The following is a 55866-nucleotide window of genomic DNA, read 5'->3' as shown; positions in this document are numbered from 1 at the left end:
CGTGCGCGGGCTTGGTCGATGAGGCGGTCCATGGCTTGGTTGCGGCTTTCGACCAGGGTCTTGGTGAGCCCGCGAAGTTCGCCGCCGGCGAGGGACTTGAGTCCGGCGCCGATCTGGGTGCCGATGTTGCGGGAGCGGACGGTGAGTCCGAAGACCTCGCCGATGATGCGGTCCACCGTGTAGCCGGGGATGTCGTTGGTGGTGACCACCAGGACATCCGGGGTGTGCTGACCGCCGCCGTACTCGTCGATGTTCGCCATGTGCCGCATTCTTCCCCGGTCCACGCTGCTGTGGCAGCAGGCACGACGGGGACCGTACTGGACTGTTACGGGCGTGGCAGCCGGCCGGGGGCCTGAGCGCGCGTCAGCTCGGGCTACGGAAGGCGGAAATCGTGGTGCTCGAGGCCGTATAGAGGGTGGGCCCGGAGAGTGCGAGAGTCCAGGACTGCGTGCCGGGACCGGACGAGCGGCTCCAACGAGTGCTGCCGTCGGAGGTGTTGAAGACGGAGACGCCGCCCGAGGAGGCCATGGGTGCCGCGATCAGGTCCGCGTCCACGACCATCGACGGGCCGGTCGTCCCGACGGCGCCGAAGTAGTCGACCGTAGGCGTGCTGTGCCACAGCTGCCTTCCGGTGTGCAGGTCGAGCGCGAACAGGGAGTTGTCGCCCGAGACGATGACCTTGTCGCCCACGACCGAGGTGGAGTCAAGGCTGTCCGGCGCGTTCAACGCGGTCCACAGCCGGGCGCCGGTGGCCGTGTCCAGCGCGTTCACCTTGGTGTCGCTGACGAGCAGCACCCCGGTGGAGGCCGTGAGGGCCAGGCCGGGCCCTGCGGCCGGCAGGTTCGGTACGGCCCACAGTTGACGACCGGTGCGTGCGTCGAGGCTGGAGACAGTGCCGGAGTCGTACAGCAGGAACCGGGTGCCGTCGGAGACCACCTTCCCGTTCTCGGAGATGGTCGTACTCGACCACAGCACCCGACCGCTCGCGAACTCCACGGCGACCAGGGTGAACGCGTCGGTGCCGTCCCGGCCCGACAGCAGGGCAACACCTCCCGCGCTCGCCACCAGGAGGTCGATGGAGGCGCCATTCGAGGTGACGACGGGGCTGCAGTAGAGCTGCCTGCCACCGGCGTCGAGCGCCGCCAGACGGAGGGTGTCCGTATCGACCGTGCAGAGCAGCAGGCTGCCCGTCACGCCGAGCCAGCTCACTGCGGGGTTGAAGGAACTCGGGGGCGGGTTGACCTTTCCGGTCCAGGCGGGGGTGCCGGTGGCGGGGTGGAAGGCCTGCGCCTTCGATGCGTCCCAGCAGACCAGCAGGTCACCGAGGAGTTCCAGCGTGGCGGTGTTGCTCACGGAGGCGGGTTGCTGCCACAGCGGCGCGGGCCCGGTCGAGACCGTGGGGCCGGAGCTGGCGTGAATTCCGAGCGTTCCGAGCAGTCTGGCGCCCAAGCCGGTGTTGAGCGCGTACGCCACTCCTCCCCCGACCGCGAGCAGCGCCGCGCCGCCACCGGCTGCGGCCATCCTGAGCGCGCGCCGCCGATCTGGACCGGGGCCGGGGCCGGGGCCGGGACCAGGGCCAGGGCCGGGACCGTGGGCGTGAGCCTGGGCGGGGACCGGTACGGAGCTCGGGGCCAGGGTCGAGGTGGGCAGTGCGGCGACGGGCACCGGCGGCGCGGACAGCATCCGCTCGGCGTACTGCCGACGCTCGGTCAGTTGCCGCTGCAGGGCGGGGACCACAAGCGCGCCGGAGTCGGTGGGGCCGAGGGCCTCCAGCAGCTGCGGGACGGTTGGGCGGCGGCTCGGGTCCTTGTCCAGGCAGGCGGCCAGCAGTGGGGCCAAAGCTGCTGGTACGCCTTCCAGTTGGGGAGGCTCGTGGACGACCCGGTAGAGCACCGCCGGGGTCTGGCCCGCGCCGAAGGGGTGCCCACCGGTGGCTGCGTGGACCAGCACGCAGCCGAGCGAGAAGACGTCCGCCGGAGCCCCGGCCGTGCGGCCTGCCGTGAGCTGCTCGGGGGCGAGATAGCCGGGGGTGCCGACCGCCGCGCCGGTACGGGTGATCTGGGTGCCCCCGGAGCCGTCGACGGCCCGGCTGATCCCGAAGTCGATGACCTGCGGCCCCTCCGCCGCGATCAGCACGTTGCCCGGCTTGAGGTCGCGGTGCACCAGGCCGGCGCCATGGATCGCCGCCAACGCCTCGGCGAGGCCCGCACCGAGCGCGCGCAGTGCCGGCTCGGCGAGCACGCCGAAATCGCGCACCACCTCGTGCAGGGTGGGCGCGGGTACGTACGCCGTGGCGAGCCAGGGCGGCACGCCCTGGGCGTCGGCGTCCAGAAGTGGCGGAGTCCGGAACCCGTTCACGCGCTGCGCAGCCGCGATCTCGCGCTGGAACCGGGCACGGAAGTCCGGAGTCTCGGTGTGCTCGGGGCGGATCACCTTCAGCGCCACCAGCCGCGCGTCAGGCGAACGCGCCAGATACACCTGCCCCATGCCGCCCTCGCCGAGCAGCTCGAGCAGCTCGTACGGCCCGATGCGCGTCACGACTTCCCCGTCGGCTGCCATGGCGCCGAGCGTAGCCGAAGTAACTGACAGCCCACCAACTCCGGGGCAGGCCCCGATTCGCAGTGGATCTGCGCCACGACGGACAGAACGACCGGCCTCGGTGGGGCGAGCGAGATGGGAGGCCTGGGCCTCGATGGGACCACAGTGTTGGGGGGACGAGGGCTGCATGTCGGACGGTCAGGAACTGGCGGAGGCCGCCGCCGACGAGGTGAGGACCGAGGAGCGCAGGCTCCGACGGGACCTGGGGTTCTGGGGGCTCACGTCGATCGGGTTCTCCAACATCGTCGGGTCCGGGTGGCTGTTCGCCGCGATGTATGCGGCGCAGACGGCTGGTCCGGCGTCACTTCCGGCCTGGCGCGGGGCCGGGGTGCTGTGCGCGCTGGTCGCGCTGGTGATGGTGGAGCTCGGCGTGTCCGGCCGGAGGGCGGGGGGACCGTACGCTGGCCGCTCATCGCCAGCGGACGGCTGGTCGGGACGCTCATCGGCTGGTCGACGCTGCTGTCGGTGGGCGGGACCGCCGCCGAGATCAGCGCGATCATGCGGTACGCCGGGCACTACCTGCCCTGGGTCTAAAGGAACGGCAGCCTCACCGGGCCGGGGCTGGCCGTGGCGCTGGGGCTGAGCGTGCTGCTCACCGCGCTGAACTGGTTCGCGGTCCGGCTCTTCGCGCGGTTCAACAACCTGGTGTCGATCTTCAAGATCCTCGTGCCGGTGATCACCGTGGCTGCGCTCTTCGCGTCGGGTTTCCACTCCGGTAGGTTGACCGCCCCGGCGCACGGAGGGTTCGCACCCTACGGGTACGCGTCCGTGCTCAGCGCGCTCGCGGCCGGCGGCATCGTCTACTCGCTCAACGGCTTCCAGGCCCCGCTGGACTTCTCCGGCGAGGCGCGCAACCCCCGCCGCACCATGCCGGGTTCGGTCCTCGCCGGGATCGGGCTGGCGCTGGTGCTGTACCTGGCACTGCAGTTGGCGTTCCTCTACACCGTCCCCGAGCGCCTGCTGGGCCACGGCTGGTCGGGCGTCAGCTTCGACTCGCCGTTCGGCCAGCTCGCGCTGATCCTCAACCTGCAGTGGCTGTCCAGCCTGCTCTACGCGGACGCGGTCGTCTCGCCGGGCGGCTCGGCCTACGTAGGTGTCGGGATCGACGCTCGCCACACCTACGCCCTAGCGAAGAACGGCACCCTGCCGCGCTTCTTCATGCGCGTCAGCGGACGCGAAGGCGTCACGCACCGGGCACTGCTCCTCAACCTCGCCGTGATCGCCGTCTTCCTGCTGCCGTTCAACGGGTGGCAGCAGATCGTCAGCGTGATGGGCGACATGTATCTGCTGATCTACGCCGCCTCCGCGGTCGCCGTTGCGGTCTCCGCGGTCGTCCAGATGGGCGACTGCGCGGCTGGATTCCCGGGCTCGCCTGATCGCGCCGCTCAGCTTCATCGTCGCCAGCGAGTTCGTGTACTGGTCCGGATGGCACGATCTGCGCCTGGCGTTGCCGATGGTGCTCATCGGCCTGCCGATCTTCCTCCTGCTGCGGCCGGAGCACCGCGAGGAACCCCTGCGCGCGGAACTGCTGCGTGGCCTCTGGCTCGTGTTCTACCTGTTGGCACTGACGCTGTTGTCCTGGCTGGACTCGTTCAAGGGCTGGACCGGCTCACCGCGCCGGACGACTCGATCACGGTCGCCGTGGTCTCGCTGGCGGTGTTCGCCTGGGCGGTGCGGGAGGGGCGCAGTCTGCCCGTGGCGGCGCCCGCGGCCGCTGGGGAGGGGAATCAGCCGGGCTGACCGTCGGCAGTGGGGTCGTGCCTTGGGTATCGCCCTGGGTGTCGCCTTCGGTGTCGACCTGGGCCGACGGATTTTGACATCTCTTTACAACCCCGCCTCTCACTTCGTCGTCTCTCTCGTCGCTCATCCCGACCGAGAAGGAGACGCACGACATGCGCAGCAGGACACCCGCCGGAATCGCGTCCGCCGCGATAGCCCTCGCCGCCGCCGCGGTGGCGTTCGCGCCGCAGGCGAACGCCGCGACCGCGGAGACCGCAGCGGCCACGCCGCTCTGCTCGGCCTCGCAGCTCACCGCCGCGCTCGGGGGCGGCGACGCCGGGGCCGGGCAGATCTACACCTACCTGGTCGTCACCAACCACAGCTCGTCGGCCTGTCAGGTCGCCGGGTACCCGGGGCTGTCCATGCTGGATGCCCACGGCACCGAGATCGGCGTGCCGGCGACGCGCGAGAGCATGACGTACAGCTCCGTCGTGCTCGCGCCGGGCGCGTCCGCGAGCGACACCATCCACACCGCCAACCGGCAGACCGACAACCCGGGCGAGTGCCTGCCGGCCTCGACCGACCTGCGAATGTACGCGCCGGGCAGCAAGGTCGCGCTGACCTTCCCGGGCAAGATCACCGACTGCGACCACACGTTCTCGGTCACCCCGTTCGGCCCCGGCAACTCCGGGAACCCGTCGAACGCGCAGCCCACGGGCACTCCGTCCGCCTCGCCGAGCCAGGGCTCCTCGGGCGGCAACGGTGGTGGCACGGGCGGCACGCCGACCGCGGCCCCTTCCGCCACGCCCAGTTCGGAGGTCACTGCGGTGCCGAGTGGCGCCCCGGACACCGGCTTGGCGTCGACGTCGTCCGGGAGTGGCGACACCGGGCTGATCGTCGCCGGTGCTGCCGGCGTGCTGGTGCTGGGCGGCGCGGGTGCGGCGGCGCGGCGCCGGTCGCGCTCCCAGGCGCGGGGCTGATGGCGGCTCAGCTGCGGCAGTACGGGGTGCGGGGAGCGGTCGCGGCGCTGGTCGCGGCGGCCGCCCTCGTGCTGGCCGGCTGCGGTTCGGGCTCGTCCGGCAGCGTTGCCGGGAGCACGCCGAGTGATCCCGGCGGCAGCACCATGGCGTCGTCGACCGCCCCTGCCGCCGCCGCTCCGCTCGCCCGGTCCGTCCCGGCCCGGCTGCGGATTCCCGCGATCGGAGTCGACGCGTCCGTCATGCAGGTCGGACTGAACTCCGACGGCACGGTCGGCGTGCCGCCGATCGAGGCGAACGCGCCCGCCGCCTGGTACGACGGCTCGCCGACACCGGGGCAGACCGGCCCGTCAGTGATCCTCGGGCACGTGACGGTCGGCAGCTACGGGGACGGCGTCTTCCTGCACCTGTCCCGGCTGCATCCGGGCGACCAGGTGGAGGTGACGCTGCAGGACGGTGCGACCGCCGTCTTCCGGGTCGACTCCGTGCAGACCGTGGGGAAGTCGACCTTCCCGACGAACGCGGTGTACGGGAACGTCGACCACCCTGCGCTGCGTCTCATCACGTGCGGCGGACCGCACCTGAGTGGCGGCGGCTATCCCGACAACGTGATCGTCTACGCCTCTCTCAGCGGATCCTGACTCCCGACCGCCGCCCGGCTCGATGTAAGGAGAGCGGTCATCGCGTCACACTCCGAGGAGGACGCAGCCGATCTGTTCCGCAGCCTCTACCCGCGGCTCGCGGGCTGGTGCCGTCGCCTGGTCGACGACGACGGCACCGCCCACGAGATCGCCGCGGAGGCGTTCACCCGGCTGTGGGCCCGCTGGACCAAGGTGGAGGAGCCGACCGGTTTCCTCTACGTGACCGCGGCCAACCTGGTCCGCGACCATTGGCGCAGACTTGAGCGCGAACGGCGGGCACTTCGGCATGCGGGAAGGGAGGAAGCGGTGAAGCAGCAGCCGGACGCGGCGGACGACCCTTCCGTCCGCATCATGGTGGAGTCCCTCCCCGAGCGGCTGCGCGACCCGGTGCTGCTGTACTACTTCGCGGACCTTCCGGTGCGCGAAGTCGCGGTGCGACTCGGCCGCAACGAGGGCACCGTGAAGTCCGACCTGCACGCCGCCCGCGAACTGCTCCGCGCGACCCTTGGGGGACTCCATGAACGGACCCGCTGACCCACGCGGCCACGCGGGCGACCCCAACGAGCCCAATGACGCCACCGAGCCCAGCGACGCCACCGAGCGCGACGAGGGCAACGAGGCCAACCAGGCCAACGAGCGCGACGTTCCCGCGGGTGACCCTGTCGGGCCCGAGACGGACACGCTCGGCGGGGAGCCGACCGACACCGACGGACCTGAGTCACGGGGCGACTTGGGCGACTTGAGTGATCTGGGTGACCTCGGCGACCTGCTGCTGCCGATCGAGCCGATGCCCATCCCCGAGGGCGCGTTCACGCAGATCCGGCGGCGTGCGGTGCGGCGGAAGCGCAAGCGTGCCCTGGCCGGTGCGACCGCGTGCGTCGCCGTGCTGGGAGTGTCCCTCTACCTCGTCGGCGTACCCGCGCCGCAAGGGCCGGGAGAGGTGGTCACGCCTCCGGCGTCCGCGACCCAGGCCGTGCCCACCCCCGCTCCGGTCAGCACGAGCCCCAGCCCGAGCGCGTCCCCGAGCGCCGTGCCGACCCAGGCGCCCAGCCCCACGTCGTCGAGCACGCCCACCTCGCCGCCCACAGCGCAGGCGAGCGTCTCCGCGACACCCGCACCCGGCTCCACGGGGTCCGGTTCCGGTTCCGGAGGCGGGACGCCGCTCTGCACGGCCTCGCAGCTCAGCGCGGCGCTCGGCAGCGGGAACGCGGGCGCGGGTCAGATCTACTCCTACCTGGTGGTTACCAACCACAGCTCGGCGCCCTGTCACGTCACCGGCTATCCCGGGCTGTCCATGCTGGACGCCCACGGCGCCCAGATCGGCGCGCCCGCGACGTACGAGCACATCGGGTACAGCCCTGTCGTCCTCGCGCCGGGCGCGTCGGCCAGCGACACCATCCACACCGTCAACCGGCAGACCAACAACCCGAGCGAGTGCCTCCCCACCTCCACCTCGATGCGGATCTACCCGCCTGGCAGCCGCGCCTCGTTGGTCTTCCCGGGCCAGGTGACCAACTGCGACAACCTCTTCTCGGTCACCCCCTTCGGCCCCGGCGTCACCGGCAACCCGCCTGGTTGACACTGCTTTCGGGAGTACCACCTGTTTCTCTCGTCCCGATATTGATTTCATGACGATCCGACAACTATGGTTCTGGATCGAACCGTTGCGCAGTCGACCACCCGTTCGGGGGGCCGTGACGGTCCCGCCGAGTTCGACCTGCGGCGCGGGGGTTCCCAGAGGCGGGACCTGCGAGCCGCGCGGTCGGAGCCGGGGAACCACGTTCCCGGGGTGAATCGGCGTCAGGGCCACCGGCGGAAGCGCGTGGTGGTGAGACGTCGTAGGGCCACTCTTCCGGTCCGAACCCGTCAGCTCACCCGGTAGGCGGACAAGGAAGAACGGAGTCCGCCCGTCGTGGCGTCCCACCGTCGTGCCAAGGCGCCCAGTCGCGCCCGCGTCACCCTCGTCACCGCTGCGGCGGCCACCGGCGTCGTGCTCTCCGCGCAGGCCGCCCAGGCCGCGCCCACACCGTCCACCGGCCAGCTCAAGGCGCAGCTCGACCAGCTCAACAACGAGACCGACAAAGCGGTCCAGAGCTACGACCAGGTCCAGGAGCAGGCCCAACAGCTCCAGCAGAAGGTGTCCGTGCTCCAGGACGAGATCGCCAGGGAGCAGGCCAAGGTGAACGTCCTGCTGGAGGGCGTCGGCACCTTGGCCGCGACGCAGTACGCGAACGGCAGCGTCGATCCGACCGTTCAGCTGCTGCTCAGTGCGAGCCCGGACGACTTCCTCGCCAAGGCGTCCACCATGGACGAGGTGAGCCAGAGCCAGACCGACCAGCTGGCCCAGCTCCAGGCGGAGGAGAAGATCCTCGACACGGAGAAGGCCCAGGCGGAGTCGGAGCTGGGCCGACTCGACGCCATGCTGCAGCAGGCCGCGGCGGCCAAGGCCGCGGTCATGCAGAAGGTCGCACAGACCCAGAAGCTCCTCGACTCCGTCACCGCCGCCCAGCGTGCGACGTTGACCGGCGGCGGCTCCCAGGGCAGCACCACGACCCCGAACCTCAGCGGCGCGACGCCCGGCGACTCGATCGAGATGGCGGCGTTCGCCGCGGCCAAGACACGCATCGGCCTGCCGTACCACTGGAGTTATGACGGACCGGACCAGTTCGACTGCTCGGGTCTGATGATGTGGTCCTACGCCCAGGCCGGCTACCAGCTGGGCCGGGACACCTACTCCCAGCTCACCTACGGGACCCCGGTCACCTCGGTGGCCGACCTGCGGGTGGGTGACCTGGTCTTCTTCAACGGCGGCGAGCACGTCGGGATGTACGCGGGCAACGGCTATATCCTCCACGCCCCGCACACCGGCGCCTTCGTCCGCTTCGAGCCCATGGCGACGGTCGGCACGATCTACGCGATGCGGCACATCTAGGCACGTGCGTTCACTGTGCTCGGTACGACGGATCCGTCCTCGGATCCGTCGTACGCTCGCGGACTGCTCACGCCTGCGCCGTGATGTGATGCGTGCATGGAACTCGATCCCAAGCGCCTGTTGGTCCTTCACGCGCTTGCCGAGGCCGGGGGCGTCGCCGCAGCTGCGCGGTGGCTTGCGGTGAGCCGACGCCGAATACTGGCCGACGCCGACGCGCTGGGCCGCACCGTCTGACGACGACCGGTTCGGGTGCGCGAGCGGGACGGGCTCGCGCACCCGGACGGGCCGTCAGGCCGCGAGGGCCAGGTTTCGGCGGACGGAGCCGGTCAGGGCGTAGTAGAGCCCGCCGGCGACGATCAGGCCGACGCCGAAGGAGATGTCCGCGCCGCCGAGGGCCTTGGCGATCGGGCCGGTGTAGAACGACAGCGCCATGAACGGGACCATCGCCACGATGCCGACCACGTACGAGGTGAGACCCGCCGGGGACCAGCGGCCGTACTCGCCGTTCGGGTCGAAGATGGCCGCGATGTCGTAGTGCCCGCGCCGGACCGCGTAGAAGTCGACCAGGTTGACGGCCGTCCACGGGACCAGGAAGTAGAGCATCAACAGCAGGAAGTTGTTGAAGCTCGCCAGGTAGTTCGACGGCAGCGACAGCGCGACGACCAGCACGATCAGCTCGATCGCGACGATGCCCACGACCCGCGTACGGACGGTCGGCCGGACCTTCTTGAACGCGTCGACCGCGCTCGTCGAAGTGAGCATCGCGCCATAGGCGTTGACGCCCATGATGCCGATGATCGCCACGACCGAGACCAGCACCGCGAAGGTGCCGAAGCCGGGCAGCAGCGCGTTGCCGACGGTGCGGACGGCCGCGACCGCGTCCGCGCCGGGCAGGCGGGAGCCGAGGAGCGCGCCCAGCGACATCAGCCAGACCGCCGAGCCGGCCGCGCCGAGGTAGGTCCACCAGATCACCTTGCGGGCGGGGACGTCCTCCGGCAGGTAGCGGGAGTAGTCGGAGACGTAGACGGCATAGCTGATCTGGTAGCCGGCCGCGGCGGAGAAGACCACCAGGAACGTCGTCCAGGAGAACCCGCCGCCCGAGCCGCCGCCGTGGGCGTGCGCCCAGTGGCCGAAGACCGCGTAGACGGTCAGCACGCCGAAGACCACGATCAGGATGTACGTCAGCCAGCGCTCGACCAGGTGGATCAGGTCGTGCCCGACCACGGCCAGCACCACGGCCAGCGCGATCAGCAGCGGGTACCAGAGCCAGGTTCCGCCCGGCAGGACCGTGCGCAGTCCCTCGGTCGCCAGCACCACGTTGAAGACGTTGAAGCCGACGTAGACGAAGACCACCGCGGCGAACGGCAGCACCGCGCCGCGCAGACCGAACTGCGCGCGGGACTGGATCATCTGCGGCAGGCCCATCCGCGGGCCCTGGTTGGCGTGGAAGGCCATGAAGAAGGTGCCGAAACACGCGCCGAGGATCACGGCGAGGATCGACCAGGCGACCGGCAGGCCCAGCGTCGGGCCGAGGAAGCCGGTGACCATGGTGGTCAGCACGAAGTTGCCGGTGAACCAGAACGGGCCCTGGTGCCACACCTTGCCGTGGCGCTCCTCCGGCGGGACGTAGTCGATGGAGCGGACCTCGATCAGGCCTCCGCCACCGCCGGCGGCGCGCTGCGCGCGGGGCTCGTGCGCGGCGGTGCCGGACGGGCGTCCGCCCGGCGCTCGGGTCTCATCGGAGACGGCCATGTGCAGCCCCTCGGGACGGTGGCCGCCAGTGGGTGCGGCCAGGATGGACATCCCGGTCGGAAATCCGCCGGTTGGCACACCTTGTCACTCGTGGCGGGTCGCGGTTCCGCTCCGTTTGGGAGCGCCTGGCCATGGTGGCGTTCCATGATGGACAGCGGCGCGTAAGAATGAATCCATGCTTACTGTACGTGGCCTGCTGGCCGAACCGGGGCTCGGACTGCGCGCGGTGGCGGGCCTGGCGGGCCTGGACCGACCGCTCGCGTCCGCGCACGTCAGCGAGGTGCCCGACCCCGCGCCGTGGCTGCAGGGCGGCGAGCTGATGATGACCACCGGCATGCTGCTGAGCCCGGAGCATGCGGAGGGTTACCTCGGCCGGATCGCGGAGGCCGGGGCCAGCGCGCTGGCGCTCGGACTGGGCGCGGAACTGGCGTTCCAGCAGGCCCCGCAGTGGCTGGCGGAGGCTGCCGACCACTGCGGCCTGCCGCTGCTGGAGGTCCCGCAGCAGACCCCGTTCATCGCGGTCACCAAGGCCGTCTTCGCCCGGCTCGCGGAGGACCAGTACGCCGAGCTGGCCAAGGCGCACGACGCCCAGCGCGCGCTGACGGCCGCGGCGGCGCGCGGCGGCGGTCCCGCGCCGTTGCTGACCGCGCTGGCGCGCTCCACCGAGCGCTGGGTGGTGGTCACCGACCCGCTCGGCCATCCGCTGGTTGCCGAGCCGGCCGCGGCGGCGGAGCGGGCCGGACTGATCGACCCCGAGCTGGAGCGGCTGCGCGCGGCCGGCCTGCGCGGCGGCGCGGTCGTCTCCGGGCCGGAGGGCGAGGTGCGGGCGATGCCGCTCGGGGTGGACCGGCTGCTCGGCTTCCTGCTGGTCGGCGGCCCGAGCGCGCCCGGCACGTACGAGCGCGCGCTCGCTGCGACGGCGGCCTGCCTGCTCTCCCTCGACGCCGAGCGGACGGCCGCGGCGGGACGCCTCGCCCGGGAGGCGCGGGGCGCGGCGCTGCGGCGGTTGGTGACCGAGGAGCTCTCCGCCGAACTGGCGGACGGCCTGCTGCGGGCGGCGCGCGGCGGCGCAGGAGCGGAGGCGGGCGGTCCGTCCGGTCGGCGGCTGCGGATCGGGGCGCTGCACGTGGAGGGCGCGGCGGGCGACAGGGCCCCGTTGCTGGACCGGATCGCGCTGGTCGCGCCGGGCATCGCCGCGTTCGACCTGGCGGACCTGGGTCCGCGATCGGGCGGCGGCTCGGCGGGCGAACCCGTCGCGGCGGTGCTGCTGCCGGAGGAGGGCGACGTCGAGAGCGCGCTGCCGCTCGGCGAGCTCGGCGACATCCGCGTCGGCGTCAGCGCCGCCGTCCGGCCCGAGGAGGGGCCCGCCGCGCTTCGGCAGGCCCGCTACGCGCTCGGCGTCGGCCGCCGTACCGGTACCCGCGTCACGGACGCGGCGGGCGCCGGTAGTTCGGGTCTGCTGCTGTCGCTCGGCGGCCCGACGGTGCTGGCAGGTTTCGCCTCCGCGGTGCTCGACCCGCTGGAGGACATCCTCGACGGCGGCCAGACCCTCCCGACCCTGCGCGCCTTCCTCGACGCCAACGGCGCCTGGGAGGCCGCCGCGGCGGACCTCGGGGTCCACCGCCACACGCTGCGTCACCGGATCCGCCGCATCGCCCAGGCCAGCGGCCGGGACCTGGAGTCCGCGACCGAGCGGATGGACCTGGCCCTGGCCTTCCTGGCCCGCGATCTGGCCGGGGAGTGAGCTGGCCGGTCGAGCGATCTGGCCGGTTCGAGCGATCTGGTGGAGGAGTGATCGGGCCTGTCAGTCCCCGGTGTCAGGATGACGTCCACCAGCGCACCCATCCGTCTTTCCGCCTTCTCCACCGCACGAGAGCGAGCGACGCCATGACGCACCCTGCCGGCTCTGCCCCAGTGGACCTCGTCCATCTCGCAGACGCGGACGGGCACTTCATCGTCCGTATCGCCGGAGAGCCGTCGCCACTGACCAGGCACGACTCGGTGCGCGGGGAGGCACTCGCCTCCGCGAGCTTTGTCGACGCCCGGCTGGACCTCTGGCTGTTCCTGGGGCAATTGGACGAGTGGGAGGCAGGGCTGTGCGAGCTGGTCCCGGGACGGGCAGCCCAGATCGACACAGGTCGCGGGCTGGGTTTCACGCTGCACCTGCACGACAACGGATGGGCGACCGTGTCGCTGCTCGATCCGGAGCGGATAACCCTGGGGCTGGGCTTCCGAGTCGAGGATGGCTGGGTCGAGGACCACCTCGACCGGCTGGAGCAGGTGCGCCGGTTCTGGGCCGGGACGTGACACCCGCTCTACTTCGACGCCGTACGCACGCTGTACGAAATGGAATCCCACTCCTGAACCCCTGTCCGTAATGGACAGGCGCATCGAAGCAGGTCCCTGCCTATCGTTCCCACGAGGCCGAAGCTCCCCGTCCGCCGTCGCGTGGCGGGGTGCGGTGCGGCCGTAACGTGATCGTCCGAAGGAGTGCAGCGCATGCCCTCGTCGCCCTCGTCCGCAACGCCGCCGACCGGCCCCGTGCCCATCGGCCCCGTGGACTCCTCGGCCACCCCCCGCTACGCCGGGCCCGCCACCTTCGCCCGGCTGCCGCGCCGCGACCAGGTCGAGCGGGTCGACGTCGCCGTGGTCGGTGTGCCGTTCGACTCCGGTGTGTCCTACCGGCCCGGCGCGCGCTTCGGGCCGACCGCCGTGCGTGAGGCCAGCCGGCTGCTGCGTCCGTACAACCCGGCCCAGCAGGTCGCGCCGTTCGCCAAGCAGCAGGTCGCGGACTGCGGTGACATCGCGGTCAACCCGTTCGACATCACCGACGCCCTGGCCACCGTCGACGCCGCCGTCAGCGAGCTGCTGGCCGAGGGTGCGAAGCCGATCACCATCGGCGGCGACCACACCATCGCCCTGCCGCTGCTCCGCGCCGTCTCGCGGGTGCACGGCCCGGTCGCGCTGATCCACTTCGACGCGCACCTGGACACCTGGGACACCTACTTCGGCACCCCGACGACGCACGGAACGCCGTTCCGCCGCGCCGTCGAAGAGGGCCTGCTGGACACCGACGCGCTCACCCACATCGGCATCCGCGGCCCGCTCTACGGCGAGGAGGACCTGATCGCCGACGCCAGGCTGGGCTTCGGCATCGTGTCGACGATCGACGTGGCCGACCGTGGCGTCCCCGAGATCGTCGCGGGCGTCCGCGAGCGGATCGGTGACCGGCCGCTCTACGTGTCCGTCGACATCGACGTGCTCGACCCCGCGCACGCGCCGGGCACCGGCACGCCGGAGGCGGGCGGTCTGACGAGCCGTGAACTGCTGGCGATCCTGCGTGGCCTGGCCGGTCTCAACCTGGTCGGCGCGGACGTCGTCGAGGTCGCCCCGGCCTACGACCACGCCGAGATCACCGCGGTCGCGGCCTCGCACACCGCGTACGAGCTGATCTCGTTGCTGGCCCCGCGCTGAGCGGGTCGGTGGGCTGGCCGGTGGGCGGCTCGGCCGAGGAGGATGATGCGGTGACAGAACCGGTGAAGGAATCCAAGGACACCGCAGTGAGGACCACGCGGGTCGCCTGCTGCCAGCTCGCCCCGGTGATGGGCGAGTCGGCGGCCAACCGTGCCGCCACCCTGGCGGCGATCGAGTCGGCCGCCGAGGCCGGGGCGCGGATCGTGGTGCTGCCCGAACTCCCGGTCAGCGGATACGTCTTCGCCGACCCGGCGGAGGCGCTCGCGCTGGCCGAGCCGGTCGACGGCCCGTCCGTCACCGCCTGGGCGGAGGCCGCCGCGCGCCACGACGTGGTCGTGGTCGGTGGCCTCTGCGAGGCGGCCCCGGACGGAACGCTGCGCAACTCGGCCGTCCTGCTGGACCGTTCGGGCCTCCGTGCGGTCTACCGCAAGGTGCACCTGTGGGACGCGGAGAAGCTGTTCTTCACGCCCGGCAACGCGGCCCCGCCCGTAGTCGACACGCCGCACGGCCGGATCGGCGTGATGGTCTGCTACGACCTCGAGTTCCCCGAGTGGGTGCGCAAGCCCGCGCTGGCCGGCGCGGAACTGCTCTGCGCGCCGGTCAACTGGCCCGCCGAGCCCCGTCCGGAGGGCGAGCACCCGGGCGAGGTCGTCCGCGTCCAGGCGGACGCGATGGTCAACCGCCTCCCGATCGCCGTCGCCGACCGCGCGGGCCACGAGCGCGGCGTCGACTGGACCGGCGGCTCGGTCATCGTCGACGCCGACGGCTGGCCCCTCGTCCTGGCCTCGGAGGGCACGGACGCCACCCAGATCCTCATCGCGGACGTCGACCTGACAGCCTCCCGCGACAAGCGCATCAGCGCCCGCAACGACGTCCACGCCGACCGTCGTCCCTGGCTGTACTAGGCCCTCGCTCCACCAGGCCTTGCGGCCGGGCGTTACCCCTTCCCGCTGAGCCGGTGGATCTCCTTCAGTGGGTAGGGGGTCCGTCGGCTCTCGCGCTGGAAGGCGAGGTTGAACTCGGACATCACCGCGGCGATCGGCGCGTGCCGGGTGAGGATCGCAGCGGCCTCCTCTGAGATCCCGGTCGGGAGCTCGCCCCCCGCGAAGGCGCGCACCAGTGCGTACCGCTCCTCGCGGTCCTCCCTCCGGAACCCGTGGAGCGCGGTGACCAGCCAGTTCACCAGGTAGGTGGCGGTGTAACAGCGGTCGTAGGTCTGGTGCCGGGCGAAGAAGTCGGCCTCCTCCCGCGACAGCTCGAACCCGGAGGAGAGGGCGAGGCCGTAGTCCGCGAAGTAGAGACGCTGACCGTCCGTCAGGATGTTCTCGAAGTGCGCGTCGAAGTGGAGCAGCCCGCGGCTGTTCATGAACGAGACGCCGGCTTCCAGCTCCCGCTCCACCATGGCGCAGGCCCGGTCGGCAGCCTCGTCACCCGCCTCGATCTGCGTGCCCAGCCACTGGTGCAGGTTCTGCGGGAGGTACTCCAGGAACAGGGCGATGCTCGCCGAGGACTGCTCAAGCGCCCGGATCCGGCTCCGCACCTGCGCTCCGCCGCCCCAGTAGCTGACGGCCCGTTCGATGTCGGCCAGCTCCTCGGGCAGCGGTGTCGAGTCCGGCAGCACGCGCCAGTGGTACATCAGCGGGAAGCCCTCGTGTTCGGCCGCAAGCACCCAGTTCGTCGTCATGGTGTGCACCGCGAGTTCTCGCCAGGCCCCGAACCCGGGCCCGCCGATGGTGCCGACGCCGTACTGACAGAAGACGGGCAGGTCGAACAGGTTCGCCGTGGACCGGACGTGCTCGGCCTGTCGCTCCAGGTCGGTCAGAGGTATCCGCTTCACGAAGACCGGGGTTCCGGCGACCTCCAGCAGAGCTGACTTCCCGCCGAGGCCGGACCCGATCGGCGTGGCCGCGTCCAGGAGCTCCCGGAGCGCCCGGTCACTGTGCAGAGCCAGGGAGGTGGAGACGGCACCATGGGCGCTCAGCCGCGCACCACGCGACATGTCCGGACACTTCACTGCAGCCTCCCCCTGGGCGCAGACCCCGATTCCGCACCTCTGTGCCGCACCCTAGCCTGAGCGACCGACACGCTGCGGCGGCCTGCGGCCGGGTGACGGGCCGGGCCTGCGCACCGGGGATATCGTGCGAACTGCCCGACCCGACTCGATCCGACTCAACCCGAGCCTGACCCACAACGATCGGAGGAGCGCCCGTGCGCGTCGTCATCGCCGGAGGCCACGGCCAGATCGCCCTGCACCTGGCCCGTGAGCTGGCCCGCCGTGGGGACACCGCGGTCGGCCTGATCCGCAAGCCGGAGCAGGCGGACGACCTCAGGGCTGCGGGCGCGCAGCCCGTCGTGCTCGACCTGGAGCGGTCCACCGTCGAGCAGGTCGCCGCCGTGCTGCGCGAACAGCGGGCCGACGCCGCGCTGTTCGCCGCAGGCGCGGGGCCGGGGAGCAGCGCGGAGCGGAAGTACACGGTGGACCGGGACGGTTCGGTGCTGCTGGCGAGCGCGGCGGAGCTGGCGGGCGTTCGTCGCTTCCTGCAGATCTCCACCATGGGAGCGGGCCACCCGCCGGCGGCGGGATCGGACGACATCTGGGCCGCCTACATCGAGGCCAAGACCCAGGCCGAGGACGACCTGCGTGCCCGCGACCTGGACTGGACCGTCCTACGTCCCGGCCGCCTGCTCGACACCCCGTCCACCGGGGCCGTCACCCTGGCCGGTCCGCCGCTCGCCGGTGGATCCGTCCCGCGCGCGGACGTCGCGCTCGTCCTTGCCGAACTCCTCACCACCGGCGCCGCCGCGCAGCGGACGCTGGAGCTGACGTCCGGCCCGACGCCGGTCGCCGAAGCGGTCCGCGACCTGGGCTGACACCGCACGCCGGCACCGACCGGCGAGCGGCTCGGAGCTGTCGCTGGCATCTGGTAGGACTGGGGGAGCGATGACCCACTCCGAACCTTCCCCCTCTTCGGCTGAAGCCGAGGGCCCCGGCGAGCAGCTCGAACTGATCCGGGCTGAGCTGCGGCGTGCCAAGTCGCGCCCAAAGCCCAAGCCGACGGCGGAGACGCTGCCGGTGGCGCGGGTCGTCGTGGACAAGGGTCTCTCGCATCTCGACCAGTACTTCGACTACTCCGTGCCCGCCCGTCTGGACGCCACCGCACAGCCGGGCGTCCGGGTTCGGGTCCGGTTCGGGGGGCGGGTGGTCAAGGGGCAGGGCCGGCGCGAGGGCGGCAAGCTCGTCGACGGGTACATCGTGGCGCGGCTCGCGGAGAGCGACTTCTCCGGGCCGCTCGCGCCGCTGGCCCAGGTGCTGTCGGAGGAGCGGGTGCTCACGCCCGAGTTGCTCGCCCTCTGCCGCGCCGTCGCCGACCGCTACGCCGGCACGCTCGCCGACGTCCTCCAGCTCGCCGTGCCGCCGAAGCACAACCGGCCCGAGGCCGAGCCCGCACCCGAGCCCCCGCAGCGGCCGGACGCGCCGGAGCCGGGCAGCTGGTCGCGCTACCAGGAGGGCGCAACGTTCCTGCAGGCCCTGGCCGAGGGCGAGTCGCCGCGGGCGGTCTGGTCCGCGCTGCCGGGGCCGACCTGGCCCGACGAGCTGGCCCGCGCCGTCGCGGCGACGCTGGCCTCCGGGCGGGGCGCACTCGTGCTGCTGCCGGACGGGCGCGCCGTCGCACGGGTCGACGTGGCGCTCCAGGAGCTGCTCGGTGAGAACCAGCACGTGGCGCTGACCGCCGAGTTGGGCGCGGAGGAGCGGTACCGTCGCTGGCTCTCCGCGAGCCGGGGCGCGGTGCGGGCCGTCGTCGGTACCCGGGCCGCGATGTTCGCGCCGGTCGCGGACCTCGGCCTGGTCGCCGCCTGGGACGACGGCGACGGTTCGCACAGCGAGCCGCACGCGCCCCAGCCGCACGCCCGCGACGTACTGCTGCTGCGTGCCGCAGAGGCCGGTGCGGCGGTGCTGGTCGGCGGTTTCGCCGTCACCGTCGAGGGCGCACAGCTGCTCCGTACCGGCTGGGCCCGCCCGTTGGCCGCGCCGCGCGCAGAGGTGCGGGCGGCAGCCCCGCTGGTCCGCACCGTCGGCGACCACGACCAGGCCGGCGACGCGGCGGCGCTCGCGGCACGCCTTCCGACGCTCGCCTGGCGGGTCGCCCGGGACGCGCTCACGCACGGGCCGGTGCTGGTCCAGGTGCCGCGTCGGGGCTACGTCCCCAAGCTCGCCTGCGCCCGCTGTCGCGAGCAGGCCCGCTGCGCCCAGTGCGCGGGGCCGTTGGAGGCCCGCGACGCCAGCGGCCCGCTCAGCTGCACGTGGTGCGGGCGTCCCGAGGCCGACTGGCACTGCCGCGAGTGCGGTGGCTTCAAGCTCCGCGCGCAGGTCTTCGGTGCGCGGCGCACGGCGGACGAGCTGGGCCGTGCCTTCCCGTCAGTCCCCGTGCGGACGTCGGGACGTGACGGTGTGTTGACGTCGGTGCCGGGCACGCCGGCGATCGTCGTCTCGACCCCCGGCGCGGAGCCGGTCGCCGAGGGCGGCTACGCCGCAGCGCTGCTGCTCGACGCCTGGGTCCTGCTGGGCCGTCCCGACCTGCGCGCGGGTGAGGAGGCGCTCCGGCGCTGGCTCGGCGCGAGCGCGCTGGTCCGCGGCGCGGAGCAGGGCGGCACGGTGGTGGTCGTCGCGGAGCCGTCGCTCCGCCCGGTGCAGGCGCTGGTCCGCTGGGACCCTGCGGGTCACGCCGCGACCGAGCTCGCCGAGCGCGCGGAGCTCGGCTTTCCCCCGGTCTCCCGGATGGCCTCGGTCACCGGCGCACCGGAGGCGGTCGCGGATCTGCTCGCCCTCACCCGGCTGCCGGAAGGCACGGACCTGCTGGGCCCGGTCGCCGTCCCACCGCCCCCCGCCGCGGGACGCGGCGCGGCGACGACTCCGGAGCGGGTGGACCGCGTCCTCCTCCGCGTCTCCCCGGGCAAGGGCGCTGCGCTGGCAGCCGCGCTCAAGGCTGCGCAGGCAGCGAGGCTGGCCCGGGGGCGTGCTGAACCTGTCCGCGTCCGGGTTGACCCACCGGACATCGGCTGACGCCTGCGCGGCGGGCGCCGTGGGCAGCGGGACGTTGCACCATCAGGGGCGCGGGGCTCTGTTTATGCGCGGCTGCGCCGCGTGGGCGCGACAAGCCACCCACCCACGTGGCACGCCGAACGAGCAGGGCCATCCGCACAGGGTGGTTACTCGCGCGCAGTTGATCAAGCAGAGCCCCGCGCCCCTGATAGTGCAACCACCTGTGGGAGCGCGAAAGCACTTGTTTGTCGCGCTCCCGCGGCGGAGCCGCATATTGGTAGAGCCCCGAGCCCCTGGGTGGTAGCACGATCCCGTCGGTCCGCAAAAGATCTCGTCGCACCCCGAGGGGAACTGCAACTCCCCGTCTGCCCAAGGCCAGGGCGTCAGCCCTGGTAGCGGGGGCCGCCGGACTGGAGCGCGGGGCCGCGGCGGGCGGAGGGGATGGGCGCGCGGGAGAGGCCCTGCGGCGGGAGGGGGATCTCCGCTGCTGCCGGGAGGGGGGACGGTGACGGTGACTCAGCCACCACTGCGGAGGGGACGATCCCGGATGGTTCGTCGTCCATGGGTGATCGTTGCGCCCCGGGCTGGAGCGCCGTGCCGTCGGGTGAACCGCGGCGGACGCCGTACCTGCGGTGGACCGCCTGCTTGGTGACCCCGAGCGCGGAGCCCACCGCGTCCCAGGAGAAACCGAGCGAGCGGTCGAACTCGACCGCCGCCGCGACCAAGCCCTCCACGCTGTCGCGCAGCTCCTGCGCCAGGCGGACGGTCGGCGCGGGGGCGCGGCCGTAGACGACGAAGCCCGCGGCGGTGGTGGGGCGGCGCGGCCGGTAGACGTTGCCCAGCTGAGCGGTGAGGGTGCGCAGCGCATCGACCTGGCGGCGGACTCGTTCGATGTCCCGGACGAGCAGATGGAGGCTGGCCCTGGCGCGGGCGTCGTGCGTGGCGTGGTCGACCATGACGTGTGTGTGGCCTCTCGGACGGCGGTGGGCGGACCGCGAGGGGGAGGTTCTGGCGGTCAATCTCCTTTGACCAACGGGTGAAGTGTCGAATCGGTCACGATCGGGGGCGCGTTCGAGGGCGCGCGCGGCTTGCGTCGCAGTCGTGCAACTCGGGCGTGAGCCCCCCGACGATCGACCTCTAGACTTGTGTTTCTGTGCACGACGCTCCCTGGCCGCGCCCACGACGCGAACGGGACGAGTGTCGCCCCTGCACGCCTCCACCCAGACGACGGGAGTCCGCACGTGGCCGTCCAGCCGATCCGCATCTTCGGCGATCCGGTGTTGCGCATGAAGGCGCAGCCGGTGACCACTTTCGACAAGGAACTGCGCATTCTCGTCAAGGACCTCACCGAGACCATGAAGGACGCGCCGGGTTCCGGTCTGGCCGCCCCTCAGATCGGGGTCTCGCTGCGGGTGTTCACCTACCACGTGGACGGCGAGCTGGGCCATCTGATCAACCCGGTGCTGGACCTGACCGAGGAGCGGCAGGAGGGCGACGAGGGCTGCCTCTCGCTGCCGGGACTGACCTTCGACACCCCGCGTGCCTACGGCGTCGTGGCCAAGGGGTTCAACATGCACGGCGATCCGGTGACCGTCGAGGGCACCCAGATGCTGGCGCGCTGCATCCAGCACGAGACGGACCACCTCGACGGCATCATCTTCATCGACCGGCTGGACCGCGAGCAGCGCAAGGCCGCACTGCGGGCGATCCGCGAGGCCGAGTGGTCCGGGGAGAACGCGCCGCAGGTGCGGGTATCGCCGCACAGCACCTTCGGCCGCGCGATCTGACCCGACCGCCGGCCCAGTCCAGCCCTCAGTCCAACCCTCAGTCCAACGCTGCGGCCCGGCCGGCACCCGCTTCCGCCCGCTCCGAGAAAGGCCCCCATCCCCATGAAGCTCGTCTTCGCAGGCACCCCCGAGGTCGCCGTCCCGTCGCTGGACGCGCTGATCGCCTCCCGGCACGAGGTCGCCGCCGTGGTGACCCGGCCGGACGCCCCTGCGGGGCGCGGGCGCAAGCTGGTGGCCAGCCCGGTCGCGCAGCGCGCGGAGGAGGCGGGGATCGAGGTGCTCAGGCCGGCCAAGCCGCGCGACCCGGAGTTCCTGGAGCGGCTGGCCGAGATCGCCCCGGACTGCTGCCCGGTCGTCGCCTACGGCGCGCTGCTGCCGCAGGTCGCCCTGGACGTCCCGGCACGCGGCTGGGTCAACCTGCACTTCTCGCTGCTCCCCGCCTGGCGCGGCGCGGCCCCGGTGCAGCACGCGGTGCTGGCGGGCGACGAGGTGACGGGAGCGTCGACGTTCCTGATCGAGCGCGGCCTCGACTCCGGCCCGGTCTACGGGACGGTGACGGAGGAAATCCGTTCGGGTGACACGAGTGGGGATTTGCTGGGCCGGTTGTCAGTGTCGGGTGCCAAGCTGTTGGTCGCGACGATGGACGGGATCGAGGACGGTGTCCTGGAGGCGCGTCCGCAGCCTGCGGACGGCGTCACCCTGGCACCGAAGATCAGTGTGGAGGACGCCAGGATCGACTGGCGGGCGCCGGCGCTGCGGGTGGACCGGGTGGTGCGGGGCTGCTCGCCCGCGCCGGGCGCGTGGACGGAGTTCCGGGGCGAGCGGCTCAAGGTCGCCTCGGTGCGGCTGGCGGCGGGGCGCTCCGAGCTGGGCCCTGGCGAGGTGCTGGTGCAGAAGAACACGGTGCGGGTCGGCACGGGCTCGTACGAGATCGAGCTGGGCGAGGTCCAGCCGCAGGGCAAGAAGCGGATGACGGCGGGCGACTGGGCGCGTGGTGCCCGCGTCGAGGCGGGCGAGCGCCTGGGCTGAGGCGGGCGAGCGCCAAGGCAGGCACCGGACTGACGCTGCGTCAACGACCCTGCGTCAACGATGCTGCGTCAGCCGTTGCAGGCGCCGTCCAGCCTGGTGCCTGTCAGGTCCTGGCAGGCGATGAAGCCGTGGCCACGCAGGGCGGCGATCTCGGGGCCGCTGGTGAGGAAGTCGAGGAAGTCCGCCGTCAGCCCGGTGGGCGCGCCGTCGGTGAAGAGGTACTCGGTCGCGACGAACGGATAGCTGCCGTCCTCGACGGACGCGGTGCTCGGGATGTGCCCGTCCACCCCGATCACCTGGACGTCGGGGAAGAACGGCAGCGCGTCCGCCTCCGCGTAGCCGATCGCGTAGGGGTGCGACTCGACGTAGCCGAGCAGGTCCATCGTCGAGTCCTCGGTGCAGTAGCTGTGGGAGCCGCTCGGGTTCTGCACGCCGCAGGGCCGGTTGCCCGCGGGTTCGGGGTCGACGCCGCCGAAGTACGCGTGCGCGAACGCGGTCCGGGTGCCGGAGACGTCGCTGCGGCCCACCGCGAACAGGGAGGGATGTGTGGGGTCGCCCGCGCCGCTGAACAACTGCCGCAGGTCGTCCGCGCTGATGCCGTTCTGGCCGAAGAGATTGGGATAGGTGCTGATCAGCGCGGTGTTGGCGACCAGGGCGTAGGTGACCACCCCGACCGGGCGCGCCGTCAGGCCCGCGTAGCTGTGCTGCGAGCCGGGCAGGCCGTCCGACATGGCGACGCTGCTGCCGCTGCCCGACGTCTCCAGGTCGGCCAGGCCCTTGCCGCTGCCGTCGGCGGTGATCAGCACGGTGGCGTTCGGGCAGAGCTGCCGGTAGCTGTTCCGCGCCTGGTTGACCACGGGGGCGAAGGCCGTGGACCCCTGGAACAGGACGGTCTCGCTCGCGCAGGCCGCGCTGGGCGTGAGTGCGCTGTTGGCGAGCCGGACGCCGATCACCACGCCCGCCGCCAGGACCGCGAGCGCCACCGGCAGCGCGACGTACCAGAAGCGGGTGGGCCGTCGGTCGTGGCGGACCAGTCCGCCCTCGCGGATGCCGAAGGCGGGCTCGACCTCCATGTCCAGGCCGCGGTCACCGGAGAGCAGCAGGGTCAGCTTGAACCCGGTGCCCGGGTTGAGTGAGAACGGCGGAAGCTGGATCCGGTTCTGCGTCCGCGGGTCCACCGTGCTGTCGGCGCCCTGGGCCTTGACGTCCTCGTGGAGCCGGTCAGGGTCCCGGATCTTGTAGCCCTTGATCTTCCGGTTGACGAAGGCGAAGGAGAGCGGCGTCTCCCAGTACTCCTTGAGGAACGACTGCCGGCTCGGGTTGCTCACGTCGAGGATCACCAGGCTGCCGTCGCTGATGTCGGTGCCCTGGTAGGTGATCTCCCACTTGTCGGCGCCCTTGTTGACCTCCTCGTCGTACAGCACCGACCAGGACAGCTCGCGGGGCGGATGCCAGTTGCGCCACAGCAGCCCCGCCACGGTGGTGATCGCCGCGACCAGGAGCGCGCCGAGCACCGCCTTGCTGTCGATGATGGAGTTCAGCCATCCCATGTCGTCCCCCGTCCCCGCCCGCACGTGCCCGCCCGGTCCCGGCACCGCTTTTGTCTTGTGCGCACGAAGATGACAAGGACGGGCGGCCGGAACAGAGCCGTCCCGTGTCGTCAGGGTGAAGCGCATGCGACCGCTGGTGCGGGAGCGGCACAGATCTGGCATTCCCTCAGGCGGCCCCGCAGCTGATCCCGTAGCCGGCCCTCGGCGCCGTCCCGGCGCGGAGGAGAGGCCCGTCATGCGGCATGATGGAACCGGTTCCTGCCCGTCTGCCCCCGCCCCCGCCGCAACGGCTGTCGGTCGGCCGTCGGCGCGGAAACCGGATAACGACCGCAGCACTTTCAGCACCGTCACGTAAGGCCGACGCACATGAGCACCCCGCCCCGCCCCGCGAATCCTGCGAAGAAGCGCCCGTACCGCAAGCCCGCGCAGGACCCGGCCCGACGGCTGGCCTTCGACGCCCTGCGTGCCGTCGACGAGCGCGACGCCTACGCCAACCTGGTCATGCCCGCGCTGCTGCGCAAGGCCGAGCAGGACGTGAACTTCACCCGCCGTGACGCGGCCTTCGCGACCGAGCTCGTCTACGGCACGCTGCGGATGCGCGGCAGCTACGACGCGATCATCGCCGCCTGCGTGGACCGCCCGCTCGGCCGGATCGACCCGCCGGTCCTCGACGTCATCTCGCTCGGCGCGCACCAGCTGCTGGCCACCCGCATCCCGACCCACGCCGCCGTCTCCGCGACCGTCGACCTGGCCCGTACCGTGTTGACGGACGGACCGGCCAAGTTCGTCAACGCGGTGCTGCGCAAGATCTCCCAGCACGATCTGGACACCTGGCTGGAGCAGGTCGCCCCGCCCTACGAGGACGACGCGGAGGAGCACCTCGGTGTGCTCCACTCGCACCCGCGCTGGGTGGTCTCCGCGATGTGGGACGCGCTCGGCGTCTGGCAGCCGGAATCCGCCGGGCGTACGGCGATGGAGCAACTGCTCGCCGCCGACAACGACCGCCCCGCCGTCACGCTGGTCGCGCGCCCGGGCCGATCCACCGTCGCCGAGCTGCGCGAGGCGCTCGACGAGGACGCGACGGAGCCCGGACGCTGGTCCCCCTACGCGGTCCGGCTGGCCGAGGGCGGCGACCCGGCCGACCTCAACGCGGTGCGTGAGAACCGCGCCGGTGTCCAGGACGAGGGCAGCCAGCTGGTCGCCGCCGCCCTCGCCGCTGCGCCGCTGGAGGGCGGGGCGGACCGGGTCTGGCTGGACGGCTGCGCGGGCCCCGGCGGCAAGGCCGCGCTCCTCGCCGCGCTCGCTGCGGAGCGGGGCGCCGCGCTGGTCGCCTCCGAGGCCCAGCCGCATCGCGCGCGCCTGGTCGCGCGCGCCTTGGAAGGCAACCCCGGCCCGTACGCGGTGATCACCGCCGACGGCACGCGCCCGGCGTGGCAGCCCGGCAGCTTCGACCGCGTCCTGGTCGACGTCCCCTGCTCGGGCCTCGGGGCGCTCCGCCGCCGCCCCGAGGCTCGGTGGCGCCGCCGCCCGTCGGACGTCGCGAACTTCAACCCGTTGCAGCGCGCGCTTCTTCGCTCCGCGATCGACGCGACACGGCCCGGCGGTGTGGTCGGTTACGCGACCTGCTCGCCGCATCTCGCTGAGACGCGGATCGTCGTGAACGACGTCCTCAAGGGACGTGACGACGTGGAGTGGATCGACGCGCGGCCGTTGCTGCCCGGAGTGCCGGACCTGGGGGAGGGGCCGGACATCCAGCTTTGGCCGCATCTCCATGGCACCGATGCCATGTATCTGGCGTTGCTCAGGAAGAAGTAGTTCTCAACAAGGGGACGTTGCAACTCCCCAGGAGCGCGGCCCTGGCGAGGTGCAACGTCCCCTTGTCGTAAGCCGTACGGCATGATGGGCAGGAGATCGTCTACCCGAGAGTGCGTGAGATGCCCCAGATCTGTCCCAGCATCCTGTCCGCCGACTTCGCCCGCCTTGCGGCGGAGGCGGAGGCCGTACGCGGGGCCGACTGGCTGCACGTGGACGTGATGGACAACCACTTCGTGCCGAACCTGACCCTGGGCCTGCCCGTCGTGGAATCCCTGCGCAAGGCCACGGACATCCCGCTCGACTGCCACCTGATGATCGAGGACCCGGACCGCTGGGCCCCGCAGTACGCGGAGGCGGGCGCGGGGTCGGTCACGTTCCACGTCGAGGCCGCCAGCGCGCCGATCCGGCTCGCGCGCGACCTGCGTGCCCTCGGTTCCCGTGCCTCGATGGCGCTGCGGCCCGCGACGCCGATCGAGCCGTACGAGGACCTGCTGCCCGAGCTGGACATGCTGCTGATCATGACGGTGGAGCCCGGGTTCGGCGGACAGTCGTTCCTCGACATCATGCTGCCCAAGATCCGCCGGACCCGGCAGCTGATCGACCGTCATGGCCTGCAGCTCTGGCTCCAGGTGGACGGTGGCGTCTCCGCGTCCACCATCGAGCGCTGCGCCGACGCCGGCGCGGACGTCTTCGTCGCCGGGTCCGCCGTGTACGGTGCGGACGACCCGGCGGCGGCCGTCGCCGCACTGCGGGGGCAGGCGCAGGCCGCAACGGAGAGCGCGCCCTGGGTTCGCGCGCTCTGACGGCAACTGCTTGTAGCTAGCTACAATCCCATATGGATGATCCTCTAAGGCGCTGCCGGTTTTTCGGCCGATGCCTTGGAGCGTTGTGCCATGAACCGGAGTTCACAGATCCGTACGCTGGAGTCATGCGGTTCTTGAATCCCGGCACGGGTGCGCTGGACGATCGTCCCTCCGTTCCTTACGACCTCACGTACGACGACGTCTTCATGGTCCCCAGCCGTTCTGCGGTCGGTTCCCGCCAGGCGGTGGACCTGTCCAGCCACGACGGGACCGGGACCACGATCCCGCTGGTCGTGGCCAACATGACCGCGGTGGCCGGTCGCCGGATGGCCGAGACCGTGGCCCGCCGCGGCGGCCTGGTCGCCATCCCGCAGGACATCCCGATCGACGTCGTCTCCGATGTCGTCGCCTGGGTCAAGCAGCGCCACCTGGTCCACGACACCGCCGTGACGCTCGCGCCCGGCGCGACCGTCGGCGAGGCGATGTCGCTGCTGCACAAGCGTGCCCACGGCGCGCTGGTCGTGGTCGAGGACGGCAAGCCGGTCGGTGTGGTCACGGAGGCCGACTGCAAGGGCGTGGACCGCTTCACCAGCCTCTCCGCCGTGATGACCAAGGAGCTGCTGCTCCTGGAGGAGGGCATCGACCCGCGCGACGCGTTCGAGCGCCTCTCCGGTGCCCACCGCAAGCTGGCGCCGGTCGTCGACTCCCGTGGTGACCTGGTCGGCATCCTCACCCGCAAGGGTGCACTGCGGGCCACCCTCTACCGCCCCGCCGTCGACGCCGACGGCAAGCTGCGGATCGCCGCGACCGTCGGCATCAACGGCGACGTGGCCGGCAAGGCCAAGTCGCTGCTGGAGGCCGGGGCCGACGTGCTGGTGGTCGACACCGCGCACGGCCACCAGGAGTCCATGATCAATGCGCTGCAGGCGGTGCGCGGTCTCGACCCGCAGGTGCCGATCGTCGCGGGCAACGTCGTCTCCGCGGTCGGCGTGCGCGACCTGGTCGAGGCGGGCGCTGACATCCTCAAGGTGGGCGTCGGCCCCGGTGCCATGTGCACCACCCGGATGATGACCGGCGTCGGTCGCCCGCAGTTCTCCGCTGTGCTGGAGTGCGCCGCCGAGGCGCGCCGCCTGGGCAAGCACGTCTGGGCCGACGGCGGCGTCCGCCACCCGCGCGACGTCGCGATGGCGGTGGCCGCCGGTGCGTCGAACGTGATGATCGGCTCCTGGTTCGCCGGGACCTACGAGTCGCCGGGCGACCTCCAGACCTCGGCCGACGGTCGCCAGTACAAGGAGAGCTTCGGCATGGCCTCCGCGCGCGCCGTGCGCAACCGGACCGCCGAGGAGTCCAACTACGACCGCGCCCGCAAGGCGCTGTTCGAGGAGGGCATCTCCACCTCGCGGATGTTCCTCGACCCGGCGCGTCCGGGCGTCGAGGATCTGATCGACTCGATCATCGCGGGCGTCCGCTCCTCCTGCACCTACGCCGGTGCGGACTCGTTGGAGGACTTCCACCAGAAGGCGATCATCGGCGTCCAGAGCGCCGCCGGTTACGCGGAGGGCAAGCCGCTGCACGCCAGCTGGTAGGCCGATCACTGTTCCTCAGAGCCGCTGTCTGCTGACTCCCGCCAGGGGAGTGAGCAGGCAGCGGCTCACCATTCCGGTGGAGCGGTCCAGCGCGGCTGCCGCTGCGGCGAAGGCCTCGGGGTGGTCGCGCAGCTCCCACAGCATCCGGGCCGAGGCCCAGGCGGCGTCCCGCGCGGCGTCGATGCTCCACGAGCCGAGCAGGTGCAGCAGCGGGTCGGTGACGTCCAACTCCTGCGGCAGCGGCAGCAGTTCCTCGCGGATCCGGTCCTCGACGGCGGCCAGCACGTCGTTGATCCGGTGGAAGTCCACGGCCAGGTCGTCGGGCGTGCACCCCAGCGACGCGCACGTCTCGACGACCGAGAGCGGCAGGTCGTGCTCGATATGGCTGTTGATGCCCGACAGGGCGAACTGCACCGGCAGGATGTCCGGGTGGTGGCGCAGGTCCAGCAGTGGCCGCCAGCAGGCGGGCGGCGCGGACGCGTCGGCGGCGAGCGCGCCCAGGAAGCGGTCGGCGAAGAGGGTGGAGAGCCGCGCCACGTCGACGGGTGATCGGAACCAGCCCTCGTCGCCGAGGCGGTCGGTCACCGCGTCCGTCACCTGCAGGTACACCTCGCCGAAGACGCCCACCCCGTCCCCGGGCGGAAGGCCGCCGGTGGCGTCACCGATCCGGGCCGCCACGACGGTGACGGCGTCGGCGGGCGCGGTGCTCGGTTCGACGGCGCCCTTGGGCCCCGTGGTGTCCGTGGCGTCCAGGGTGTCCATGGCGCAAGCGTGCCAAGCCGGTGCGGTGGTGGGCGATCCGCCAGGCGGGTGGTCCGTGTCAGGGCGTGCCCGTAGGGTGGCTGAATGATCGTCATCGCGCAGCTGAGCGACCTCCACATCGACGCCGGACGCCGCAGCGCGGCCCGGACCCGCGCCGTCATGCGGTACCTGGACCGGCTGCCCTACGACCTCGACGCGGTGGCGGTCACCGGTGACATCGCCGACCACGGCGCGCCCGACGAGTACGCGCGGGCGCGCACGCTGCTGACATCCCGGCACCCGGTCCTGGTCTGCCCCGGCAACCACGACGCGCGCGGCCCGTTCCGGCGGGTGTTGCTGGGTGAGCCGGAGCAGGGGGCGGAGACAGATCCCGAAGCAGACCGCGCGCCGGTCAACCGGGTGCTGGAGACCGAGCGGTTCGTCCTCGCGCTCTGCGACTCCTCCGTCCCGGGCGAGCATCACGGGCGGCTCGACGACTCCACCCTCGCCTGGCTCGACGGCGTGCTGACCCGGAGCCGGCCCGAGCTCCCCGTCCTGGTCGGGTTCCACCACCCGCCGGTCGTCGTGCACAACTCCTACGTCGACCACATCCGGCAGGTCGACGAGGAGCGCCTGGCCGAGCTGGCGGAGCGTCACCCGAACCTGCTCGCCTTCCTTGCCGGGCACGCCCACACCCCGGTGGCGACCACCTTCGCCGGACGCCCGCTGCTGGTCGCTCCCGGCGTCGTCTCCACGCTCCGGCTGCCCTGGGAGCACGGCCCGAGCGGCTCCGGCCAGGACGGCGCCGTGCACGAGGAACTGCCGCCCGCCCTGCTCTTCCACGTCATCGGCGACGACGGACGGCTGACGACGCACTACCGCTGCGTCGTCTGAGCCCGTTCGAAGCGGGTCACAGCGCTCCGGCGTCGCGGGCGGTCCAGACGGACGGGTGGACCGGACGCCAGCCCAGCTCCTCGCGGAGGGACAGGTTGTCGGCGATGCCGTCCCACGGGTCTGTGACCGGGTTGTCCGCGTTGGCCGACGGGAAGGTGGTGCCGTTGAGCCGGTGCAGGTCCCAGGCGGTGACCGGGGCGTCGTCGGCGGCGTTGTAGGTCCGGCCCTCGATGCCCGGCGTGCGCAGCGCCCGGTACAGGGCCTGGCCCACATCGGCGTGGTGCACCATCTGCAGGCGCCGGTGGGCCGGCCAGTCCGCGATGAAGCGACCGACCTGCTCCAGATGCGGGTCGCCCTCGCCGTAGACGAAGGCGAGGCGGACGGTCACCAGCGGCAGCCCGTCCAGCGCGCGCAGCCCCGCCTCCGCCTCCGCCTTGGAGGTCGGGTAGACGCCCCAGGCCGCGTCGGGCGCGGGGACGTCCTCGGGGTGCGCCGGGCGGCCGTGGCCGGGGCCGTAGACGAGGTTGGTGCTCGTCTGCACGAAGCGCCGCACTCCCGCGTCGCGCGCTTCGCGTCCGAGGGCGATCGCGGCGTCCCGGTTCACCGCCCAGGCCTCCTCGTCGGGCACGCCACGGAACGCCGCCGCCACATTGACCACCTGGTCGACCCCGGCCAGCGCCTTGGCCCGGTCCGCCTCCTCGCGCAGATCCCCGAGAACCACCTCGGCGCCCATTCCGGCGAAGGCCGCCCCGCGCTGCTCGTCCCGCACCAGCACCCGTACGGTCTCCTCCGCGCCCGCCCACTGCGCCAGCCGGGGTACGAACCTCCGTCCGACCTGCCCCGTCGCGCCGGTCACCAGAATCGTGGTCATCGTCGTCACCTTCCCGCTCTCGGTTCCTGTTCCCGTTCCCGTTCCCGTTCCCGTTCTTGTTCCGGGTACCAGCCTGCGACCTGCGGAACGGGCGTGGGAGAGACCTGCTGATCGGGGGACCGGCGATCCCTGGTTGTGCCGGACCCGAGCGACGACCATGGAGGCATGGACCGTAGAGAACGCACGGACCGAGCCGCGCTGGCCGACTTCCTGCGCCATGCCCGGACCCGGCTGGCACCGGCCGACGTCGGCCTGCCGGACGGTGCCCGTCGGCGCACGCCCGGCCTGCGGCGCGAGGAGGTCGCCTCACTGGCCGGGATGTCGGTCGACTACTACACGCGGCTGGAGCAGCAACGCGGTCCGCAGCCGTCCCCGCAACTGCTCGCCTCGCTGGCGAGGGCGCTGCGGCTCAGCGAGGACGAGCGCGACCATCTCTTCCACCTGGTCGGCCACGCGCCGCCGCGCACGACGACGGTCGCCGACCACGTCCGTCCGGGGCTGCTGCTGATCCTGGACCGGCTGTGGGACGTCCCGGCGGCGGTGCACTCGGCGCTCGGCGACGTGCTCGTGCAGAACCCGATGGCCAAGGCGGTGTGGGGCGACATCGACACGGGCGACCCGGAGGCGCGCAACCTGTTCTGGCGCTGGTTCACCGAGCCCGGTTTCCGGGACCGGAGCCCTGAGGACGAGCATGACCGTCTGTCCCGCGCCCACGCCGCGCACCTGCGCGCGGTCGCCACGGCCCGCCCGGACGACCCGCGTGCCCAGCGGCTGGTGCGGCGACTGCTGGCGGCCTCACCGGAGTTCGCCCGGCTCTGGGCCGACCACGACGTGGCGGTGCGCCGGAGCGACGTCAAGACCGTCCTGCACCCGGTCGTCGGCGCATTGGAGCTCAACTGCGAGATCCTCGTCGACGACGGCGGCGACCAGCGTCTCCTCGTCCACACGGCGAAGCCGGGCAGCGTGACGCAGGAACGCCTGGAACTGCTGCGCGTCATCGGCCTCCAGGACCTCACCCGCCCGGAGCCGACATCCGGCGGACGCGCGTAACTACCTGCCTGCGTCAGCCGGGTGATGAGAGACTCCCGGGGTGACAGGTGCGGTTGAGGCCACGATCGAGGCGCGGATCGCGCGCATGGCGCGGCAGTTGACGGAGGTTCACGGTGTCGTCGGGGTGATGCTCGGCGGCAGCCGGGCGCGTGGCGAGGCCCGGCCCGAGTCGGATTGGGATCTCGGCGTCTACTACCGCGGCACACTCGACCTGGACGCCCTGCGCGCGCTCGCGGCTGAGGCCGAGCCGCGCGCCGAGGTGCCGGGCGATGAGGTGGCGGGTCCGGGTGGCTGGGGGCCGTGGGTGAACGGCGGTGCCTGGCTGACGGTGGACGGCGTCCCGGTGGACTGGATCCTGCGCGATGTCGACCGGGTCCGCCGGATCTGGGACGACTGCCGCGCGGGCCGCTACGAGGTGGGCATCCAGCCGGGCCACCCGCTCGGCTTCTGGTCGCCCTGCTACCCGGGCGAGGTCGCGCTGGGACGCGTACTGGCCGACCCCTTCGGCGAGTTGGCCGCGCTGCGGGCCGAGACCCGCGACTACCCGGAGCCACTCCGGCAGGCCCTGTGCGACGCGGCGTGGGAGTCGGAGTTCCTCTGCGCCAATGCCCGCAAGTCCGCGGCGCGCGGCGACGTGCTGCACACCTCCCTCTGCCTGAGCCGCGCGGTCGGCGTGCTGACGCAGTCGCTCTTCGCCCATGCCCGGCGCTGGTACCTCAACGAGAAAGGGGCCTTCGCCGTGGCCGCGACGCTGCCCGCCGCGCCGCCGGACTTCGCCGACCGCGCCGCCCGACTGCTCGGCGCTGCGGGCACGACCGGGGAGCTGCTGACGGCGACGATCGCCGAGGCGGAGGAGTTGGTCGCGGACGTGCGGGAGCGCCTGGCGAGCAAGGACTGACGGGCAGTCAATGAGGAGGGAGTAGGGAAGGATGCGTCAGGAACGAGAACGGGCGCTGACGCTGCTGCGGCAGGCGGGTGCGGAGACGATCGACCACCCGGGCGGGACGCTCCTCGCCCACCTGGGCCGCGTCGACGCGCTGCTGACCTCCTGGGGCGCTCGTCCAGACCTGGCTCTCGCCGGTCTGTGTCATGCCTTCTACGGCACGGACGAGTTCCCGGTCGCCCTGCTCCCGCTCGACCGCAGGGCGGAGCTGGTGGCGGCGATCGGCACGGGCGCCGAGGAGCTCGTCCACTTCTACGCCTCCTGCGACCGCAAGGCCTCCTACCACGGCCTGACGGACGGGACCGCGCCGTTCGTGGACCGCTTCACCGGCCGCGCGACCTTCCCAGACCTCTCCGCCCGCCGCGACTTCGCCGAGCTGACCGCCGCCAACGAACTGGACGTCCTCGCCGCCAGCGCCGACATGCGCGCCCGTCACGGTGCGTCCCTGCGCAGCCTCCTCACCCGCTGGGTGCCGCTGCTGTCGCCTGCGGCTCGTGCCCACTGCGCGACGGTGCTCGGCGTGAACGAGTAGGCCAGGCAGGATCAGTCGAACCGCACCGCGTCGCCGACGCGGACCTGACCTGGGCGGATGACCTGCGCGTACACGCCCGCGCAGGGTTCGGGGCCCATCGTGTCGAGGGGGACGACCCGGTTGTGCGCGGCGAGGACGCGGAGCGCGGCGGTGTCGCGGGGCAGGTCGCCGTGGGCGAGGGTGGGGACGGCACAGCGCGGGGTGCGGGCGATGATGCGCAGGAGCGGGGAGTCCGGGCGGTCGCCGATGCGCAGGCCTCGGCCGAGCCAGTCGTTCTCCACGAATCCCTGCGGACCGCCGTCGGACGCGGGGCGGGTGCGGAGGACCAGGTTCGGCCGGTAGCGCTCGACCTCGACGCTGCCGCGCCGGCTCAGCGCGGCGATCCGGTCCAGCGTTGCGGTGGTGATCAGGTGCAGCGGTGCGAAGTCCACGAAGGTGCGGGGCGCGTCCGGCGGGAGGCCCGCGCCCAGGCGGCCGAGGTCGACCGTGACGTCGGCCTCGACGCCGCCGGCGAGCACCTCGTCCGGGCGGGCGCGGTCCAGGCTCGCGTCCGTCGGAGGAGTGTCGGTCAACGTGACCGCGCGGCCCAGGACGGCGGAGAGCCGGGCGCTCGACTCCCGTGCGGTGCTGGGCAGGTGTGAGCCGTCGGGAAAGGCGATGTGCACCTGGTCGGTGGCGGTGGACGCGGCGAGTGTCAGCGCCGCGCGCCACAGCCGGGGGTGTTTGGCGCTGACGACCTTTCCGGTCTCCCGGTCGAGCAGGGCCAGCCGCCGGTCGCCCTCCAGACCCGAGGCCGAGAGCCGTGCCTGCGGGACGGCCTCGCCGAGCAGGGACTTGACCGGGTGGCGCCGGAGCTGCGCCACGGTGGCGATCACGTCGGCAGGGACGTCGGGCTGATCACGGCTCATCTGCGGCAGTCTGGCGGGTGAGCGGCGTCTCGACCACCGAAATTGTCGCTCGCAGGCGGAGGACGGAGGGAGAATCGGCCTGTGGGAAAGACCTATGAGCGTATCGACGGCAGGCTGCGCACCTTTATCGAGGCGCAGCACATCTTCTTCACCGCGACCGCGCCGCTCGCCGGCGACGGCACCATCAACCTGTCGCCCAAGGGGCTGACCGGCTCGTTCGCCGTGATCGACGAGCGGACGGTCGCCTACCTCGACTTCGCGGGCAGCAACGCCGAGACCGTCGCGCACCTGCGCGAGAACGGCCGGATCACGCTGATGTGGTGCGCCTTCGACGGGCCGGCGAACATCGTCCGCGTCCACGGGCGCGGGGAGCCGGTCTTCCGGGACGACCCGCGCTGGTCGGAGCTGCTGGGCCACTTCCCGGACATCGACCCGACGCGGCACGGGCTGCGCGCGATCGTCGTCGTCCACGCCGAGCTGGTCCGGGACACCTGCGGCTACGCCGTGCCGTTCATGAGCTACGACGAGGACCGCACCCTGCACGGGTCGCGCTTCGAGCGCGAGACGGACGAGAGCCTGGACGCGTACTTCCACAAGAAGGAGTACATCGAGCACAGCATCGACGGCCTCCCGGGGCTGCCGCTGCCGCTCCCGGCGCTCCCTGTGCTGCCCGCGCGGGAGGCGTAGGGCGCTCGGCCGAAGGCGGCGGGATAGGCTCGCCTGCGAAGAGAAGCCCGACCGATCCCGCCCGCGAACGACAGGACGAACGCCCGTGTACGCCGTGCCCCTCGCCCCCGATGCCGAGCTGCGCCCGCTGGAGCCGTGGCAGGCCGAGGAGTTCCTGGCGCACATCGACCGAGCCCGCGCCAACACCGACCCGTGGATCCCCTGGGCCACCCGCACCACCGACCTGGCGTCCGCCCGCGCCACGCTCCAGAGCTACGCCGACAAGCAGGCCGCCGACGGCGGTCGGCTCTACGGGATCTGGCGGGCCGGGGTGCTGGTCGCCGGCGTGATGTTCGTGCAGTTCGACGCGGCGGCGGGCAACTGCGAGATCGGTGTGTGGGCCGAGCCCGCCGGACAGGGCCACGGGCTGATCACGGTCGCGGTGCGCCGCCTGATCGCCTACGCCTTCGAGGAGCGCGGGATGCACCGCATCTCCTGGTACACCTCCCCCGCCAACCTCCGCAGCCAGGCGGTCGCGCAGCGCGTCGGCATGTCCCTCGACGGGACGCTCCGCGAGCAGTTCCTGTACAACGGCGTTCGTCAGGACAGTCAGGTCTGGTCGCTGCTGGCTCGGGAGTGGCAGTCCTCTCGTTCTTGACTTCTCCATCTCCGGCCGCCACCGTACCGCCTGACGATCCATCAGAACCCGTTGCCCGCTGACCGCACACAGCCGAGCGCGGCCCGTCAGGAGGGGTACCGATGGAAAAGCCGGTGGAAGAACAACAGTCGCACGCGCCCGTCTTCAGCCGCCGGATGCTGCTCGGCGCAGGCGCCGCAGCGGCGTTGGCGACGGCGGTGCAGTGGACCCCGTTCGGCCGGATCCCGGCGGCGAGCGCGGCCACGACCATCCCCGCGCCGCCGCAGTTCCCGGCGGGGATCCCGCTGTACCAGCAGACCTTCCAGAACTGGTCCGAGGAGATCACCGTCGAGGGCCTGTGGACGGCGTCCCCCGGCAGCGCCGCCGACGTGCTGACGCTGGCCAACTGGGCGCACGCCAACGGCTGGCGGCTGCGCGCACGGGGCGGCGGCTACAGCTGGTCGCCGCTGGTCGCCTCGCCGGGGACGCCCGCCAGAGTGCTGATGGTCGACACGACGACGTCGCTGACCAACATCACCGTCAATGCAGGGAGTCCTGCAAGCGTCACCGTGCAGCCGGGCGCGACCATGGACAACGCCCTCGGCACGCTCAAGAACGCGGGCCTGGGCCTGACCGGCTTCCCGGTCCTCGGCGCGTGCACGGTCGGCGGCGTACTGGCCAGCGGCGGACGCGGTACCGGCGTGCCCGCGGTGGGGGAGACTCCGCTGTCCGGCCACACCTACGGCTCCGTCAGCAACCTGATCATCAGCCTGACGGCCGTGGTCTGGGACGCCGGTCAGGGCGCGTACGTGCTGAAGACCTTCCAGCGCACCGATCCGGAGATCCAGGCGCTGCTGGTCAACCTGGGACGGATCTTCGTCACCGAGGCGACGCTCCGCGTCGGAGCGGACCAACGGCTGCGCTGCCAGAGCTGGTTCAACGTGACCGCCGCGGACCTCTTCGCGCCGCCCGCCTCGGCGGGGTCGCAGTCACTGGCCTCGTACGTCGCGCAGTCGGGGCGCGTGGTGTGCATCTGGTTCCCGTTCACCTCCTCGCCCTGGCTGCGGATCTTCACGCCGACGCCGAGCCAGCCCTGGGTCTCCCGGGCGGTGACCGGCCCGTACGACTTCACCTTCAACGACATCGTGCCGAAGAACGTCTCCGACCTGCTCTCGGAGATCGTCGCGGGCGACGCGTCGGTGACCCCGACCTTCACGGCGGCGCAGATGGACGCGATCAGCGCGGGCCTGGTCGCCACCGACACCTGGGACATCTGGGGCTGGTCCAGCGACGTGCTGCTCTACGTCCGGCCGACCACGCTGCGGATCACCTCGACCTGCTGCAACGTGGTGACCACGCGCGCCAACGTGCAGCAGGTGGTGAGCGACTTCTACGCCGAGTACAGCGCCAAGCTGGCGTCGTACGCGGCGCAGGGCCTCTACCCGATGAACGCGCCGCTGGAGATCCGGGTCACCGGGCTCGACCAGGCCGCCGACTGCGGCGTCCCGGGCGCGCTCGGCGCGCAGCTCTCGCCGCTGCGGACCCGACCCGACCACCCGGAGTGGGACACGGCGGTCTGGTTCGACATGACAACGGTGCCGGTCACACCCGGCTGCCACCAGTTCATGGGCGAGATGGAGCAGTGGTTCCGCAGCCACTACACCGGCTCGTACGGGGCGGTCCACAACGAGTGGCCCAAGGAGTGGGCCAACACCCCCTCCGGCGCCTGGACCGACACGACCGCGATGAGCGGCGCGATCCCCGCCTCCTACACCGACGGCCAGGCGGCAGGGGACGGTTGGGACGCTGCGGCGGCGACCTTCGCCGCGCTGGACCCGAACGGGGTCTTCGGCGGCCCGCTGCTGGACCAGCTGTCGCTCTGAACGGGCGGGGCAACGCTCAGCTCTCAGCGCACGGCTCTCGGCGCACGGCTTTCAGCGCACGGCGACGAGACGGGCGTCGACGACGATGTCGGAGGTGTCCGAGCTGCTGGAGGTGACCAGGCGGAGCTCGGGGGCGGTGGCGCTGTTCGTGACGTTCTTGGCGTTACCGGCGTTACCGGCATTCCCGGCGTAGGGACCGACGGCGTCCACGGAGAAGACGGCGGTGCGCCCGTCCTGGCGACGTACCTCGATCTGGTGGCCCGTGCGCAGGGAGCCCAGCTGGGAGAGGACCATCAGGGCGTTACCGGGCTGCCCCGGTGCGACGCCGTCCTTGTACCACCCGGCGACCTCGGGAATCCTGTCGCCCGGAGTAGCCGGGGCGCTCGGGGCGGCCGGGGCGGAGAGCTCGCCGGAGCGGTCCAGCCCCAGGGGCGCGACGGGGGCGGCGAGCCCGATCGCGGGGATCGTGATCCGGGTCGGCGGGCTCCAGGCCAGCGGCAGCAGCATGGGCGCCGGCGGACGGGTGGGCGCGAGCGAGGTGGACGCGTACGGGTGGGACGCGGAGCCGCGCCCGGTGCTGGGGGCGGCCTGCGCGGCTACCCGCGTCGGCGGATGAGCGGTGCGGGTGCCGTCCCACATCATCCACGCGCTGAGCAGGAACGGGAGCAGCAGCGCGACGAGCATCCGGCGGCTGCGCCGTGCGTTCGGAGCGGGGGCGGGTTCGGAGGGTCGAAGGTCGTCGTCCTGGTCCAGCGGGTCGTCGTAGAACCTCATGCGGGTGGCTTCGCTTTCGGCTGCGCGCGGGAGCGATCGTGCGGATCCAGCATGTGAAGGATTGTCAGATTTATCGGTTCTGAAAACGGCCCCACGTGACACCACCCGTTCGGCTGCGCACTCCACGACCTCGGCTCCGCCGCCCTGCGTCTGCCCGCAAGGCGGCGGACGCGGGCGATTAAGGTACTGAGTGCTGCCTGACGAGCCGGCCGTGACCTGTGGGGGCGCTCCTCGTGAACGATGTGGTGCTGCGCGGACCCGCCCGGTCCGGCGGCGAGGACGTGCTGCCCCAGGCGGTGAGCGTGGGGCGGGCCGAACTGCTGCTGCCCGCGCGGGCCCGCCGTCCGGAGACGCTGATCCGCTTCGTGCTGGGCCTGGTGTTCATCGCGTTGACGCTGCTGGTGGCCGAGGCCGCGCACGACACCATGGGCGGCCTGGAACTGGACGCGACCCGCGGGGCCGGGCAGGCGCCGCGCCTGCTGCTGGCGCTGGCCGGGTCCTTCGCCAGCACCGCCGTCGTGCTGGTGCCGACGGCCTTCGCCGTCTCTCAGCTGCTGCGGCACGGGCGTCGGCGCGTCCAGGACGGGCTGGTCGCCGCCACTATCGCGTTCGGGCTCAGCATGACGCTGAACCTCTGGTACTCGGAGCTGTTTCCGCAGGCGATCGTGTCCGTGCTGACCCCGCCCGAGGCGGCCTCGCCGTTCGACGGGCCGCTGCTCGCGCTCTCCGTTCCGGCCATCGCCTTCATGACGGCTGCCGGGGTGGCCCACCGTCCGCAATGGCGGTTCGGCCTCGACGTCGTGGTCGCCTTGAACGTGCTGACCGCGCTGGTGAGCGGCTACGCGGACGCGCTGTCGGTGCTGCTGTCGCTGCTGCTCGGCTGGACGACCGCGCACGGCACGGCGTACGCGATGGGCTCACCGAACGTCCGCCCGAACGTGGAGCTGCTCTTCCAGACGCTGCGTCAGGTCGGGTTCGCACCCACTGCGGCGTTCCGCAGGCTGGACCAACCGCCGCAGGAGCCGCAGCGCTACCTGGTCCGGCAGGCGAGTGAGGGCCTGAGCGAGGGCCCGAGTGAGGGCCCGCTGCTGGACGTGATGGTGCTGGACCGGGGGCGGTCCGCCGTCGGCTTCCTGCGCCGGCTCGGGCAGCGGCTGCGCCTGCGTTCCGCCCCCGAGCGGCGCAGCCTGCTCTCGCCCGGCGACGCCTTGCGGCAGGAGGCGCTGCTCACGTACGCAGCGGAGGCGGCCGGCGTCCGGACCAGGCGGCTGCTGGCCACCGCCGACCTGGGCCCGGACGCGTCGCTCGCGGTCTACGAGCAACTCACCGGGCGCACGCTCGACCAGCTCGACGACGCGGAACTGACCGATGGCCTGCTGCTCCGGATCTGGCGGCAGGTCCAGCTCCTGCACGCCCGGCGGATCGCCCACCGCGCCTTGGCGGCCGACTCCGTGTGGGTGGACGGGCACGGCGACGCCGGCCTGGTGAACCTGCAGGACGGTGACATCGCGGCCGGTGACCTCGTCCTGCGGACGGACCTCGCACAGCTGCTCACGTCGCTGTCCCTGCGGGTGGGGCCCGAACGCGCGGTTGCCGCCGCGCTCGACGTCCTCGGTCCGGACCGGCTCGGGACGGCGGTGCCGGTACTGCAGCCGCTCGCACTGCCGCGCAGCACCAGGGCCCGGCTGAAGGCGCTGGAAAAGGACCAGGCGAAGGAAACAGACCCGGACCAGGAGCCGGAGCTTGAGCAGAACCAGGGCACGCCCCTGCTCGCCCGGATCCGTGACGAGATCACGCGGGCCATCCCCGAGGCTCCGGTCGAGGCCGTCCGGCTGGAGCGACTGCGCCCGCGTACCCTGATCGCCGTCCTGGGACTGGCCATCGCCGGCTACCTGTTGGTGCTCCAGCTCTCCAGCAGGAACACCAACCCGTTCGACGCGCTCACGCAGGCGCGTCCCGGCTGGATCGCCGTCGCGGCGGTCCTCTCGGCGGGCGGATTCGTGGCCGCCACCATGAGCTTCGTCGGCTTCGTCCCCGAGCGGCTGAACCTGCGGCGGAGCCTGCTGGCCCAGGTGGCCGGAGGGTTCGTCAACATCGTGGCGCCCAGCGGCCTGGGCGGGATGGCCCTGGGCACGCGCTTCCTGCACAAGCAGGGGCTCTCGACGCGGCAGGCGGTGGCCAGCGTCGGCGTCGCCCAGGCCGTCGGGCTGGTCCTGCACATCCTGCTGATCTTCGTCTTCGGCTTCCTGGCCAGTGGCCAGTACCGGACGCCGTTCACGGACTCGACGGACCTCGTGGTCGCGCTGCTCGCCGCTGGTGCCCTCGCGCTGCTCGCCGCCGCCGTCCCGCCGCTGCGGCGTTGGGTGGTCGCCCGTCTGCGGCCCATGATCAGCGGCATTCTGCCGCGGATGCTCGACCTGCTGCAGCAGCCGGGCAAGGTGGCTGTGGGCGTCGTCGGACAGCTGCTGGTCTCGCTGCTCTCCGCCGCCTGCCTCTACGCCTGCGCCCTCGCCTTCGGACAGCACCCCGGCTTCGCCGAGGTGACCATCGCCAACCTCATCGGCGGCACCCTCGGCCAGGCGGTCCCGACCCCCGGCGGGGTGGGCGGGGTCGAGGCGGTGCTGGCCTACGCCCTGCAGACGACCACCGGGATGCCCTACGACGTCGCGCTGCTCCAGGTCCTGCTCTACCGGATGCTGACGCTCTGGCTGCCCGCCCTCCCAGGGTGGATCGCCTACCTGTGGCTGCAGCACCTCGACGCCGTCTGACCCTCCCCGTCGACTGAGCCGTGTCTGATTGGTCGCGCTTTGTGGGCCCGATTTAGCACGAGGATTCGGCTCTGGTCCGTGTTTCGCACGAATCGGCGAGGCAGGGGGAGGCTGCGTATCATCATCGGCTCATGGAACCCGACGCCGATCTCGTCCGGCCGTATGTCGCCCGGCTGGGCGGGCAGACGGTTGAGACGGCCGTGCCTGCGGTGGAGTGGGGCGATACGGCACCCTCCCGGGAGGGTCCTGTTCCTGCGGAGAGGCGCGTGGCTCCCGGCCCGACAGGGCCCGTGGGTGGTGGCGCGGACGAGCACCGGGGGTCCTCCCCTCGTGGGCGAAGGGTTCTGCTGCTCGCCGGAGCTCTGCTGACGTCCGCCGCGGCGGCGCTGATCCTCGCCGGCACGCTGGGCGGCGGCACGCCGGTCCACGGCTCCGCGCCCGCTCTCGCGTCCGCGACCTCCGAGCCGGTCAACCCGACCGTCCTGCCGCAGCGAAGCCCGCTGGCCTCCCGCACCCCGACGGACGGTGCCACGACGCGGGCTGCGCTCGGGCACCCCGTCTCGCCGTCGGCTTCGCCCACGCCGTCGTCGGCCGTGTCCGTGTCCGTGTCCGGGGCGGCGTCGCCGTCCGCCGACGGCACCCTGCGTCCGGGGGACACCGGGCCCGCCGTGACGCACCTGCAACAGCTGCTCTTCGAGCAGGGGTTCACCTACGTCTCGACCACCGGCGTCTACGATGCGGCGACCACACGCGGCGTCACCCAGCTCCAGCAGGACCGCGACCTGACCGGCGACCCACCGGGCGTCTACGGTCCGGCCACCCGTGCGTCGTTGGAAGGCAGCGACTGAGCTCCGTCTCCCGTCCGCGCTACGGCCGCCGTGCGGGTACTACGCGTGCCCGCGGGACGACCTGCGATTTCAGTGGCCCGCCGCGCACCACGCGGCGGCGATGGTCTCCACATGTGCCGTTGCCTGGGCGAAGCCTGCGCGGGCGGCGGAGGCGCGCCGGGAGGGGTCGAGCATGTTGCGGCCGAAGGCGCGGCGTGCGGCGCGGTCCGGGGTGATCAGGACGACGCGGGAGCCGGAGTCGGCAAGGCGTGCGGCCTGGGAGCGCGGGCTGGCGATGGGCCCCGCCCCGACGGGCAGGGGCGCGATGACGACGACGCTGCGGTAGCCCGCCGCGAGGTCCGCGTTGGCGGAGGAGCGGATGCCGCCGTCGATCCAGGTACGGCCCGCCGCGCGGGTCGGGGGCCAGACGCCCGGCACCGAGCAGCTCGCGGCCACCGCGTCGAGCAGGCCCAGCTCGCCGTCGCGGTCCAGGGCCGCGAACTCGCCCGTCTCCGCGTCGACGGCCGTGACCACCAACCGGCGTTCCGGCCCCGGCCACTCGTGGCTGAGCAGCCGCCGGGCGATGCTCGCGCGCTGCGGGGACGGGGTGGTTCCGGAGTCGTCGCCCTTGGCGCCTGCCATGGCCAACTCGCCCATCCGGACGCCGAAGGACCGGGCGTCGCGCGACCGGGCGACCTCCCAGGCGAAGCGCAGCATCGCCGACGTGCCGAGCGAGCCGGACGCCTCACCGGCCTCCACGGCCGCGATCTGCCGCTCGTACAGCTCCTGGACGCCGAGCAGGCCGGACGTGAGCTGTGCGCCGACGACCGCTCCGGCGGACGTGCCGATGACGACGTCCGTCGTCCCGGCGAGGTCGATGCCCGCCTCCGCGAGGCCGTGCAGGATCCCGCACTCCCAACCGATGCCGGTCAGTCCGCCGCCGCCCAGGACCAGCGCCTTGTCGCGCTTGCCGCTCACCGCATCCGTGTTCACCGTGTTGAGCGAATCCACCGTGCCCCCTCCGACTCCCGGCGCACCCGAACACCGGATCGCAGCAGAACATACCCGCTGTCTGTGACCGGGTACGCTGCCGAGGCCGGTCGGACCGAAGGCGGGGGAGCCATGGCAGCGTTGCTCGGCGTCGTGATCGAGGCCTCGGACGTGTCGGCGCTGCGCGCCTTCTGGGGCGCGGCGCTGGGCTGGCAACCCTCGGCGGACGGCAGCGAGTTGCACTCGCCGTATCCGGGCCGTCCGATGCTGCGCTTCGCCGCGGCGGGCGGGCCCAAGCGTGGCAAGAACCGGCTGCACCTCGACCTGGCGGGCGGAGCGGACGAGGTGGCGCGGGTGCGGGCCCTCGGGGCGGAGCCCGTCGACATCGGGCAGGGAGCGGTGCCGTGGGCGGTGCTTGCCGATCCAGAGGGGAACGAGTTCTGCGTGCTGCCGCACGCCTCGGCGGACGACGGGCTCGCGGCGCTCGCACTGGACGCCGCCGACCCGGCCGCCCAACTCCCGTTCTGGCAGCCGCGGACCGGCTGGGAGGTGGTCGACCGGGGAGCGTGGGGCGTCCGACTGCGTCATCCGTCCGGCACCGGGCCGACGTTGGTGATAGGCCCGCCTGCCGCGCCGAAGTCCGCGCCGAACCGGCTGCGGCTCGCTGTGTCTGCGGCGGGCTCACCGCCGGGCTGTCCGGCGGGCTCACCGGCGGGTTCTCCGGAAGCCGAACTCGTCGACCCGGAGGGCAACGAATTCGAGGTGTGGTGAGCTGTGGTGAGCCGTGGCTGACGGGGTGGGCGTCAGGCCGTCGCGAGCGACACGTCCGTGGACTTGACCAGTGCCACCACCGAACTGCCCTGCTTCAGGCCGAGATCGGTGACGGCGTCCTTGGTGATCGCGGCGGTCAGCTCGCCGCCCTCGATGGAGACCTTGACCGAGGCCATCGCCGCACCCGCGGCGATGGAGGTGACGGTGCCGGGCAGCTGGTTGCGGATGCTGAGGCCGGAGACCGAACCCGTCGCCAGGGAGACCTCGGTCGCCTTGATCACGGCCTGGACGGCGGTGCCCTCGGCCAGCTTCAGCTCGTCGGCGGCGTCAGTGGTGATCGCGGCGGTGACGACCTGGCCGCCGGTGAGGCGAGCCTTGACCTGGGCCATCGCCGTGCCCTTGGTGACGGACGTGACGGTGCCGGGGATCTGGTTGCGAATGCTCAGGGTGCTGTCGGAGCTCTGGGCCATGACGGAAACCTCGCGTGTTCTCGAAGTGAACGAAGGTGACGACGGTTTCACCGTATCCATTCCGTGATATCCGAATTCCTGCGCCGTTGCAGATGCGAGCCGATTGCCGTTTTTGCTCTGGCATGTCGGTCCGGATTCACACGTCCGGCGCGAATCCGGGCGGCGCGAGCGGCGCACGATCGCTGCGCGAGCGTCCCTCACGTACTACGATCAAGGTCGTTGCTCGGCGTGGCATGCACACGCCTGTGTGACGCGAAGGGGTGGCTGCCGATCGGGCTGGTCGGCTCGTTCAACGGCCCTGTTCGGGCCTCCGTCCACCGGCCGCCGCCCCTTCCTGGACTTACCGCTCCGCTTCCTGGGCCTTACGGCTCCGCCGGAGCCCGATCGCCCAAGTCCACGGCGAGCAGCGGGAGCATCCGGCCCGGGATCGATCCGGACGGGGTCTCGCCGATCCGGACCGCACCGCGCGACAGGTAGAACGGCTCGGCGTGCGGATCCGCGTCGATGGTGAGCCGGGTGAAGCCTGCGGCGCGGGCGACCGCGCAGGCATGGGCGAAGAGCCGGCCGCCGACACCGTGCCCGATCGCGGACGGGTCGACGTACAGCAGGTTGAGCGCGCCCGTCGGGGGCAGGTCACGACTCAGAGCCGCGATCCCCACGGCGTTGCCGGAGCGCTCTGCCACGAAGACCCGATCCGGTGCCAGATCAGCGGGGCGGAGCGTCAGTTCCTCCCGGCAGGCCTCGATGAAGTCCGCGCAGTAACCCCAGTGCGCCTTGGAGCGGAGCACCAGTTCCGTCAACTCCCCGGCCTCCTCCGGCCTGGGAGGCCGAAGCGAGACGGCGCTCAGCACGGCATCGGCTCGACCCAGCGCAGATGGCCGTCGACGACGGCCAGGGTGCGCCGTTCGCCGTCCGGGCCACGGAGGTTGAGCGCCGCGCCGAAGCGGTCCGAGGTGCGGGGCAGCGCGGGATCCGGCGCCTCCTCCAGGGAGAGCCACCACAACGGCCCGTCCGCGCCGAGCGACTCGATCCCGGCGTCGAAGGCGTTCAGATGGTCGGCCGGGACGTGCATCCGGGTGCCGGAGTGGTAGACCACGCGCGGCTCGCCCGCCGGAAGGGACGCGGCCAGCTCCGGCAGGACCACGGCGGCGTCCCCGGCCCGGATCTGTGGCGCGTCGGCGGCGATCAGCTCGGACGCGGCGCTGAACAGGCGGCGCTGGTCGTGGTTCTCCGGCCAGATCAGCGCCTCCAGCCAGCGCCTGTCCTCCGCGTCGCGGATGTCGATCGGGTTGAGGTCGACGCCGAGGACGCTGGCCACCTTCGGCAGCGTGTCCAGGTCCGGCAGCGGGCCGTCGCCGAGCAGCTCGGCGGCGAGCTGGACCGGCGAGTCCGGGTCGCCGAAGTGCTGGGCGCCGACGGTGTAGCCGTAGCGGTCGTAGCCGAGGTTGAGGCCCGCGCTGGTGCCGACCTCGATCAGGTGGACCGGGGTGCCGTCGGTCTCGGGCAGCAGTGTGGCCAGGCCGTAGCGCAGCGCCAGCGAGCGCTGCACCTGGTTGGTCTGTACGAGCCGGGAGCTGATCAGCGAGGTCAGCTCCCACTCGTACGCGGCACAGAACGCCCGCAGCGCGGCGCCGACCGCCTCGCCGGCGGGCACCGGATCGGCGACCCGGGACGGGAAGAAGGCCGCGAGCGGATGGTCGACCCCGGACAGCAGCACGTGGTGCACCGCACCGAAGAAGAGGAACGTCGGGTACTGCCCCGCGCGCCCGCGCGAGGCCAGGTCCAACAGTGCGTCGTCCTCGGCGACGACGCGTGCGAGCGAGCGGTAGAGCGGGGAGGTGGTGAACTCCCTGGCGTCCGCGAAGGCGTTACGGATGGACGCCCGCGGATCGTTCGCGATCTTGTCCGTCATGGGCCGACGGTAGCCCACGGATGCCGGGCACCGCAGGAGGTTTGGGCAACGGTCAGGCGGTGCCCAGGAGGACGCCGGCGGGGCGGCTGAAGGCCGGGCTCACCTGGGCACGGGTGCGGCTGAGCTGCTTGATCCAGCGAGCCCGGGGCCGTGGGCGCTAGGCGTCCCGGCGGAGCAGCAGCAGGGCCAGGTCGTCGCGCTGCGCGGTGGCCGCGGCCCGGGGGCGGACCAGACGGTCCGCCAGGCTCTCCCAGACGGTCTGCGCCGGCGGACGCCCCTCGCCCACCAAGGCGGCGAGCAGACGGTCGACCGACTCGTCGTAGGACTCCTCGCGGTCCTCGATCAGGCCGTCGGTGTAGAGCAGCAGGCCCTCGCCGACGCCCAGTCGGTGCTCGACGAGCGGATACTCGGCCGTCGGGTCGACGCCCAGCGGCGGACCGCCCGGCAGGTCCAACTCCCGCGCCGAGCCGGAGGTTTCGAGTCGAACTGGGAGCGGGTGACCGGCGCGGGCGGCCCACAGTCGCCCGGTCGCCGGTTCCAGCGTTAGGTAGCAGCAGGTGGCGAAGAGGTCGGTGTCCAGGTCCGAGAGGAGCCGGCCGGTGCGCGCCAGCGTCCCGGCGGGGTCGTGGCCCTCGCGGGCGAACGCGCGTAGGGCGATCCGCAGTTGGCCCATCACCGCCGAGGCGCGGGCGCTGTGGCCCTGCACGTCGCCGATGACCAGCCCGACCCGGCCCTCGTCCAGCTCCAGCACCTCGTACCAGTCGCCGCCGACCTCCATCCCGGCCGTGCCGGGCCGGTAGCGCACGGCCACGGTGTGGTGCGGGACCTGCGGGACGCGGCGCGGCAGCATCGCGCGCTGCAGCTCGGTGGCGCGCTGGTGCTCGGCGTCGTAGAGCAGGGCACGGCCGAGCGCGTGCGCGATGATGCCGCTCAGCGCGGTGAACAGGGAGCGTTGCGCCTCGTCGAACCGGCGGGCGCCGGGATAGCCGAAGAGGCAGCTGCCGTGCCGCTGGTCCGAGGAGGCCAGCGGCAACACCGCCCACGTCCGCACGACGGGCCTGCGGCCGGGCGGCGGCGGAGCCGAGATGCCCTCGACGAAGACCGGCTTCTCCTGCACCAGCGCCCGCCGCATGGCGGCTGCCGCCGCCGGACGCAACGGATGCAGCTCCTCGGGGAGCGGCTCGTGCAGTGTGACGGTACCGATCTCGTGCGGGTCGCCGGTCGGCGTCAGCGAGACGAGCAGCGTCTCGGCGCCGAGGGACGGGCGGACCATGTCGGTGAGCACCTGCATCACGTCGTCCGCCGTGGTCGCCCGGGAGAGCGCGCGGGTGATGGTGAGCAGGAAGGCGTCGGTGGTGTCGAAGGTCGGCGCGGCGTCAGGGTCACTGGCCAGGGCCGCGGTCGGCAGTGCCGGATAGCCCCCGTCGGGGCCGTCGGAACTGCGGTCGAGCAGCAGGCCGAGGACGCGTTCCGGCCGTCCGTCGGCGCCGAGCAGTACCTCGCCGCGCTCCTCGATCCGGCGTATCCGGCCGTCGGGGTGCACGATGCGGTAGTGGTTGTGGTAACGGCCGCCTCGTTCCAGCGCCTTGGCGGTGGCCGCCGCCAACCGGGCCGCGTCGGCGGGATGGAGGGCGTCGAAGAAGGCGTCGGCACGCCCGTCGAACTCCTCGGGGGAGACGCCGACCAGCGCGCAGACGAAGTCGTCCCAGTGGACCGCACCGGAGGCGACGTCCCATGCGAACAGCCCCGCGCGGGCGGCGTCGAGCGCCTCGGGAAACGTCACGGTCGGCGGCTTTGACGGGGACTCGGTCGGGGGCTCGGCCGGGGACTTCTTAGGGGACTTGCGGGACTTGAGTGACTCGGGGGTGCTGGGCGAAGACGGCTCCGGCATGGCCGTGCTCGGCGATGGTCCCTCGTCCACGTCCTCGTCCCCGCTCCTCCGCCGGTCCGGCCCGGCGGTCCACGCCGGGAAACCGGGGAGCCGGGGCACCGTCGATTATCAGCACGATTATGACGACTGTGCCCCGGCCCGCAACGCGGCGCGCCGTTCGACCGGGCCGCGTGGGCCCGGTCAGTGTCGGGTCAGACCCGGTCGGCGGCGATCAGCAGGTACTGGAAGCTGCCGTCCTTGTAGGCGTTGAGGAAGCTCTTCTCGATCCCGGTCACCAGGTGCGACTTGGCACGCAGCTCCCAGTAGGGGATGGTCGCCGCGGTCAGGTCGATGACGCTGACCGGGACGAGACGATTGGCGGCCATCTCCTTGAAGTACGTGCTGCGCGGGTGGATGTCGCAGATGTAGTGCGCGTTGATCTCACTGACCGCGCGCGAGGGCAGGCCGTAGGTGTCGTTGTAGCAACCGGTGATGGTCACGTACCGGCCACCGCGCCGGAGTTGCCGCGCGTGCTCGGCGAAGAGCAGGCCCAGCTCGACGTACATGGTGCTCTCGTTGTTCCAACTCGCGTCGAAGGCACCGGACTCGAAGCCGGTGTCCAGCATGTTCCGCAGGTGGAACCGGACCTTGTCGGAGACCCCGCGCAACTGCGCCTGCTCGTTGGCGAAGTCGACCTGGGTACGGGAGATCGACACCCCGTCCACCCGGCAGCCGAACCGGGCGTTGGCCACCATGCTTCCGCCGCCGCGACCGCAGCCCGCGTCCAGCAGGCGGCTGTCCGCCGTGATCGGCCCGAGGCGGTCGGCCAGCAGCTGCGCCTGTGCCGACTCCAGCCGGTGGAGCTCCTGCACGATCCGCTCTTCGCGGGTCGCGTCCGGGCCTTCCAGCACTGACCAGTCGGGCTCACCGATGCCGTAGTGGTGGTGGTAGAAGCCGTCGACCTCGCCGAGGCGCAGGTTGACCGGGTTGCGCTCGGCGTTCCAGTAGTCGGCGACGGAGTCCTGGTAGGGGCTGGTCCGGTCGGCGTAGGACTGGCCGTGCATGGACTGGCCCGGGATGGCGGACTTCTCGCTGAGGATCACTGATCTACTCCGGTTCTCTGATGTTCTCTAGATGCTGTGCCGGATTTTCGGCACGGTGAGACTGCTCGGCCGCGTGCTGCGGCCGAGCGTTGAGGGAGAAGAGCTGAGGCAGGTGGGGTGACGGACCGTCACTTCCGGTCAGGACGCCGCCCCGGCATCGGGCGTGGCCGCCTCGGTGGCGTGCGCGGCGGCCTCGGTGGAGGACGTCCCGTGGTAGCGGGCGCTGGTGGCGTGCCACTCGTGGCTGCCGCCCATCCAAGCCCAGACGCCGGCGAGGAACCGCTTGAGTTCCGGCGAGCCGGCGGCGATCAGCACGGCGCACTCCGCCTCGATGGTGTGCATGATCTCGTCGTGGATGGCGGCCGCGCGGTCGACCGCCTCCTGGAGGGAGCAACCCTCCTCGGCGGCGATCAGGTTGGGCAGGTTGGTGTCGGTGGGGTCCTCCTTGGCCATCGAGTACAGGTCGTTGAGCAGGACGTTGGCCACCCCCGCGTAGAGGTAGGTCCGGCGCACCCGGTGGTCGGCGAACTCGTGGATCGGCAGCTCGTACCCGCCGACGGGGTCGATCAGCACCATGCACGGGAAGAAGGCGTTCTCGTAGCGATGCAGCAGGTACTCCCAGACGGCCGGACGCCGCCCCGAGCTCCGCCACTCGGCCTCCTGGCCGTAGCCGACGAACATGACCGCCAACTCGTGCCGCAGGCGCGCCACCTGGGTCGGGTTGGCGATGGCGGAGAGCCCGGTGAGCGCCGAGCGGAACGCGCGCAGCACCGGCTCCTGCCGCACCACGTCCTCGAACTGCACCCCGTACGCGCCCGGCAGCCGGACCGGGTCGATCACGGCATGGGCCAACGCGATGCGAGGGCCGATGAGTTCGGGACGGGTGTCGTCGCCCTCGTCCACCCAGTGGTCGTCGACCGCCCACTCCGACAGCCCGCAGCGTGCGGCGGCCAGCAGCCGGTCGGGGTCGTCGGTGTCGGGGTGGGCCAGCATGAAGAGCCGGCCGAAGTCGTGCGACCGCAGCCGCTCCAACCGCCCCTGGAACAGGCCCATCTGCTCGGCCCACGCGACGAGTCGGTCGTTGACCAGCTCGCCCAGCGCCCTGTTGTCCCGGCTTGCCTTCGGGCAGTACAGCGGCGGAACGGTCACGTTGCCCATCCGGACCGGCGTGCCCGTACCGGGCGCCACCGCGGGCCCGGGCACGCCGGGCGCGGGAGCTGCGTCCGTTGCGACGGACGCGTCCGGCACGGGCGGGCGGAAGAGTCGGATCGCCGTGGTGCCCGGCCCCTCAGGGCCGGAGAGCAGGCGGCTCAGTACGTCGGCGTCGAGGCGCAGCATGGTTCCCTCGCTTCTGGCTTCCCGTGCCTTCTAGGATCGCGGCGCGGCGACGTCGACGTTCTCCAGGACCCCGATCGCGTCCGGGACCAGCACGGCCACCGAGTAGTAGGCGCTGACCAGGTAGGACAGGATCGCCTTCTCGTCGATGCCCATGAACCGCACGTTCAGGCTCGGGTCGACCTCGTCCGGCAGACCGGTCTGGTGCAGGCCGATCACGCCCTGGTTGTCCTCGCCGACACGCATCGCCAGGATCGAGCTGCTGTGGCCCTCGACCGGGATCTTGCCGCACGGCAGCAGCGGCACGCCGCGCCAGGCGGGGACCTGGTGGCCGCGCCGGGTCACCGTGTCCGGGTAGATGCCGCGCTTGTTGCACTCGCGGAAGAAGGCGGCGATGGCCTTGGGGTGCGCGAGGAAGAACTCGGTGTTGCGGCGCATGCTGAGCAGCTCGTCCAGGTCGTCCGGGGTGGGCGGACCGGACCAGGTGTTGATCCGCTGGTCGTACGCGGTGTTGTGGAGCAGGCCGAAGTCGCGGTTGTTGAGCAGCTCCCACTCCTCCCGCTCGCGGATCTCCTCGATCGTGAGCTTGAGCTGCTGCTCCGTCTGGTTCATCGGGCTGTTGTAGAGGTCGGCGACGCGGCTGTGGATCCGCAGCACGGTCTGCGTGACGCTCAGCTCGTACTCGCGCGGCGCGAGTTCGTAGTCGGCGAAGGTGCCCGGCAGGACCGGCTCGCCCTCGTGCCCGGCACTGAGCTCGATCTGGGCCTCACCGGCCCGGTTGGTGGCCCGCTGCGACTCGGAGACGAACCCGTCGATGTGAGTCGCCAGTTGGGGCGCCCGGTCGAACAGGTCCTGCACCCCGGACCAGGGCAGCACCATGACCGTGCCGGAGGTGGCGGCCTGGGCGGTGTGCAGCCACAGCGGGTCGCTGGTCAGCACCGCCTCGTCGCCGAGGTGGTCTCCGTCGGCCACGGTGCCCAGCACGTTGGTGGTGCCGTACTTGCCGGTGCTCAGCTGGTTGATCCGGCCGTGGGCGACGATGAAGACCTCTTCGATCGGCGTCCCCTCCTCCACCAGGACCTCTCCGGCGCGGAAGTCGCGCGGCCGGAACCGGGAGGCGAGCTCGGCCAGCACCGCGTCGTCCGTGAAGTCCCGCAGCGCGGGGATCTCGCGCAGCGTCTCCGGGATGATCCGGACGTCGTCCGCACCGTTCTGCACGAAGCCGACGCGACCGCGCCCGACCGCCAGGCTCAGTCGGCGGTTCACCCGGTAGGTGCCACCCTTGACGTCGACCCAGGGCAGCGACCGCAGCAGCCACCGGGAGCTGATGCCCTGCATCTGCGGGGTCGACTTGGTGGTGGTGGCGAGATTGCGCGCGGCCTTGGTACTGAGGCTCTGCTGGTCGGGAGCGCTGCCGTTGACGTCGGCCGAGCTCTCCGGGGCCTCGATGGACATGGTGGATTCCTCCTCTGCGGCGCGTGGATGCGCACGGTTTCCAGTAAGCGGGATCGGCCGATGCGGTGGGGCGTGGAACGGGACCGGGCATGTTGAAAGTTGGCGGGCGTTGAACGCGTGGCGGTTCGAATTCCCTGTACGGCACGGGAGTTGGCGTGGAAGGCGGGGCGCCTCAGTACGCCACGGCCGCGCGGGACGAGCGCGACATCAGCGGCTCGCTGCGCGCCAGCACGGTCCGTCCGGCGACGCTGGTGCGGAACGGCCGCAGGCGCCCGCGCAGCGAGCGCAACGCACGGTCGGCGCGCCCGGAGTGGAGCAGCGGGTAGTCGTCGAGGAAGTCGTGCCAGGAGGCACAGGCCTGTTCCAGATTGCCTGCCTCCAGCAGCAGCGTGCCCAGCCGGTCGGTGGTCACGGCGCGGGCGCGGCGCTCGCCCGGGGGTCGCTGCTGCAAGGAACGTCGCAGCGCGCCGATCGCCGCCCGTACGTCGCCCAACGCGGCGAAGACCTGGGCCTGCTGGCTCTCGTGGGCCGCCTCGTGGTAGCCGCCTCCGTCCCCGCTCTCGGTGCTGCCGGCCCGGGAGAGGAGCTCGGAGGAGTGGGCGAGGGTGTCCAGCGCGCGTCGCTGGTCACCCCGTCCGGCTGCGGCAACAGCCAGTTGGCCGAGCACGGCGGCGGCGCGCAGGGCGGGCAGCCGCGGCGCGTGCGCGGCTGCTGCCTCGGCCAGCTCCAACGCCTGCGGCCGGTGGCCGAGATGATGCGCCTGCATGCTCAACGCCCGTAACGCGGCGGCCTGTCCGGGTGCGTCGTCCGCCTCGACGGCGAGTCGTGCGGCGGTGCGGTAGTACGCCTGAGCGGTGCCCTGGTGCTCCACGTCGAAGCACATGAACCCGGCGAGTGAGGCGAGTTGGGACGCGACGACCAGCAGGTCGCGGCGCACCCTGGGGGCGGCCGGGCTCTCCAGCCACTCGGCCACGCTGCAGCGCAGGTAGCCGGTCAGCGCGCTGCGGGAGTGCCCGCCGCCGAACGAGGTGTCGACGGCGGCGAGGGAGCGCAACATCGCCTGAGCCGAGCGGACATGGGCGGCCTCGACCCGACGCGTGGGTGGGGCGTCGGCTGGGTTGTACGGCCTCGTGTGCACCGGGTCCGGCTCGAACTCGCGCTGGTACGGCAGGGCGCGGGACCGGTCGAGCGCGGTGAGCGTCGCCGCCTGGTTGAACGTATCTGCAGGGGCCCGGGCATGGTCCGGTGGCGCCCCCGGAGCGGGGGACCCCGGCGTCGCGAAGCCGGTGTCGGCGAGGGTGACGCGGCGGCGCAGGCCACGGGCGAGCGCTTCGGCGACGAGGGCCGCGACGGCTGTCGGGGGCCTGGTCCCGGCCATCCAGTGGGCGACGGAGGTGCGGTCGTAGCGCAGCTCCACTCCGCTCTCCGCTCCGGCCCGGTTCACCGCCCGGGCCAGTTCGGCGCCGGTCCAGCCGGCCTCCTGGGCGAGTGCTCGCAGACGGACGTTGGGTTCGCGTCGCGCCATGGCCGTGCGGTCCTCCATCGTTCGGTGCCGTCAGACGTTCGGTGCCGTCAGGTCGGCTGTCCGGTGTCCGGCGTCCGGCAATCGGACGCCCCGCTTAGGTCATGGACCGCGCGGCACCCGCCGATGCGCGCTGGCGTCGGCGCACGGTTGCATGGACCGGCGCACTGGCATATGCGCGTGCTGCACATGACAACTAGATTTGTGGAACGTGAGGGTTTATCAGAACGTGTCGACAGACCTGGGCAGATGTGTCGCTCTGAGTCAGAAGCGGAATCTGATCAAGATCGCTTGAAGTGTGCGGAAAATGATCGAGTGTGTTCCTCTTCCGATCACCTGGGGAGGCATGGACGGCATCCGCCCACATGGCCCACCCGGCGCGCGCACAGCCGAAGCGCCGGGGAAGCTGGCCTGGCCGCGTGGACGGTTCGGGCCGTAGGCCGCGTACAAGCGGACGGACACGTGGACGGACACGTGGACGGACAACGTGGACGTACAAGAGGACAACGGGACACCAGGAGGCCGGGATGGCGTATCAGACGTGGTCGACCCCGCCACTGTTGCCCAACACCGAGGCCGTACCGGAGCTGGACCTGCCGGAGCCGGGCGCGCAACGCCGCTGGACCGTGCTGCTGCGCTGGCTGCTGCTGATCCCGCAGTGGATCGTGCTCACGATCCTCGGCATCCTCGGCTTCCTCGCCGTCGTGGTCGGCTGGTTCGCGGCGCTGGTCCTTGGCCGGCTGCCCGAACCGATCCACCGCTATCTGGCCGCGCTGCTCGTCTACCAGACGCGGGTCCAGTCCTACGCGATGCTGCTGGTCGACCGGTATCCGCCGTTCGCCTTCGACGCTCCCGAGTACCCCGTCCAGGTCGAGCTCCGTCCGGCCGGCGCGCTCAACCGACTGGCCGTGCTGTTCCGGCTGATCCTGATGATCCCCGCCGCGATCGTCCAAGGCCTGGTGACCCAGGGCTGGTACGCCGTGGGCTTCTTCCTCTGGCTGATCGCCCTGGTCCTCGGTCGGCTGCCGCGTCCGGTCTTCGAGGCGACCGCCGCGACGGTGCGCTTCTCGCTGCGGTTCCAGGCCTACGCGTCGATGCTCACGCCCGCCTATCCGAAGCGCCTCTTCGGCGACGACTCGCTGGCGACGCCCGATCGCCGCTCGGCGTCCCGGCCGCTGCTGCTCTCCGGGGGCGGAAAGGCGCTGGTCGTCCTCTTCCTGCTGCTGGGCCTGCTCGGCAGCGTCTCGACCTCCTACGAGAACGGCACCAGTAACAGCACGAACAGCGGCGACCTCCCCAGCTCCGCCGTCGGACGCTGACGACCGCTGACGTCCGCTGACGTCCGCGGACCGACCGCCTGCCCGGCCGTCCGGCGCCGTATGGCAAGGTCATGGGCATGAGCCTGCGCCGTTTCACCGACGACCTGTGGTCGGACATCGAGCCGATCTACGCCGAGATCCTGGAGCACTCGTTCCTTCGCGGCCTCACCGACGGAACCCTGCCGCGGACGGCCTTCCGGCACTTCGTCGAGCAGGACTCCCTCTACCTGCGCGACTACGCGCGGGCGCTGGCCCTCTGCGGCGCCCGCGCCCCGGAGATCGAGTCGGTGCAGGCGTTCCTGGGCGACGCCGCCGGTGCGATCGCGGCCGAGCAGGAGATGCTGGCCGGGTTCGGCGCGGAGCTCGGCGAGGAGCCGCTGAGCCAGGAGGTGCTGCCGACCACGCGCGCGTACACCAGCTACCTGCTGGCCGCCGCGTACGGGGGCAGCTACGCCGAGGCCGTGGCGGCGGTGCTGCCCTGCTACTGGATCTACGCCCGGGTCGGTGAGCAGTTGCTCGCCAAGTCGTCCCCGGACCCGCTCTACGCCCGCTGGATCGCCGTCTACGGCGACGAGTCGTTCCAGGAGATCGTCCGCCGGGTGGTCGCCCTCACCGACGAGCTTGCCGAGCAGGTCTCCGCGGCGGAGCGGGAGCGGATGCGCGAGCGCTTCACCGTCGCGTCGCGCTACGAGTGGATGTTCTGGAACGCGGCCTGGATCGGGGAGCGTTGGCCGGTCTGACCGGGCAGGACGCGCCGGCCGTCGTCCCGTCGACGGCAGCGCCCGCCCCAGTGTCCTGGCTGCGCCGGACGGCCGGGCCCCTGGCGCTCGTCGGGGCGCTGGCGGCCGTCGCCGTCACCGTCGCGCTGCTCGGCGGGCAGCGCCTGCTCTCCGGAGCGGATCCGTTCGGTGGGTTGCCCGCACCGGTGGCAGCGGCGGTGTTCGTGGTGCTCTACGCCGCCGCGACGGTCGCGTTCGTGCCGAAGCCGCTGCTCAACCTGGCGGCCGGGGCCTGGTTCGGGCTGACCGAGGGGCTCGGGCTGGCCGTCGTCGCGACCACGCTCGGCGCGCTGGCGTCCTTCGCGCTCGCCCGGCGGGTCGGCCGGGAGGCGCTCCGTCCGTGGCTGCGCGCCCGCGCCTGGCAGGCGCTGGACCGGGAGTTGACCGGCCACGGGTTCCGGTCCGTGCTGACGATGCGTCTGATCCCGGTGCTGCCCTTCGCCGTCGTCAACTGCGCGACGGCGCTGGGTGGAACGCCTACGCGCCCGTTCGCCGCCGCGACGGCCGTGGGCGTGCTGCCGGGAACGGCCGTGCTGGTCCTGGCCGGTGCGACCGCCTCGGCGCCCGGCCCGCTCGGCACCTGGCTCTCGCTGGCGGCCCTGCCCGCGCTCGGCGGCGCAACGCTGCTGCCGCGTCTGCGCCGCGGCTCCCGCCCGCGCGTCGTACTGCGTGTCGTGCTGCGCGGCGGCCCGCGGCTCCGCCGGGGCGTGGACGGTGGTTGACGAAGGCATAGGACCGCTGGTCAACTGTCCGATATGAGGACCGGACAGCGCTTGGTGATCCGGGGCCACATCGACTTCGGTCGAGTGTGGTCCGCGGCGTGTCGGCCCTGACCTCTGATCCCCGCCTCCGCCGCCCCAGGCTGCCCTCCCGCGCCGCCCCATGTCGCCGGCCTTGCGGAAGTGTGCGCACGCAACCCGAGCAGAATCACCGAAGCAGACGACCTCGTCGAAATCTTCGAACGACTTGAGGAGTCCCATGTCCACGGCCCTGGACGACTGGAAGCACTGGATCGACCAGCGCGTCATCACCGCCCGCGCGCCGCACGGCCCGCTCGCGCTCACCGGCACGCACTGGCTGCGCGACCTCGCCCCGGGCGTCCCCGGCGTGCCCGGCCGCTGGGAGCTCGACGCCGAGGGCGG

Annotated in this window: 50 protein-coding genes, 1 pseudogene and 1 riboswitch (2 of these 52 only partly in view); of the genes and pseudogenes, 32 read left to right on the top strand and 19 right to left on the bottom strand. The window is 72.3% G+C overall.

The genetic code is table 11. The annotated features are described in order from the left end of the window. Both ABH928_RS23990 and ABH928_RS23985 read right to left on the bottom strand, forming a co-directional pair. Nucleotides 1-260: the 5' portion of a YbjQ family protein gene (locus tag ABH928_RS23990; RefSeq protein WP_370069843.1), read on the bottom strand. The gene continues 112 nt to the left of window position 1, outside the view; only the first 260 of its 372 coding nucleotides appear in the window; its start codon is at nt 258-260; the stop codon falls past the left edge of the window. A gap of 103 nt (nt 261-363) precedes the next feature. Beyond that, nucleotides 364-2559, bottom strand: a complete 2196-nt coding sequence (locus tag ABH928_RS23985) for a PQQ-binding-like beta-propeller repeat protein (RefSeq protein ID WP_370069841.1) — start codon at nt 2557-2559, stop codon at nt 364-366. A 166-nt stretch (nt 2560-2725) separates the two neighbouring features. Here ABH928_RS23985 and ABH928_RS23980 point away from each other — a divergent pair. The 7 genes and pseudogenes from ABH928_RS23980 to ABH928_RS23950 all read left to right on the top strand — a co-directional run bounded on the left by ABH928_RS23980 (nt 2726) and on the right by ABH928_RS23950 (nt 9101). Further along, nucleotides 2726-4338, top strand: a pseudogene (locus tag ABH928_RS23980) (APC family permease). Between the two features lie 152 nt (nt 4339-4490). Beyond that, the gene (locus ABH928_RS23975) at nt 4491-5297 is read left to right on the top strand and encodes a DUF4232 domain-containing protein (protein WP_370069839.1); all 807 of its coding nucleotides are present in this window, start codon (nt 4491-4493) and stop codon (nt 5295-5297) included. Beyond that, nucleotides 5297-5935: a class F sortase gene (locus ABH928_RS23970; RefSeq protein WP_370069837.1), complete on the top strand. Its 639-nt coding sequence runs from the start codon at nt 5297-5299 to the stop codon at nt 5933-5935. The genes ABH928_RS23975 and ABH928_RS23970 overlap by 1 nt, the downstream gene beginning before the upstream one ends. A gap of 39 nt (nt 5936-5974) precedes the next feature. Beyond that, nucleotides 5975-6469: an RNA polymerase sigma factor gene (locus ABH928_RS23965; RefSeq protein WP_196194138.1), complete on the top strand. Its 495-nt coding sequence runs from the start codon at nt 5975-5977 to the stop codon at nt 6467-6469. Beyond that, entirely contained in the window at nt 6453-7514 is a 1062-nt protein-coding gene (locus ABH928_RS23960) for a DUF4232 domain-containing protein (RefSeq protein WP_370069835.1), read from the top strand. The genes ABH928_RS23965 and ABH928_RS23960 overlap by 17 nt, the downstream gene beginning before the upstream one ends. Before the next feature lie 163 nt (nt 7515-7677). Further along, nucleotides 7678-7835: riboswitch (cyclic di-AMP (ydaO/yuaA leader) on the top strand. A gap of 12 nt (nt 7836-7847) precedes the next feature. Further along, entirely contained in the window at nt 7848-8867 is a 1020-nt protein-coding gene (locus ABH928_RS23955; protein ID WP_370069833.1) for an NlpC/P60 family protein, read from the top strand. 96 nt (nt 8868-8963) lie between these two features. Continuing rightward, on the top strand, nt 8964-9101 hold the full coding sequence (locus tag ABH928_RS23950) for a hypothetical protein (RefSeq protein ID WP_370069831.1): 138 nt from the start codon (nt 8964-8966) through the stop codon (nt 9099-9101). 54 nt (nt 9102-9155) lie between these two features. Here the strand turns inward: ABH928_RS23950 and ABH928_RS23945 are convergent, their stop codons facing one another. Further along, the gene (locus ABH928_RS23945) at nt 9156-10619 is read right to left on the bottom strand and encodes a cytosine permease (protein WP_370069829.1); all 1464 of its coding nucleotides are present in this window, start codon (nt 10617-10619) and stop codon (nt 9156-9158) included. A gap of 175 nt (nt 10620-10794) precedes the next feature. On the opposite strand from ABH928_RS23945, the gene ABH928_RS23940 reads away from it, so the two are divergent. From ABH928_RS23940 to ABH928_RS23925, 4 genes are all read left to right on the top strand, one after another. Next, nucleotides 10795-12363: a PucR family transcriptional regulator gene (locus tag ABH928_RS23940; RefSeq protein WP_370069827.1), complete on the top strand. Its 1569-nt coding sequence runs from the start codon at nt 10795-10797 to the stop codon at nt 12361-12363. A gap of 143 nt (nt 12364-12506) precedes the next feature. After that, the gene (locus ABH928_RS23935) at nt 12507-12926 is read left to right on the top strand and encodes a DUF5959 family protein (protein WP_370069825.1); all 420 of its coding nucleotides are present in this window, start codon (nt 12507-12509) and stop codon (nt 12924-12926) included. A gap of 192 nt (nt 12927-13118) precedes the next feature. Continuing rightward, complete coding sequence (gene speB / locus ABH928_RS23930; protein WP_370069823.1) at nt 13119-14093, top strand: agmatinase; 975 nt, start codon at nt 13119-13121, stop codon at nt 14091-14093. Between the two features lie 86 nt (nt 14094-14179). Further along, nucleotides 14180-14998, top strand: a complete 819-nt coding sequence (locus ABH928_RS23925; RefSeq protein ID WP_370069821.1) for a nitrilase-related carbon-nitrogen hydrolase — start codon at nt 14180-14182, stop codon at nt 14996-14998. A gap of 32 nt (nt 14999-15030) precedes the next feature. Here the strand turns inward: ABH928_RS23925 and ABH928_RS23920 are convergent, their stop codons facing one another. Continuing rightward, nucleotides 15031-16092, bottom strand: coding sequence for a protein kinase family protein (locus ABH928_RS23920; protein WP_370069819.1), 1062 nt, complete (start codon nt 16090-16092; stop codon nt 15031-15033). Between the two features lie 209 nt (nt 16093-16301). On the opposite strand from ABH928_RS23920, the gene ABH928_RS23915 reads away from it, so the two are divergent. Both ABH928_RS23915 and ABH928_RS23910 read left to right on the top strand, forming a co-directional pair. Then, nucleotides 16302-16964, top strand: a complete 663-nt coding sequence (locus tag ABH928_RS23915; protein WP_370069817.1) for an NAD(P)H-binding protein — start codon at nt 16302-16304, stop codon at nt 16962-16964. Nucleotides 16965-17034: 70 nt separating this feature from the next. Next, nucleotides 17035-19155: a primosomal protein N' gene (locus ABH928_RS23910; RefSeq protein ID WP_370069815.1), complete on the top strand. Its 2121-nt coding sequence runs from the start codon at nt 17035-17037 to the stop codon at nt 19153-19155. 362 nt (nt 19156-19517) lie between these two features. Here the strand turns inward: ABH928_RS23910 and ABH928_RS23905 are convergent, their stop codons facing one another. Further along, a complete protein-coding gene (locus ABH928_RS23905; RefSeq protein ID WP_370069813.1) occupies nt 19518-20090 on the bottom strand; it encodes a hypothetical protein in 573 nt (190 codons plus the stop codon). A 285-nt stretch (nt 20091-20375) separates the two neighbouring features. Here ABH928_RS23905 and def point away from each other — a divergent pair, with 285 nt between their 5' ends. Further along, entirely contained in the window at nt 20376-20921 is a 546-nt protein-coding gene (gene def / locus ABH928_RS23900; RefSeq protein WP_370069811.1) for a peptide deformylase, read from the top strand. A gap of 102 nt (nt 20922-21023) precedes the next feature. Further along, the gene (gene fmt, locus ABH928_RS23895; protein WP_370069809.1) at nt 21024-21950 is read left to right on the top strand and encodes a methionyl-tRNA formyltransferase; all 927 of its coding nucleotides are present in this window, start codon (nt 21024-21026) and stop codon (nt 21948-21950) included. 68 nt (nt 21951-22018) lie between these two features. Here fmt and ABH928_RS23890 read toward each other — a convergent pair whose 3' ends face one another. Further along, nucleotides 22019-23500, bottom strand: coding sequence for a PstS family phosphate ABC transporter substrate-binding protein (locus tag ABH928_RS23890; protein WP_370069807.1), 1482 nt, complete (start codon nt 23498-23500; stop codon nt 22019-22021). A 366-nt stretch (nt 23501-23866) separates the two neighbouring features. Here ABH928_RS23890 and ABH928_RS23885 point away from each other — a divergent pair, with 366 nt between their 5' ends. The 3 genes from ABH928_RS23885 (at nt 23867) to ABH928_RS23875 (ending at nt 27704) form a co-directional block, all read left to right on the top strand. Further along, a complete protein-coding gene (locus ABH928_RS23885) occupies nt 23867-25315 on the top strand; it encodes an RsmB/NOP family class I SAM-dependent RNA methyltransferase (protein ID WP_370069805.1) in 1449 nt (482 codons plus the stop codon). A gap of 119 nt (nt 25316-25434) precedes the next feature. Further along, complete coding sequence (rpe, locus tag ABH928_RS23880) at nt 25435-26118, top strand: ribulose-phosphate 3-epimerase (protein ID WP_370069803.1); 684 nt, start codon at nt 25435-25437, stop codon at nt 26116-26118. 125 nt (nt 26119-26243) lie between these two features. Further along, nucleotides 26244-27704: a GuaB1 family IMP dehydrogenase-related protein gene (locus tag ABH928_RS23875; protein ID WP_370069801.1), complete on the top strand. Its 1461-nt coding sequence runs from the start codon at nt 26244-26246 to the stop codon at nt 27702-27704. A 15-nt stretch (nt 27705-27719) separates the two neighbouring features. On the opposite strand, the gene ABH928_RS23870 is transcribed toward ABH928_RS23875, so the two are convergent. Next, entirely contained in the window at nt 27720-28466 is a 747-nt protein-coding gene (locus tag ABH928_RS23870) for a DUF5995 family protein (protein WP_370069799.1), read from the bottom strand. Nucleotides 28467-28550: 84 nt separating this feature from the next. On the opposite strand from ABH928_RS23870, the gene ABH928_RS23865 reads away from it, so the two are divergent. Further along, nucleotides 28551-29339, top strand: a complete 789-nt coding sequence (locus ABH928_RS23865; protein WP_370069797.1) for a metallophosphoesterase — start codon at nt 28551-28553, stop codon at nt 29337-29339. A gap of 16 nt (nt 29340-29355) precedes the next feature. Here ABH928_RS23865 and ABH928_RS23860 read toward each other — a convergent pair whose 3' ends face one another. After that, the gene (locus ABH928_RS23860; RefSeq protein ID WP_370069795.1) at nt 29356-30210 is read right to left on the bottom strand and encodes an NAD-dependent epimerase/dehydratase family protein; all 855 of its coding nucleotides are present in this window, start codon (nt 30208-30210) and stop codon (nt 29356-29358) included. Nucleotides 30211-30375: 165 nt separating this feature from the next. Here ABH928_RS23860 and ABH928_RS23855 point away from each other — a divergent pair, with 165 nt between their 5' ends. From ABH928_RS23855 to ABH928_RS23845, 3 genes are all read left to right on the top strand, one after another. After that, nucleotides 30376-31260, top strand: a complete 885-nt coding sequence (locus ABH928_RS23855; protein WP_370069793.1) for a helix-turn-helix transcriptional regulator — start codon at nt 30376-30378, stop codon at nt 31258-31260. Nucleotides 31261-31345: 85 nt separating this feature from the next. Then, nucleotides 31346-32158, top strand: a complete 813-nt coding sequence (locus ABH928_RS23850; protein WP_370069916.1) for a DUF4037 domain-containing protein — start codon at nt 31346-31348, stop codon at nt 32156-32158. A gap of 31 nt (nt 32159-32189) precedes the next feature. Then, nucleotides 32190-32735, top strand: coding sequence for a DUF6817 domain-containing protein (locus ABH928_RS23845; RefSeq protein ID WP_370069791.1), 546 nt, complete (start codon nt 32190-32192; stop codon nt 32733-32735). A gap of 11 nt (nt 32736-32746) precedes the next feature. Here the strand turns inward: ABH928_RS23845 and ABH928_RS23840 are convergent, their stop codons facing one another. After that, nucleotides 32747-33643 carry an MOSC domain-containing protein gene (locus ABH928_RS23840; RefSeq protein ID WP_370069789.1) on the bottom strand — a complete coding sequence of 299 codons (897 nt, stop codon included), beginning with the start codon at nt 33641-33643 and terminating at the stop codon, nt 32747-32749. A gap of 81 nt (nt 33644-33724) precedes the next feature. Between ABH928_RS23840 and ABH928_RS23835 the strand changes: the two genes are divergently transcribed. The 3 genes from ABH928_RS23835 (at nt 33725) to ABH928_RS23825 (ending at nt 36829) form a co-directional block, all read left to right on the top strand. Beyond that, the gene (locus ABH928_RS23835; protein WP_370069787.1) at nt 33725-34330 is read left to right on the top strand and encodes a pyridoxamine 5'-phosphate oxidase family protein; all 606 of its coding nucleotides are present in this window, start codon (nt 33725-33727) and stop codon (nt 34328-34330) included. An 85-nt stretch (nt 34331-34415) separates the two neighbouring features. After that, complete coding sequence (locus ABH928_RS23830) at nt 34416-34967, top strand: GNAT family N-acetyltransferase (RefSeq protein WP_370069785.1); 552 nt, start codon at nt 34416-34418, stop codon at nt 34965-34967. Nucleotides 34968-35068: 101 nt separating this feature from the next. Beyond that, complete coding sequence (locus ABH928_RS23825; RefSeq protein WP_370069783.1) at nt 35069-36829, top strand: cholesterol oxidase substrate-binding domain-containing protein; 1761 nt, start codon at nt 35069-35071, stop codon at nt 36827-36829. Between the two features lie 51 nt (nt 36830-36880). Here the strand turns inward: ABH928_RS23825 and ABH928_RS23820 are convergent, their stop codons facing one another. Then, complete coding sequence (locus ABH928_RS23820; protein ID WP_370069781.1) at nt 36881-37603, bottom strand: class F sortase; 723 nt, start codon at nt 37601-37603, stop codon at nt 36881-36883. A gap of 233 nt (nt 37604-37836) precedes the next feature. Here ABH928_RS23820 and ABH928_RS23815 point away from each other — a divergent pair, with 233 nt between their 5' ends. After that, nucleotides 37837-40371, top strand: coding sequence for a lysylphosphatidylglycerol synthase domain-containing protein (locus ABH928_RS23815; RefSeq protein ID WP_370069779.1), 2535 nt, complete (start codon nt 37837-37839; stop codon nt 40369-40371). 131 nt (nt 40372-40502) lie between these two features. Next, nucleotides 40503-41219 carry a peptidoglycan-binding protein gene (locus tag ABH928_RS23810; protein ID WP_370069777.1) on the top strand — a complete coding sequence of 239 codons (717 nt, stop codon included), beginning with the start codon at nt 40503-40505 and terminating at the stop codon, nt 41217-41219. A 69-nt stretch (nt 41220-41288) separates the two neighbouring features. Here ABH928_RS23810 and ABH928_RS23805 read toward each other — a convergent pair whose 3' ends face one another. After that, nucleotides 41289-42209 (bottom strand): patatin-like phospholipase family protein, encoded by a 921-nt coding sequence (locus ABH928_RS23805; RefSeq protein ID WP_370069775.1) that lies wholly within the window; start codon nt 42207-42209, stop codon nt 41289-41291. Between the two features lie 111 nt (nt 42210-42320). Here ABH928_RS23805 and ABH928_RS23800 point away from each other — a divergent pair, with 111 nt between their 5' ends. Then, the gene (locus ABH928_RS23800) at nt 42321-42959 is read left to right on the top strand and encodes a VOC family protein (RefSeq protein ID WP_370069773.1); all 639 of its coding nucleotides are present in this window, start codon (nt 42321-42323) and stop codon (nt 42957-42959) included. 32 nt (nt 42960-42991) lie between these two features. Here ABH928_RS23800 and ABH928_RS23795 read toward each other — a convergent pair whose 3' ends face one another. The 8 genes from ABH928_RS23795 to ABH928_RS23760 all read right to left on the bottom strand — a co-directional run bounded on the left by ABH928_RS23795 (nt 42992) and on the right by ABH928_RS23760 (nt 52629). Beyond that, nucleotides 42992-43429: a molybdopterin-binding protein gene (locus tag ABH928_RS23795; protein WP_370069771.1), complete on the bottom strand. Its 438-nt coding sequence runs from the start codon at nt 43427-43429 to the stop codon at nt 42992-42994. Nucleotides 43430-43791: 362 nt separating this feature from the next. Beyond that, entirely contained in the window at nt 43792-44229 is a 438-nt protein-coding gene (locus ABH928_RS23790) for a GNAT family N-acetyltransferase (protein WP_370069769.1), read from the bottom strand. Between the two features lie 44 nt (nt 44230-44273). Next, the gene (locus ABH928_RS23785; protein WP_370069767.1) at nt 44274-45341 is read right to left on the bottom strand and encodes a DUF2332 domain-containing protein; all 1068 of its coding nucleotides are present in this window, start codon (nt 45339-45341) and stop codon (nt 44274-44276) included. A gap of 157 nt (nt 45342-45498) precedes the next feature. Further along, nucleotides 45499-47262, bottom strand: coding sequence for a SpoIIE family protein phosphatase (locus tag ABH928_RS23780; RefSeq protein ID WP_370069766.1), 1764 nt, complete (start codon nt 47260-47262; stop codon nt 45499-45501). A gap of 161 nt (nt 47263-47423) precedes the next feature. Further along, nucleotides 47424-48275 (bottom strand): geranyl diphosphate 2-C-methyltransferase, encoded by an 852-nt coding sequence (locus ABH928_RS23775; protein ID WP_370069914.1) that lies wholly within the window; start codon nt 48273-48275, stop codon nt 47424-47426. Between the two features lie 177 nt (nt 48276-48452). Further along, complete coding sequence (locus tag ABH928_RS23770) at nt 48453-49652, bottom strand: family 2 encapsulin nanocompartment cargo protein terpene cyclase (protein ID WP_370069764.1); 1200 nt, start codon at nt 49650-49652, stop codon at nt 48453-48455. A gap of 30 nt (nt 49653-49682) precedes the next feature. Further along, nucleotides 49683-51104, bottom strand: a complete 1422-nt coding sequence (locus tag ABH928_RS23765) for a family 2B encapsulin nanocompartment shell protein (protein WP_370069762.1) — start codon at nt 51102-51104, stop codon at nt 49683-49685. 172 nt (nt 51105-51276) lie between these two features. Further along, entirely contained in the window at nt 51277-52629 is a 1353-nt protein-coding gene (locus ABH928_RS23760; protein ID WP_370069760.1) for a hypothetical protein, read from the bottom strand. Nucleotides 52630-53153: 524 nt separating this feature from the next. Here ABH928_RS23760 and ABH928_RS23755 point away from each other — a divergent pair. From ABH928_RS23755 to ABH928_RS23740, 4 genes are all read left to right on the top strand, one after another. Next, nucleotides 53154-53945 carry a DUF4389 domain-containing protein gene (locus ABH928_RS23755; RefSeq protein ID WP_370069758.1) on the top strand — a complete coding sequence of 264 codons (792 nt, stop codon included), beginning with the start codon at nt 53154-53156 and terminating at the stop codon, nt 53943-53945. A gap of 77 nt (nt 53946-54022) precedes the next feature. Further along, nucleotides 54023-54685: a thiaminase II gene (gene tenA / locus ABH928_RS23750; RefSeq protein WP_370069756.1), complete on the top strand. Its 663-nt coding sequence runs from the start codon at nt 54023-54025 to the stop codon at nt 54683-54685. Then, nucleotides 54673-55446, top strand: a complete 774-nt coding sequence (locus tag ABH928_RS23745; RefSeq protein WP_370069754.1) for a TVP38/TMEM64 family protein — start codon at nt 54673-54675, stop codon at nt 55444-55446. Before tenA ends, ABH928_RS23745 begins: the two co-directional genes overlap by 13 nt. 256 nt (nt 55447-55702) lie before the next feature. Then, nucleotides 55703-55866, top strand: the start of a protein-coding gene (locus ABH928_RS23740; RefSeq protein WP_370069752.1) for a DUF1684 domain-containing protein. Its footprint extends 616 nt past the window's final position; only the first 164 of its 780 coding nucleotides appear in the window; the start codon lies at nt 55703-55705; its stop codon lies beyond the right edge, outside the window.

This window comes from Streptacidiphilus sp. MAP5-3 (assembly GCF_041262505.1).
Lineage (GTDB): Bacteria > Actinomycetota > Actinomycetes > Streptomycetales > Streptomycetaceae > Streptacidiphilus.
This window is presented reverse-complemented; position numbering and strand designations above follow the sequence as displayed.

Coding starts and splice junctions, on each gene's coding strand:
- ABH928_RS23985 (WP_370069841.1), bottom strand. CDS start 2,559: ATGGCAGCCGACGGGGAAGTCGTGACGCGCATCGGGCCGTACGAGCTG.
- ABH928_RS23975 (WP_370069839.1), top strand. CDS start 4,491: ATGCGCAGCAGGACACCCGCCGGAATCGCGTCCGCCGCGATAGCCCTC.
- ABH928_RS23970 (WP_370069837.1), top strand. CDS start 5,297: ATGGCGGCTCAGCTGCGGCAGTACGGGGTGCGGGGAGCGGTCGCGGCG.
- ABH928_RS23960 (WP_370069835.1), top strand. CDS start 6,453: ATGAACGGACCCGCTGACCCACGCGGCCACGCGGGCGACCCCAACGAG.
- ABH928_RS23950 (WP_370069831.1), top strand. CDS start 8,964: ATGGAACTCGATCCCAAGCGCCTGTTGGTCCTTCACGCGCTTGCCGAG.
- ABH928_RS23945 (WP_370069829.1), bottom strand. CDS start 10,619: ATGGCCGTCTCCGATGAGACCCGAGCGCCGGGCGGACGCCCGTCCGGC.
- ABH928_RS23940 (WP_370069827.1), top strand. CDS start 10,795: ATGCTTACTGTACGTGGCCTGCTGGCCGAACCGGGGCTCGGACTGCGC.
- ABH928_RS23935 (WP_370069825.1), top strand. CDS start 12,507: ATGACGCACCCTGCCGGCTCTGCCCCAGTGGACCTCGTCCATCTCGCA.
- speB (WP_370069823.1), top strand. CDS start 13,119: ATGCCCTCGTCGCCCTCGTCCGCAACGCCGCCGACCGGCCCCGTGCCC.
- ABH928_RS23920 (WP_370069819.1), bottom strand. CDS start 16,092: ATGTCGCGTGGTGCGCGGCTGAGCGCCCATGGTGCCGTCTCCACCTCC.
- ABH928_RS23910 (WP_370069815.1), top strand. CDS start 17,035: ATGACCCACTCCGAACCTTCCCCCTCTTCGGCTGAAGCCGAGGGCCCC.
- ABH928_RS23905 (WP_370069813.1), bottom strand. CDS start 20,090: ATGGTCGACCACGCCACGCACGACGCCCGCGCCAGGGCCAGCCTCCAT.
- fmt (WP_370069809.1), top strand. CDS start 21,024: ATGAAGCTCGTCTTCGCAGGCACCCCCGAGGTCGCCGTCCCGTCGCTG.
- ABH928_RS23890 (WP_370069807.1), bottom strand. CDS start 23,500: ATGGGATGGCTGAACTCCATCATCGACAGCAAGGCGGTGCTCGGCGCG.
- ABH928_RS23885 (WP_370069805.1), top strand. CDS start 23,867: ATGAGCACCCCGCCCCGCCCCGCGAATCCTGCGAAGAAGCGCCCGTAC.
- rpe (WP_370069803.1), top strand. CDS start 25,435: ATGCCCCAGATCTGTCCCAGCATCCTGTCCGCCGACTTCGCCCGCCTT.
- ABH928_RS23875 (WP_370069801.1), top strand. CDS start 26,244: ATGCGGTTCTTGAATCCCGGCACGGGTGCGCTGGACGATCGTCCCTCC.
- ABH928_RS23870 (WP_370069799.1), bottom strand. CDS start 28,466: ATGGACACCCTGGACGCCACGGACACCACGGGGCCCAAGGGCGCCGTC.
- ABH928_RS23865 (WP_370069797.1), top strand. CDS start 28,551: ATGATCGTCATCGCGCAGCTGAGCGACCTCCACATCGACGCCGGACGC.
- ABH928_RS23860 (WP_370069795.1), bottom strand. CDS start 30,210: ATGACCACGATTCTGGTGACCGGCGCGACGGGGCAGGTCGGACGGAGG.
- ABH928_RS23855 (WP_370069793.1), top strand. CDS start 30,376: ATGGACCGTAGAGAACGCACGGACCGAGCCGCGCTGGCCGACTTCCTG.
- ABH928_RS23850 (WP_370069916.1), top strand. CDS start 31,346: ATGGCGCGGCAGTTGACGGAGGTTCACGGTGTCGTCGGGGTGATGCTC.
- ABH928_RS23845 (WP_370069791.1), top strand. CDS start 32,190: ATGCGTCAGGAACGAGAACGGGCGCTGACGCTGCTGCGGCAGGCGGGT.
- ABH928_RS23840 (WP_370069789.1), bottom strand. CDS start 33,643: ATGAGCCGTGATCAGCCCGACGTCCCTGCCGACGTGATCGCCACCGTG.
- ABH928_RS23825 (WP_370069783.1), top strand. CDS start 35,069: ATGGAAAAGCCGGTGGAAGAACAACAGTCGCACGCGCCCGTCTTCAGC.
- ABH928_RS23820 (WP_370069781.1), bottom strand. CDS start 37,603: ATGAGGTTCTACGACGACCCGCTGGACCAGGACGACGACCTTCGACCC.
- ABH928_RS23810 (WP_370069777.1), top strand. CDS start 40,503: ATGGAACCCGACGCCGATCTCGTCCGGCCGTATGTCGCCCGGCTGGGC.
- ABH928_RS23800 (WP_370069773.1), top strand. CDS start 42,321: ATGGCAGCGTTGCTCGGCGTCGTGATCGAGGCCTCGGACGTGTCGGCG.
- ABH928_RS23795 (WP_370069771.1), bottom strand. CDS start 43,429: ATGGCCCAGAGCTCCGACAGCACCCTGAGCATTCGCAACCAGATCCCC.
- ABH928_RS23785 (WP_370069767.1), bottom strand. CDS start 45,341: ATGACGGACAAGATCGCGAACGATCCGCGGGCGTCCATCCGTAACGCC.
- ABH928_RS23775 (WP_370069914.1), bottom strand. CDS start 48,275: ATGCACGGCCAGTCCTACGCCGACCGGACCAGCCCCTACCAGGACTCC.
- ABH928_RS23770 (WP_370069764.1), bottom strand. CDS start 49,652: ATGCTGCGCCTCGACGCCGACGTACTGAGCCGCCTGCTCTCCGGCCCT.
- ABH928_RS23765 (WP_370069762.1), bottom strand. CDS start 51,104: ATGTCCATCGAGGCCCCGGAGAGCTCGGCCGACGTCAACGGCAGCGCT.
- ABH928_RS23760 (WP_370069760.1), bottom strand. CDS start 52,629: ATGGCGCGACGCGAACCCAACGTCCGTCTGCGAGCACTCGCCCAGGAG.
- ABH928_RS23755 (WP_370069758.1), top strand. CDS start 53,154: ATGGCGTATCAGACGTGGTCGACCCCGCCACTGTTGCCCAACACCGAG.
- tenA (WP_370069756.1), top strand. CDS start 54,023: ATGAGCCTGCGCCGTTTCACCGACGACCTGTGGTCGGACATCGAGCCG.